Source organism: Thermoplasmata archaeon (assembly GCA_038874435.1).
Taxonomy (GTDB): domain Archaea; phylum Thermoplasmatota; class Thermoplasmata; order Lutacidiplasmatales; family SKW197; genus SKW197.
The window spans coordinates 1-41,486 of the sequence record JAVZCK010000017.1; the positions used below are offsets into that span (position 1 = coordinate 1).

Consider the following 41,486-nt stretch of genomic DNA (forward strand, 5'->3'; position numbering starts at 1 on the left):
GATATATTTTTTTAGTTCGGACGATATATGGACTTGTTGTGTTGACATTCCATCCCCTCTGGTTGATTTTAGAGCGGGGATGGATTTTTTTCTATTCAAACTTTCTATGAACTTTCCGAAGTCATGAAATGACCGTAATCTTTATTTACTTCCACCATTGTGGTAGGGGCAATGCGAAATTTTATTTTGGAAGGTGGCAGGGCCATCTCTATGCACCCCGTCGCAACAAATAAATATAACCTCAATGTAAGCCCAAAAACCTTCACAATATCCCACTCAAGGGCCTGTAGCTCAGCTAGGTTGAATCCTGATGGAAATCCCTCACGGATTCCTAGAAAGAGCATCTGGCTTTTAACCAGGTGGTCTGGGGTTCGAAACTCCATCTTACTTTGCAGATGGAGCGAAAGTCCCCACAGGCCCGCTTCCTCTCTACCATATTCAATTCCAGAAAAAAGGTGATAACATGGCAGAATTTAACATATTTGAACATGAATATGTGCCAGAGCACTACCTCGTCGACAGGGAAGAGGAAAAGGCAATTCTAAAGCAACTGAAGCTCACTAAGGATCAGCTCCCAAGAATAAAAAAGACAGATGCAGCAATTCTTGCTCTTGAAACCATAACCGGAGAGATCGAGCCAGGAAGGATAATAAAGATTGTGAGGAGAAGTAGGACTGCGGGTGTGTTTGTAGCCTATCGGGTAGTAGTCGTGTGAGGTGGAACCAATGCGTGAATTTATTAGAGCATACATAAAAGAAAGAGGGCTTGTGAACCATCATCTATCATCGTTTAACGAGTTTCTGCCAACAGCAGACAATCCCAGAAGCAGAATGCAAAAGATAGTTGATGAACTTAGATTGTCAGATGACCCGAACGAAAGAGGCATAATCCGCCTAGAAGGCGCGGAAGACATTTTCATCAGAGTAGGAAGGAAGACTAACCCAGATGGCACACCCGGAAGAAATACGATTCATGTCACACTGCCGGAAGTTAAAGAGGCGGATGGCTCTAAACACATCATAACTCCCATGGAGGCACGACTCAGAGGACTTTCCTACATGGCAGATGTGGAACTTGAGTTCACGGTAGTAGAAGGAGGAGTAGAACACGCAACAGAAAGAATTGTGATTGGGCAGATACCTATAATGGTGAGATCAAAGCTCTGTAGCATTCACCGCGATAACATTCTCCGAACTTATGAAGAACTGTTCAAGCATGAACTTGCTGAAAAGAAGGAAAACTTTGGAGAACTGAGTGACGAAGAATACAGACATCTTGTAGAGAAGCTGGGTGAGGACCCATATGACCAAGGAGGGTATTTCATAATCGGTGGGAATGAAAGGGTTTTGATTTCAATGGAGGATTTGGCACCGAATAAAGTACTTGTTGAGTACAATGAAAGGTACGGAGCCAAAACGGAGACTGCTAAGGTTTTCTCACAACGTGAAGGTTTCAGAGCACTCACCGTGGTTGAAAAAAGAAAAGATGGCATTCTGAATGTGACGGTACCTTCTGCTCCTGGTCCAATTCCGATTGCAGTCCTGATGAAAGCACTTGGCATTGATAATGATAATGAAATTGCAAATGCAATTCTCTCAGAACTTGCATACTCAGACGATCCAGAAGTAAACAAAATCAAGCACATGATTTATGTGAACATTGAAGAGTGTTATGACTCTGAGAAATATCCGCCGAATGGAATTGCTACAACTGAGGATGCAATTCTATACTTCGAACGGAAATTTGCAACAGGACAGGCAAAGGAATACAGAGAGAAGAAGGTAGAAGCAATTCTGGACCACTCTCTGCTTCCCCATCTAGGGACCACAAAGGCGGATAGAATCAAGAAAGCCCTCTATCTGGGGAGAATGGCAAGAGAAGTTATTGAACTAGCACTCAATCGTAGGAAGGAAGACGATAAGGACCACTACGGAAACAAAAGAATCAAACTATCTGGTGACCTGATGGAAGACCTGTTCCGTACTGCATTCAACCAACTGATGAAGGACCTAAAATATCAACTTGAAAAAAGTTATAGCAGGAAAAAGGACCTTAGAATTGGCTCGTCAATTCGACCAGATCTCCTAACTCAACGAATTCTTCACGCACTGGCTACCGGAAATTGGGTTGGGGGAAGGTCTGGTGTATCTCAGCTGCTTGATAGAACTTCGTACATAAGTAGTGTTAGCCACATGCGACGCGTTGTCTCACCACTAACAAGAAGCCAGCCGCACTTTGAAGCTAGAGACCTACACGCTACGCAATGGGGAAGACTATGCCCAAATGAGACCCCTGAAGGACAGAACTGTGGCCTGGTAAAAAATTATGCACTTACAGTAGATATTTCTGAAGGTGTAGATGAGCATGAAGTTATTGCCACGCTTGAACAGTATGGCTTGATTCCATTCAACCAAATGTCTGAGCGGCTTGCCCATATGGACAAGAAGGACATAAATCGTCTCACGAGAGTGTATGTGAACGGAAACTTTGTAGGAGTGCACTCAAATCCACAAGAACTTGTGAAAGAAGTAAGAACCAGAAGGAGGAGCCAGAGATTATCCTATAAGCTTGGTGATCGCTCCCATGAGGTCAACATTTATTTTGACGTTGAAATGAATGAAATCTTCGTGAACTGCGATGAGGGAAGGCTTCGGCGTCCCTTGATTGTCGTAGAAGATGGAAAAACAGTTATAACAAACAGAGAGTTGGAAGAACTGGAGGCAGGAAAAAGAGATTTCTCCTCTCTGATTAGGGATGGTTTTGTAGAATGGCTTGATGCAGATGAGGAGGAAAATGCCTATATCGCGGTCTATGCTTACGATGTCCCAAGACAGTGCCCCAAGTGCAGCAGGTTTCTTTCTAGAAATGATGTCAAGTGGATCAACATGGGATTGGATGATAAACAGATAAAATTAAGATGCGAATATTGTGGTGCTACATTCACTGTTCAATCACTTCTAACGAATGAACACACGCATCTGGAAATAGACCCTCTTTGCATTCTTGGTATTTGCACAGGCCTGATTCCATATCCCGAGCATAATTCTACGCCTAGAAACACAATGGGTTCTGCAATGGCGAAACAGAGTTTGGGCTTGAATGCAGCCAACTATCGTGGTAGGCCGGACACCCGTGGTCACATTCTTCATTATCCACAAATACCGCTCGTGCAGACAGAGGTACTTAAATATGTGAATTTTGATAAGAGGCCTGCTGGTCAGAATTTTGTAGTTGCAGTTATAAGTAGAGAGGGTTACAACATTGAAGATGCAGTAATTCTGAACAAAGCAGCAGTGGACAGGGGACTTGGAAGAAGCACATTCTTTAGAACATATAGAACAGAGGAACGCAAGTATCCAGGTGGACAGGAGGATAAGTTCGAGTGCCCGAGTTCTGAAGTGGTCGGAGCAAGACCTGATGAGGCGTATGCAAATCTAAGTGAAGACGGTTTGATTTTCCCAGAATGTGCTGTGAAAGAAGGAGACATTCTTGTTGGCAAAACTTCCCCACCAAGATTTCTGGAGGAAGATGCAGAACTTCTCACACCTCAGAAAAGAAGGGAGACATCAATTACTGTCAGAGCAGGCGAACATGGATGGGTTGATACAGTGTTTCTTACGCTCTCTGAAAATGCAACCAAGCTAGTTAAGGTTAAGGTGAGAGACGAAAGAATTCCAGAATTGGGTGATAAATTTGCGTCAAGGCATGGGCAAAAAGGAGTAGTTGGTCTCATTTATCCTCAGGAGAACATGCCCTTCACACCTGATGGTATTACACCAGACCTGATTATTAACCCCCATGCAATTCCCTCACGAATGACTGTTGCTCATGTGCTTGAAATGATTGGAGGCAAAGTTGGGAGCATGGAAGGTAGGTTCATCGATGGCACTGCATTCAGTGGTGCGAAAGAGGAAGCTCTGAGGCAGGAACTGGTCGCAATGGGATTCAAGCATACAGGTAGAGAGGTAATGTATGATGGTCTCACTGGGAAGAAAATAGAGGCGGATATTTTTGTGGGTGTGATTTACTACCAAAAACTGCACCACATGGTTGCAGGCAAGCTACACATGCGTTCTAGAGGTCCTGTGCAGATTCTCACTAGACAGCCCACAGAAGGAAGGAGCCGTCAGGGAGGTCTTAGATTTGGAGAGATGGAGAGAGATACCCTAATAGGCCATGGGACTGCGATGGTGATTAAAGACAGATTGCTGGACGAGTCAGATGGCACAGTTCAGTATGTATGTGGGAATCCAAAATGCGGGCACATTGCTCTAAAGGACATGAAGACAAACATCCTTAAATGTCCAGTTTGTGGAAATACTACTACAATCTATCCAGTGCAGATGAGCTATTCATTCAAACTAATGGCTGATGAACTTCTTTCGCTCGGAGTCGTAATGCGACTCCAGTTGGAGGACATGAGGTGAATACCATGCAAAGGATTGGTGTCTCAAAAAGAATTGGAAACATAAAGTTTGCAATTCTCTCGCCAGATGAAATAAGGAGGATGAGCGCAGTTAAGGTGATTTCTGCGGACACTTACGATGACGATGGCTACCCAATTGACCGGGGCTTAATGGATACCAGGATGGGTGTGATTGAGCCAGGGTTAAGATGTAAAACCTGTAACGGTAGAGTGGATGAATGTCCAGGCCATTTCGGGCACATTGACCTAGCAATGCCAGTAATCCACATTGGCTATGTGAAGGAGATAAAAAAATTCCTACAGTACACCTGTTCAATTTGTGGAAGAGTGCTTCTTTCAGAGGATGAAATAAGATTGGTAAAAGAGATGAAGAGCAAGCAAGAGGCATTTGGTGAAAAAGCCGACTTTGTGTCATTGCTCAGGTCTCTCAGAATTGAACCAAGGCAAATCTGTCCCCATTGTAAAACCGAACAGAAAAAAATCACGTTGGATAAGCCCACGACTTTCCGTGAAAATGGAGTAAAAATTACCCCAAAAGACATCCGAGACAGATTGGAAAGAATTCCAACGGAAGACCTGGAAATCCTAGGAATGAACCCAGAAACTGCTAGGCCTGAATGGCTTGTGCTCACTGCCCTGCCAGTACCACCTGTCACAGTTAGACCTTCGATTACACTGGAATCGGGAGATCGTTCTGAAGATGATTTGACCCATAAGCTTGTTGATGTCCTTAGAATAAACCAGCGACTGCGTGAAAATAGGGACATAGGTGCACCTCAGCTAATTGTTGAGGACCTATGGGAATTACTCCAGTACCATGTAACTACTTATTTTGACAATCAGACCTCTGGCATTCCTCCTGCAAGACACCGTTCTGGAAGACCTTTGAAAACAATCGTCCAGAGATTGAAGGGCAAGGAAGGTAGATTCCGTTCAAATCTTTCAGGCAAAAGAGTAAATTTCTCCGCAAGGACTGTAATCTCTCCAGACCCCAATCTCGGTATCACTGAGGTAGGTGTTCCTGAAGAGGCCGCAAGAGAGTTAACCGTGCCCCTTTATGTCACTCCATTCAATGTGGAGGTGGCTAAGGAATTTGTTAAACGGGGTGCAAATCCTGAAAACGTAGACGGAAAATATGTGCCTGGTGCAAACTATGTGATTTCACCTGAAGGCAGAAGAATTAAAATTACCGAAAAAAACAAAGCTAATTTGTTGGAACAGCTCAGCCCTGGGTGGATCGTAGAACGCCAGCTAATGGATGGTGACATCTGCCTATTCAATCGTCAACCATCATTGCACAGAATGTCCATGCTTTGTCATGAAGTGAGGGTGATGCCACATAAAACCTTCAGATTCAACCTCTGTCTCTGTCCGCCTTACAACGCTGACTTTGATGGCGACGAAATGAACCTACATGTTCTCCAGAGTGAGGAAGCAAGAGCAGAAGCAAAGATACTGATGAGAACACACGAACACATTCTCTCACCGAGATTTGGTGCACCAATCATTGGACCAATCCATGACCACATTACTGGCTCATTTTTGCTCACCTACAAAAATCCACAGTTTACGAGAGAAGATGTGAACTTCATATTCATGAGGATGCCAGAAACACCAATACCACCCCCTGATTTGAAGAAAGAACGAGAAATATGGTATGGAAAGAGCTTGTTCAGTATTGTACTTCCATCAGACCTGAATCTTTCATTTAGGGCTTCTATATGCCAGAAATGCGATGAATGCAAGAAGGAGAAATGTGACATTGATGCCTATGTGAAAATAAAGGATGGAAAATTGGTTTGTGGTGCAATAGATGGAAAGGGTATCGCTGTAGGTAAGGGCAAGATTCTAGACAAAATTGCTAGGGACTATGGAACTCTCGCTGCCAAGGAGTTTCTGGAAAAGGTGACAAGGCTTGCAATAGGAGTAATTACTCTCCGTGGCTTCACTACTGGCATTTCTGATGAGGATATACCAGAGGACGCAAAGAACGAGATTCGAAAAGTACTGGAAAATGGAAAGAAAGAGGTAAATGAAATTGTGAACAAGTATCTCAATGGCACTCTCGAGTTGCTGCCTGGTAGGTCTCTGGAGGAAACGCTTGAAGTAGAAGTTATGAGAGTATTGGGCAAGGCAAGAGATGAAGCTGGGAAAATAGCGGGTAAGTACCTTGGTATTGGAAATTCCGCAGTGTTGATGGCGAAGAGTGGTGCAAGAGGTAACATGCTTAACCTCACCCAAATGAGTGCAGCACTTGGACAACAAGCAGTTAGAGGCGAAAGATTGTTTAGAGGTTACTACATGAGAACCTTACCGCACTTTAAGAAGGGGGACCTTGGTGCTGAGGCACGAGGGTTTGTTGAGTCCTCTTATAAGTCGGGACTTAAACCTACAGAGTACTTCTTCCACAGTATGGGTGGTAGAGAATCACTTGTGGATACAGCGGTGCGAACCTCTCGCTCTGGTTACATGCAAAGAAGGTTGATTAATGCTCTGGAGGACCTGAAGGTCATGGAGGACAGAAGTGTGCGGAACACGGCAGGTATGATTATCCAGTTCAGATACGGAGAAGATGGGATAGACCCAGCAAGAAGTGTCCAGGGAAATGCGATTGATGCTGTTGACATGTTCATGGAGCTTCTAGGAGGAAAGGAGAAGAAAGCGCTTGAAGAATTTGGGGAAATAGAGACGGGAACATTGAATTATGGAGAAGTAGATAGAGACATACTGTTTGCAGAGGAAGACCTTGAAGTGGAGGAGGAGGAAGGTGAGGAAGAATATGAGGAATATGAGGAAGAGGGCGAAAGAGAGGGTGATTAAACATGGTCACAAGGAAGAAGCAAACAACATTAAAAAGCGGAAAAAAAGGAACAGAGCAGAAAGTAGAAGTTAAGGTCATAGAAAAAGTGCCAAAGCTTACAGAGATGGAGAACAGAGTTCTGAAGGTTTCACAAAAGTATGAGAAAGAGTTCAATTTTTCGCTTCCTCTGAAGGTAATTCAGGACATTGCAAAGGTCCTTTCTCAGTCAGGCACCAAGCCCAACGAGAAGCTGATCTCTGCAATAGTAAAAAAGGCATATCAAAATGTTGAGTCAAGATTAGTAGACCCCCATGAGTCCGTGGGAATTGTTGCAGCACAGTCGATAGGTGAACCGGGTACGCAAATGACACTTAGAACCTTCCACTATGCAGGTGTAGCAGAAATGAATGTTACGCTTGGATTGCCTAGATTAATTGAAATTCTAGACGCTAGAAGAACGCCGAGTACACCTGTGATGACAATTTACCTGAAAAAAGAATATGCAAACGACATAGAGAAAGTGAAAGAAATTGCCTCTAGAATTGAGACCACCACTCTGATCGATGTGTGTGATTTGGAGACGGACATCATAAACATGAAACTTCGTGTGCGACCAAAGGGTGAGAAACTAGTAGCTAAGGGAATCGAAAAGAGCAAATTGGTCAAGGAGTTAGATAGATTTGACGATTGCGAAGTAAAAGAGGAAGGCGAGGATATTGTGATCTCCCTTAAAGTCAGTGATGAGATTAAGACTCCCTACAGAAGATTGATGGTGTTGATCGAACAGATAAAGGGATTGAAACTTGGTGGGATTGATGGCATTGTTAGAGCATTGATAAAAAAAGACACAGATACGCAGGAGTATGTGATTTATACAGAAGGCACGAACTTGAGAGCAGTGCTTCAGCTCCCAGAAGTTGATGTGACTAGAACCATTACAAATGATGTGCTTGAAATTTATGATGTGCTTGGAATTGAGGCGGCGAGAACTGCGATAGTCCGTGAGACCTCAAAGACACTAGATGAGCAAGGGTTGAATGTAGACATCAGACATCTTATGCTGGTCGCAGATATTATGACAAACGATGGGGAAGTGAGAGCGATTGGAAGACATGGTGTTTCGGGTAGAAAGTCATCTGTGCTTGCGAGAGCTGCATTCGAGATAACCTCCACCCATCTGCTCAGAGCGGGTTTGACAGGCGAAGAAGATCCGCTGGATGGTGTGGCTGAAAATATCATTGTAGGGCAACCAGTAACATTAGGGACTGGTGCGGTGCATCTGGTGTATAAACCACCTGAAATCGACAAAAAAGGAAAGGAAAAGAAAGGTAAGAAGGAGGAGTAAACATGCTGGAAAACTCTTTAAGATTAGCGGTGCAGACCGGAAAAGTGGTGTATGGACATGATAGAACTGCGAAAATGGCAAAGGAGAAAAAGGTGAAGCTGATTGTGGTTGCTAGCAACTATAACGAAGACCGCGAGCTGGTTGAGAAAAACAGCTACAATGGTGTTCCAGTTTTACGCTTCAGTGGGACAAATGTCGAGTTAGGAAGAATCTGCGGAAAGAAATTTGCGGTGAGTGTGCTGGGGATAATCGATCCAGGTAATTCCAACATACTCAACGAGAAGGCGTGAGCATGGGAGAGATTTCGTTTGATTCCGACACATTGCGATATATTTCACTATTTGAAAATTTGACACATGCCAGGGTCAAGGACTGCATTGCGCTCGAGGACAGAGTAATTTTTATCATTGAGCCGGGGGATGTGCTAAAGGCGATTGGAAAGAAGGGAGAGCATGTTCTTCGGCTTAAGGAGATTATTAAGAAAAACATCCAGGTGATTGAATTTAACACAGACCCCCTTACATTTGTAAAAAATGTGTTCTATCACTACGGTGTTGAGAGCGTCGAAATCGAGATGCGAGGCAACATAAAACATGCATCAGTAAAAGTTAAGCCAGAAATGAAGGGAAAAGCGATAGGAAAGGAGGGTAGAAACCTTAAGGTATTCAGGGACATAATCAACCGTTATTTTGACATTCAGAGCGTGAGCGTGGTATAACCAATGCATGAGTTTTCTGCAATGCAGAGCATCGTGAACACAATTCTAGAAAAATTAAAGGAGTATAGGGTTGAGAAAGTCGATAAGGTTGTTTTAGAAATAGGAAAATTGACATTCCTGGGAAAGGAGCAATTGAAGTTTGCATTTGATGTGCTAACTGCAGAAACGCTGTTGAAAGGTGCAGAATTAGAAATTGTAGAAATTGAACCAGAGATTGAGTGCGAAAAATGTGGGTATATGGGTGGATTGGTTTTTGAAGAGCATGAAAGCTATCATCTGATGTTGCCCGCGTTCAAATGCCCTAAATGCAATGGCAATGTGAAGGTTGTGCGCGGCAAAGAATGTATAATAAAAAGTGTGGAAATGAATGTCGAAGATTGAAAACATAGAAATGGAGGCACAGCATGTTTCGGCTTGAGGATAGAAGAATCGCGGATAAAATTGTTGAAAAGTTGAGAAAGATGGAACTTAACATTACCATAATGCATGTTTGTGGTACGCACCAGGATACACTAGTTAAACATGGATTGGACATACTTTTTAGAGACGTTGGTGTGGATGTGCGACAGGGGCCCGGGTGCCCTGTCTGTGTGACTACACCTGTGGAGATTGAGGAAGCTTTGTGCTTGGCAAGGCATGGGAAAACAATTGCTGTTTTTGGAGATATGGCAAGGGTGCCCTCAAAGACAGGTTCTTTGTTGCAGGCAAGAGCAGATGGCTGTGATGTTAGGATTGTTTATAGTATAGACGATGCTCTTAAAATCGCAGAGAAAGGAAAGGAGGTCGTGTTCATAGGTATTGGTTTTGAAACCACAGCACCATCTACTGCTGTAGCGTTGCTTAATGCTAGAATTGATAATTTCTCAGTACTCTCCTGCCATAGAACTGTGCCACCAGCACTTGAAGCCCTTATAAAAATGGGAGAAACGAAACTTCAGGGTTTAATTGAACCTGGGCATGTGAGCACAATTATTGGACTTGAGCCATACAAAAAACTTGCTGTAGAATTCAAAATCCCACAGGTGATTGCTGGGTTTGAACCATTGGACCTTATGATGGGTGTTTACATGCTAGTGGAGATGATTGTGGAGGGTAGGGCTGAGGTGAAAAATGAGTATTCCAGAGTGGTTCGTGCTGAGGGAAATTTAAAGGCAAAAGAAGTTATGAAAGAGGTGTTTGTACCCACTGATGTGAAATGGCGGGGTTTCCCAGTTATTCCAAAAAGTGGACTTGAAATTAGTGATAAGTATGCGCAATTCAATGCAAGGAAAAAGTATGCCGACATCCTGAGCGATGTGTATTGCCAGGAATTTGAGGAACCAACTGGTTGCAGATGTGCAGAAGTTTTGCGTGGCCTTTGCGAGCCCAGAGATTGTCCATTTTTTGGAACTGCTTGCACACCAGAGCATCCGGTGGGGCCATGTATGGTAAGTTTTGAGGGGGGCTGTGCGATAGAGTGGAATTATAGAGGAAGAAAGTAAGTTAATGCTTGTTTGGTTTTGCTACTCACTGATTCACGACACGCTTTATCTTGCCCAACCGTGTTTTCTCAAATTGGGGTTCATTTGAGATTTCTAAGCTGAATTGCTCAATCCAGCCCTTCTCTAGTCCCATCCTCAACTCTTCAATGTTCTCAAGCATTGTTTTTCGCAATGTCTCTGGCTCGCACACACCACGAACTTTCAAGTAAATTGCCTTTCCACTTACAACAATCTGGAACTGTACATCTTCTGTCTTTAACACATTCCTCAGTACTTCTTCTACCTCAGAGGCATGGAACCTGATATTTCCTACCATCACAAGCTCATCCACCCTTCCTGCCAATCTGAAGGTTTTTCCTCTATAACCGCATTCACATTCTTCTTCTAGCCACTCGCCTCTATCACCTGTTCTGTACCTGATGATTGGTGTGGCTCGTCTGTAGAGCGGTGTCACAATAATCTCAGAATTCTCAATTTCAACGAGCACATCTGGAAGGCAGTGGTGCACCCCCTCTCCCTTCAAAGGGCAGGGAAATGCAATTGGTCCTGTGTCAACACAGGCATAGCCAGCACTTCTTATTTTAACATCAGGTAGCATCCGTATAATCATTTCCTCATCTGCCTTTGGAAATGCCTCCCCAGCATAGAAAATTTTTCTGACGCTCCCTAACTTAGCCAGATTTCCTGTCTCCTTTGCCGCCTGGAAAATTTTAGTTATGTTTGCTGGCATCCCCATAACTGCAGTAACCTGGAACTTTTCTATCAAATCAATTGCCTTGCTTTCTTCAATCTCCCCACCCAGAGGCAGCACAGTGCAGTTAACCAGGAGCAGTGCCTCGTTTACAGCAAGAAAGCCAGACCACAATTTACCAGGGATGAAAAGGTTTAGAACCCTATCTTCTGGGTCAAGTCCTGCATGCAAAAGCCCGTATGCAAGCAGTTTCGCAGAGTAGTGGAATTCCTCGTTGGAATAAATGCCGTACTTTGGTGCACCAGTTGTGCCTCCGCTGGAAAACAGGTAGCCGCTTACCGCCCTGCTCAGCAGCCCCTCTCCGTTTGGTGGAAGATTGAGGCGGACATCCTCTCCAGTTAAGTAAAAATCCTCGCCCTCAAACTTTGAGTAAAACCTTGTGTTTGTTTTCGCAAATCTGAGAAGTTCTTTTTTACGAAGTTTAGCAATCTCTTCATCGTAGCAAAGCAGAGAACTTCGCACATTCTGCTTGAGTGCCTCCTTTCTGTCCAGTCCATCTGCAGAACCCCATCTCAGGAGTTGGGCAATCTGGAAAACCCCATCATGTGGTGAGCCATTTGTGGATGTGAGAGCCATGCCCATTGGCACGACCTTGGTCATCCCTGCCTTCAGGAGTGCAATGGCATAATTTTGCCGCACCTTCTCGCTCCCGTACACGCTGCATGTCTGGAGGCCTTCTCTGTATCTACCTAGCATTTCAAGGAAATGTTCAAAATTTTTGTATGGCTTTACAATGAGGAATCTGCCGAGTGGACATGGCGTAATCTCCAGCCCTTCGTCAAAAACCACATGCCATTTGCCAGAATGTGAGCGAGCAAATCTTTTTCTGCCTTTCAGAAGTTCCCCTACCTTATACAGTTCAAATGTCCTCAAACTCTCAACATAGTCATCATCAGTGGCTTCGCTCCTCGGGAGTGTTTTCTCAAGTGCTTCCAGCTCCGATGCGATTGCCTCAATCAGCCCCTCCAATTTTTCAGAGCCAGCATCTGGCACAAAGAGGTTCTGGGGGCTGGCACAGGATGCCTGGTCAAAAATGGCAACATCCCTTGCAATCCGCCTTGCAATATCTGGAATGTTTTCTTCCCTCCAATCCTCCGGTGCAACTACCGCAACACCAATTTTTGGACCGAAGCCCATGAACCTTGTGGTGTAGGGCAATTTGCTGGAGTAGAACCGCATTGCCTCGTCTCCGCCATAGGCAAGAACTGCCTCGCATCTGGTCTTGAGCAGATTGAGGGTTTCCACCTCATCTCGCTCGATGTTCAGCATGCAGAAGGCAGAGGAAATTATGCCTTCCTCGTCAAGCTCCCGCATTTTTTTTGCGAAAAGCAGAGGGAAGTAGACATTGTCGCTGCTCAGTCGCACAATCGGGACATTCTTTGTGATAAGAATTGCAGCAAATGTGTCGATGGTTGAGAGGAAGATGTTACCTGCTGGAACAAAAAACACAACACCGAGCGGTGCTGCATGAACCATTCCCTCATAACCTAGCTTTTCAACAAAACCATCGAGGACTTCAACTGAACCAATTTCATTTCGCACCCGCTCTGCCATTCCCTCATAACTCAGAATTTCCTCAAGGTAGGTAAAACAGAGTTCAATCATGGCTCTGGATAACTGGAGTTCCTTTTCAAGCTCCGGGATTATTTTTTCCTTCTCCTTCAGAAGCTCGCTGCCAGTTTTTGCAAGAAGTTTCAGAATTTGCTTTGCCGGAATTTGCTGCAGTTGCATACCCTTCTTCCTTGCAGTTGCAATTATTTCCTCGATTTCTGCCTGGCCGAACCTTCTTACTTGCTCCAACTTTCCGAACAGATAGTTTTCCCGCTCCATCATGCTCCCTCCTTCAAGGTCTCCATCGCCTTGAATGCGCAGCCCTTCCACTTTGTTCTTCCCGCCCTCCCTGTGATTTTAAGAATGTATCCAGGTCTTCCGCAGGTACAACCCTCCTCCACCACACCATAGTCAGTTGAGAGCACGGAAAGAACTGGATAGGCAAAATGGTAAGGCGTGTAAAAGTGCAAGAGACCCTGCTCTCCTAGCTCTAGCATTGAGAGATCACCCGGATTTCTGGCAACCACCCTTGAATAATTAGGAATGTGAAGATTTCCCTCCTCGCAGTCGAGATAGGGAATTCCATGTTCTACAAATCCGAAGGAATCACGCAATTGCGAAGGTTTAATTCCAAAAAACTCAGAAACCATTTTTCTGAACTCAGGCTTCTCAATTTTCTTGTCCTCAAAGGTTTTCCAGCCCCCGCCTGTAAGCAGCATGGAATCCTTGTGAAGCGGCAATCTTGAATATCCCATTTTCCTCAACTCTTCTATCGTAATTATGAGATGGGCTGGGAATCCGCAGATTCGCAAAGGCACATTTTCACCTGCAAATTCCACAAGCTTCTTTGCTGTTTCCTCTGGAGAGAACACGAAGCCCTTTTCCTCACCGTTCCACTGGATTGCGTAGAACTTGCTCCGTATCTTCGTGAACCTTGTATTGGATTCATCACTGAAGGCAGTGCCCAGGTCCTTTGCATAATTGGGGTCGTAGGAAAACAGGAGGTAATTGCACTCTGTTTCTGTGGCAACCACGCCCATTTCATCGTGGATTCTCCATGCGATGTCTAGAATTCGGCGGAGCGTGATTTCATCAAGGTAGGTTTTGGTCTTCAGACCGCCAGTTCCAGAAGAGGTGAGAGTCAGCTTTATTTTTTCCTCTGGTAGAAACTTGAAGTCATACATTTTGAGACAGGAAACAAAGACATAGGGAAGAGAGTAAATGTCCTCAAAATTTCTGAGATTGCTAGGAGTAAAGCCCTCATGCTCACATATCAATCTGTAGTGCGGTGAGTGCTCATACATGAACTCAAAATTCTCCTTCATTGCCCTGAAAAACAGTTCATCTGCTTTGCTCCCTGTTTTGAAAGCACCATACTCTATCAATTCATCAATTGCCATTTTTTCGCTCATTTTCAAACCTCCTCAAAAAGCTGGAGTGCATTTGAAAGGTAAAATTTTGACCACACTTTTATGTAATGGTCCAGATATGCCTTTGCCTTGCCTGTAATCTGAATCTTATTGAAATCAAATGCCTCAAAGGTGCGGGAAAAAACAACATAGTCCTTCAAGAACCCATTTTCTGGGTGCATGCAGGGATAGTAAGCAGAGGGAATGAATCTGGCTCGCAGGGCACGGAAAAGCAGTTCGGTATCATCAGCAGGGAGCATGATTTCCACATACCTCGCACCGAGAAACGACATTGTGTTGCATACCTCCTCCAGGTATTTTTCGTAGTGGCTTCGTTTCATGTTTTCAGAAATAAGCATGCAATACCTTGACTCTCTGTTAAAATAAACAAAGACCTCAGTGATTCCATCATCGCAGATGAGCAAAAGGTCTGGCTCAAAGAATGAGAAATACCGCACATTTGTTGTGGATGTTTTCTTTCGCTGAGCAAATCTTCGCTGAATAAACATCGGTGCAGTGATGGCCTCAAAACTGATTTTGAGAGATTCTTCGGTTTTTCTTTCATCTGCATAATTCCCTTCTGCAATTTCTGCGACATCCGGTAAACCGAGGTTGGCTGCTGCAATCGTGTAAATTTGTTTCACTTCCGGTGGCAGCACTTTCACATTTCCGTCCCTTTTTTCTTTTATCTTAGAACTTGCAAATACTAAAAGTAATAGCGTTTCATAATCCGAAACCTTTTTGAGATTTGGATAGATTCCAAAAACTTTGGTTGACAGAGGTGAGTGTTCAAAATCAACACCAGGGATGCAAGTGCGCAACTCCATGTAAAAGCTGTCCACAATGTTTTCTTTTTCAGTGAGAACTACCCTGGCAAATTCCGTGAGTTTTTCGATAATTACTCCAATCAGTTCATCGTTGTCTATCACCAGCCCTATCACACGCCCAATGCGGTTCTCATGGTCAATTTGCACAATTGTGCTTCCCTCCATCTTTCCATTGCTCTGGTTTATGCACACAACCCAGAAGTAATCTTGTGAGCAGATTGTTGCATGGAATGCACTTCTACTGGCTGCCTCCTTGATGTTGAAGTTCGCAATATCATCAGGAGTATAGAGGTTTCTTATCTGCTCCCAGTCCTCTTCAACTGCATGTCTCAGCAGGTATGCAGCAGTTCCATGCACAAACTCAATTTTTTCTTGCCTGGCTTTTTCAACACTCTGATTTTCCATCTTTGCCTTCCTCCTGCTTCTTAAGGTAGAACCTGGACCACACCTTCACATAGTGCTTGAGGTATTCACTGTATCTGCCCACCAGTTTTATTTGCATGAAATCAAATGCCTCAAAAGTGCGGGAGAGCACCACATAGTCCCTTAAATACCCATTCACATATCGCATGCATGGGTAGTAAGCACAGGGAATGAACCTTGCCTTCAATGCCTTGAAAAGCAGGTCTGTCTCATCTGCTGGCACCAACAATTCAATGTACATTGCTCCCAGGTCATACATTACTTTTGAAATTGCATTTAAGTAATGGTCATAATAAAGATTGTTGAGATTGTCGCCGATGATTGCACAGTGCTGGAACTCCTTCTCAAAATACATGAAAACCTCTGTAAACCCATCTGTGCTACAGAGCAGAAGGTTGGGCGTGTGGAAGGAGAAAAGATGGATGTTGATGATGCCTGCCTTTCTGCACTCTTCAAAGTGTCGTTTTATGTACTTTGGTGCATCAATTACCTCAAATTTTATGTCTGGTACATTGGCTTTATCTGTGCCCGCATAGAATTTTTCCTCTTCAATCACTGGGAGAGCAGGTAGGCCCACTTCTTCTGCTGCAATTTTGTAGAGTGAGTGAACTTCTGGCGGTAATCCTTGGATTCTGGTGTATCTTTTTGCGAGGGCATGGGGTGCAAAGTAAACTGCAAGCGTATGGGTTTCATATTCACCAACCTTTTTCACATTCGGAAAAATCCCAAGTTTCTTGAAACCGAGCTTTTCTGTTATTCGTTGGGGTGCAACGAGCAATGTTCTTGTTGTGGCATAGATTGTGTCTGCAGTGCGGGATTTCTGAATAATCAATTCAATTCCAAAGATTGTCATATTTTCCATGATTGAAAAACCCCTGTAGTCAGGATGCACTGCTGCACCGAATGTCTTTGCCAAGCGGTTTGCAACATCCACCTCGAAGAGAACACTTCCAACAACCTTTTTTTCCTCACAGCACAGAAGCCAGAGAAATGATGGGTCTGCAATCGTCTCCAGCATTACCTCTCTGTCAGTTATGATTTTTGAGTGGTAATTTGGACCATAAATTTTCCAGTAAAGGTTCTGGATTTCGCTCGCATCCTCTGGTTGGGCATGACGAAAAACGAAGTTTCTGCCCTCTTTCTGATACGAAAAGGTTTTGTTCTTAAAGCTTTCAAGACCCAGCATTGCCGTCTCCTCTTAAAGGTTGGAATAAATATGGCGGGAGTTATTTAAGAGTTTGCTGACCACTTCTCGCCTTCTCTCTATATTCCTTCTCACCAGGAAACAGGATGCAGAGCAGGAAGATGCCAAGGGCAGAAATAAGGGCAACCGTGGAGGGAGGAAGATACATGAGCAGGGCTGAGAATGTGAAGAACGAGACAGGCAGCGAAAAGGATGCCACTGTGAAAAGGAAGGAAATTATCCTACCCTGCAAAGGCCCTTCTGTTTCTACCTGGAAGAACACTGTTACATACACATTTGTCAGAGCGAGGATGAGACCGAAGATAAGGAAGAAAGAAGCAGTTAGAGGAAACCAGGGCGAGAGTGCCATGCCCAGGAACGCACAGGCAGTTCCAAGGAGGAATAACTTGCCATATTTGAAAAGAGGCAACACGCTCATCTCTTTCTTGAAGGCAAGGTAAAAAGTGGCAATCAGAGCGCCAACACCAATTGCGGTTTCAAGCATTCCCATTTCTACAGAACCAGCATGAAAGACATTTTTTGCAAATATGGCTGGAAAGAGCACCATCACACCTGCGAAAAAATTTACGGCACCAAACAGAGCCACGAGTTTTACCATGAACCTGTTTCTGGAGAGATAGTTCAAGCCCTCCCTGAAATCTACAAGAAAACTTGTTTTTTCTGAGGAGGAAAGTTCTGGAATTTTCATTGAAGCAATCAGCACAAAGCTGAAGAAGAAGGTGGACGCTGTGATGAGAAACACATCATTTATCGGGAGGAAAGCAATGAGGAGACCGGCAAGCATTGGTCCTGTGACATTTGCAGTGTACATTCCCATATCCAGCAAACTGTTCGCTCGCACAAGATTTTGCTCTCCGACAATGCGTGGTACCGCTGAAACAGAGGCAGGATTGAAGAGGGATGCAAAGGAGGAAATTGCAATTGCCGCCAGGTAAATTGAGAGCAGCGAGAGATGTCCAAACCAGAAAACCTGAAAGAACATTAGCAGCATTATAACCACCCTTGCAATGTCCGCACCCATCATCAGTGTTTTTTTACGATGGCGGTCTGCAAGCACACCACAGAAGGGTCCAAGCACCACAAGTGGAATTGAATTCGCAAGAACCACAATCCCCATGTCCATTGCTGAGCCCTGATAATTCAATGCCCACCACATCACTGCGAGCAGGTAAATCTGGTCTCCGACACGGCTCACAAACTGTCCAACAAACAATTTAAAGAAGTTGGAGTTAATGAAAAATCTGGGTTTCTCTTTTTCTTCCTTCTCTGGTTGCGGTTGCGGAGCATAAGATGCAGAGGGTGGCGGTGCTGGATAGGCAGCTACGATTCTTGGAGGAAATCTGTACTTGGGATTGATACGGAGAGGTGTCTTCTTTTCTTCAATCAAGACAACCTTTGGCAGTTTTTCGTAATCAACTGGTTTATAGTAGTCAGGATTAACTCTCCAGACCGCTTCTTTTCTTTCTTTGACTATATGTTTCGGTAATTTTTCATAGTCCGGGACCTGTTCTTTCTCTTCTGGTTCTTTCTTGCCCTCTGTCATTCGCACCCACTATGGCAGAGAAGATAAAAAAGATTGGGTTGGATTGTCTCTATAATCCTTATATATCCCAACATCTTTTATCCATCATGCAAGCGGGAAAGTTGATTGGCTACATCGTGGCTGGCATTCTGCTCTTCTTTGGTATTCTCTGGATTTGGGCTGCACCTGCAAATGAAAATCCATGGATGACATTGCTCACTGGCATTATCATGATTGGAATTGCCCTAGTCATAATAGTTGCAATAAAGCTCACTGAGCCAAAGCCCACGCAGAAGGTAGAAATCTCACAGAAGCTAGATTTGCATGGCAACATGAATCTTGAGCGCTTGAAATGCAGAAGTTGTGGTGCTGACTTGAGCCAGAAGAGCATCAAGGTTGTCTCTGGCGGCGTCCTTATCTCCTGTGAGTATTGTGGAACTACCTACATGCTTGAGGAGGAGCCGAAATGGTGAGAGCTTGTCTTCTGCTTCTCATCGTTCTTATTACACTGGCAATTCCAGTGTCTGGTGCCCAGGAAAAACCCACGCCTACAACAAAATATGACTTTCTAGTTGAAGAGGAGATTGCTACTTGCGAAATTCAGACGGATGGCTCTGCTTGGATAACCTATTTAATCACATTCCAAAATTATGCTACAATTGATTATGTGGACATAGGAATGCCAAACAAGTACTATGACTTGAGCACTGTTTCCGCAACCCTCTACACTGGCTCCTTTGCACCTGTGCAATTATCTGGTATAAAAAAATCTTCCGCCATTTCCTGCGGTTATGAAATTCCAATTCCAGGCCAGTATCAAACCTTACCCTATCTCCAGATATACACAAAATGCAAGGTAACCAGAATGGTTTATCCAGATACTGAAAACTCGAGTTATGCGAGCGTGGAGTTCTATCCCACATGGTGGGGTGATTTTTGCAGAGACATGGCATTTCTCCAGACCACTATAATTTTTCCGCCAGCAGTGACAGACCCGAATTCAACAAAATGGCATCATCAAACCCCTGATTGGATGCGATTTGAAGATGGGAAAATAAAGTTTACCTGGAATTCAAGTGGGAATTATGAGCATAAGTATGGTGTTTCTTTCCCAAGAAGTGCAGTTACAAATGTGTTTGAGCCAGAACAACCTAGTTTCTGGGATAATTTTCTGAATGACTTTGTATTCTACATCCCCTATTACTGCTGCACCTGCGGCCCAGGCATCTTCATTCTCATAGTGGTGGGCATTGCATTCTACACCTCTTGGAAGAGCAAGATGGAGTATTTACCGCCCAGTGTGGGTGTGGAGGGAATGGGCATAAAGTATGGTTTGACTGCACCGGAGGCAGCTGTGCTACTCAAGGTCCCACTTAACAAAATTGTGAACATGGTGTTCTTTGGCATGTACAAAAAAGGAGTGATATCTGTTGAGAGTCGCAATCCACTTGTGCTCAGGGTTTTACGCACAGATTACAATGACCTACACCCATATGAAGTTGGTTTCCGAGCCGCAATAAAGCCAGATGGAACGCTAGACGAGGAAATTCTGAAAAGTGCAACAGTTCAGTTAATAAAGGATGTTGAAACCAAACTTCGGGGCTTTTCAAGGAAGGAAACCGCAGATTACTACAGGCAAATAATAAAGAGAGCATGGGAGCAGGTAAAGGCAGCCCAGATGGATGATGCTAAGCTTAAAATCCTTGAGGATAACTTTGATTGGATGTACATGGACGATAGCTTCGACAGAGAATTGAAAAAGAACTATGGGACTGGCCACTACAGAACACCCTACTGGTATCCCTTCTTCTACCCACGAGTTGTTTATATCCATCCCTCAGCACCCACCCGTGCACCCTCATCAGCAGGTACACCCCCTTCCCTTCCAATGCTACCTGGCTCTGAATTCGCAAACCAGATTGTTTCTGGCATTCAGAACTCTGCGAATCAGTTTGTCAGAAATGTGACTGGCTTTACCCAGAGTGTTTCTGCAGTTACGAATCCTGCGCCTGTATCCACTGGAGGCGGAACGAGAACTGGAGGTTTCGGAGGTGGTGGCTGCGCCTGTGCATGTGCCTGTGCGGGCTGTGCTTGTGCTTGTGCTGGAGGTGGAAGATAATGGTGAGTGCGTTTCTGAAAAGGGTATTCGGGAAAAAAAAGCCATTGCCACCAGGAATGCATCACTTTCTTGGCAAGGGAGAGTTTGAGGGTGCGAGATTTCACATTAGGATAGAGCCAGGTGGAAAGGCAGTCCTCATCATCAACGCAGCCAGAATTCTCCATCTGAATGCCACTGCTGCAGAGTACGCACTTGCAATTCTTTCTGGGAAAAGCAGTGAAGAGGTGGTAAAGGAGGTAAGGGCAAGATACAGAGTTGGAAAGAAACAGGCAAGTGCGGATGAGAAAAGGATGCGGGAACTCATCACGAATCTGGTCAAAAATCCTGACATCTGCCCAATCTCATATCTTGATGTGGAGGTTGTGGAGCCATTTACAACCCCAGTTTCAGCACCCTACAGAATGGACCTGGCTCTAACATACAGGTGCAACGATAAATGCCTACACTGCTATGTGGGTGAACGAGAAAAAAAGGAAATGAAGTTGGAGGACTGGCTCAAGGTGATTGATAAACTTCACAAGATTGGTGTGCCCCACATTGTTTTTACAGGTGGCGAGCCAACCCTTTACGATGGGCTTGAAAAACTCATAGAAAGAGCTGAAAAACATGGCATTGTTACAGGGCTGAACACAAATGGGAGAAAGCTTGCGGACAGGAACTACCTGCGGAAACTTGTGGATGCTGGCCTCGACCATGTGCAAATTACCGTTGAATCCGCAGATAAGGAGATTCACAACAAAATGGTTCAAGCGAACGCATTTGAGGAAACAATTCAGGGCTTGAAAAATGCGCTGGACACAAAGCTGTATGTGCTCACAAACACCACAATCACAAAATTGAACAAGGATATAATTGAGCAAACTGTGAAATTTTTGCATAGTTTGGGGGTAAAAAACATTGCCTGCAATGGCCTGATTTATTCTGGGAGAGGCAGAGAATGCGAACTCGGGCTTGATGAAAAGGAATTGATAGAGCCAGTTATGAAAGCAAAGATGACAGCTTTAGCTCTTGGAATGCGTTTCATCTGGTACACTCCAACTCAGTATTGTAACTTTAACCCAGTAAATTATGGAGTGGGTGCGAAGCAGTGCTCCGCTGCAAAGAGCAACATGTGCATAGAGCCGGATGGCGAAGTTATCCCATGTCAGAGCTATTACGAGAGTGTGGGCAACATCCTCAAAGACCCATGGGAGAAGATTTGGAATGCAGAGCTTTGCAAGAAAATCAGGGAAAGGGCGTATGCACCAGAGAAGTGCAAAAAATGTGCAGATTTCAATATCTGTGGTGCGGGCTGTCCGCTCTATCTCATGGAGACAGGCACAGTTTGTCAGAGTCCCACTGGTGGTGCGGTGTGAGAGCTGAGGAATGGGATGAATTTTTTATTTACCAGGCAAGCTGGGGAAAAGAAGCCAGAAAGTTTGTTTACAGGCATACAGACCTCTTCAACGCCAAGAATGTGCTTGAACTTGGTTGCGGCACAGGTGTAATCACGCAGGAAATTGCAGAAAGAACAGAGGCAAAAGTTACAGCCATAGATATAAACAATGCATTTCTTGAGATTGCAAAAAAGCGTGTAAAGGCGAGAAATGTGGAGTTTCAGGAGATGGATGCCCATGCTCTTGAGCTTCCTGATGAATTTTTTGATGGAATTTATTTTGCAAATTTTTTGCTCTGGGTAAAAGAGCCAGATAAGGTTTTTTCAGAAATTGTCAGGGTTTTAAAACCATCTGGCTATGTGGGGATTCTTTCAGAGCCCGACTATGGTGGCAGGGTGGACTATCCATGTGAAGGCATCTGGGAAAAAGTGGTTGTGAAACTGAAGGAAGGAGGGGCAGACCCTTTCATCGGGAGAAAGTTGAGGGAACTCTGCAGAAACCGTGGGCTTGAGGTGAAACTGGATGCATTGCAGGGCATGTTCACACCCGAGGAAATCGGGAGATGCTATGATTTTGAAGCTAAATTTGCTGATGTGCCTAAGGAAATGTTAGTTGAAGCAAAGAAGGCAGTGAATCAAGGATTTGCGTTTTTGCTTGTACCAGTGGTCTATGGGTATGGGTGGAAGGGCAGATAATTTCTAGAATGCACAAAAAAGAGTATTTGGGAAGAAAAGCTATATTCCCATATCCATTTTCAGTTTTGTTGCAATAGCATCTGCTAGTTTCTCATAGATTATTGGAGCTTCGATCCCCAGTTCTCCAAAGTTTGCTTTATATTCCACCAAACCGCCAAAACCTAATTCCTTAAAGATGCTCATGCTAGAAACCCTGACTAAATCTACCTCTGCAGGAACCTCAATCCCATAATCCTTCACAACACTGGACAATGAGGACATAACTGTGTCTATGGCCGGAGGTTTTCTCTTCGGGATTTCAGCACTCCATACACATTTCGGGGCATGTGCAGAATACATTTCCACATCCACTTTCATATAAGGTTTTATTTTTTTTCTGACTACGCCTTTTCCCACTATTGTAATGCCGAGCTGAGAGTTAATTACATAGTCAACAATTAAGAGATTGGGCAAGTGCTCTCATTTCTTCTAACCAGGGTCCATAGGTAGCCCGTGCACCTGGGTGAATGATTTTCAATCCGTTTGCACTCAATACTGAACTGTACTTGAAGTAGCCCATGCAGAGTTTGTCCAGGACGTTAGGAGGTGCTATCTTTGCATAAACTGGGTCGGCAATGGTCTCATTCAGCGGCTTCACAGTAACACCTGGGATTCGCATAAGATGGACCCTGAATACATTCTCACAGAGATTGAGGCATTGCTGGAAGAACGCCTTTTCACCACTCCAACCCGCATCTTCATATTCCCAGACACCATTAAAGCCCACAATCGCTAACTTGCGACCATTGAGTTCGGCCCGGTTGATGGTTGCTGGAATACCCACGGCCTTTCCATCAAGAAGTGAGTGAAATCTTGTTGTTCCCACCTTATTTTTAATGAAGTCCATCTTCTTTGTCTCGTCTGAGAAGAATATCATCTACCTTTGTTTTCAAATTTAATAATGGCATGCATAGCATATTGCATCAAAGTATTTAATATTTACCTAACACAGAGGCTGTCTAATTTTAAGTGATTTCCCTTTGTATCTTAATTGGCTAAAATGGTTGTAAAAGTGAAAGAAGAGAGGACAGGCACATTCGTAGAAAGAAAGTTGTGAAAGCTCTGTAAAAAGAATGGGTTTGAAGCGAAGATAGGTGCCTGGTATGCTCATACCTGAAGAATTAGTGTTAAATATTTTTTCACATTTTTGTTTTCATGGACCTGAAATCGCACTTCCAGAAAATTGAGAATTTTTATGGAGAGTACATGCTTCTAGCGGGCTGTATAGTTGTGATGGGGAACGCAATGGATGGAGGTTTTCTTGTTGACAAAGACGAAATTTATCCATTTGGGAATCCCGAAACTTTTGAAAGTGCGCTTAGAATTATAAAACGCAGAAAAAACCTTTTTTTTGCTGCAGTGAACGAGGATTATGTTGGAATTATTGAAAGAAATTTTCCATGGTTAAAACGTAGAGATTCATTTTTCTATACTGTAACAAGAGAAGATTTTAGAGGGAGAAAGAGACATGAATGTGTGCAGCTGAAAAAAGATGCAGCGGGCACAATCGCAAAATTCTGGGGAGGCGATAAGAGATACATTAGGAGCAGAATTGAGCGTTATCCTGCGTTTGGAATTTACGATAAGAAAAAGCTTGTGGCTTGGGTAGGTATCCACAATCTCACAACGAGAATTGGAATAATGGGCTTTCTCCATGTGCTTGAGGACTTCAGAGGCAGAGGTCTGGCTGAGAGCGTGAGTACCTGCCTTGCCGAGGAAATTTTCAGAACTGGGAGAATAGTAGGAATCCATATTTGGACTGACAATGAACCTTCAAAAAATTTAGCCAAAAAGCTTGGATTTGAGAAGCGATGCATACATTCTTGGTTCTGGTGTGAAAGAAACTAACAGAAATCATCAAGTTTGGAATTATACTTGGGCTTTATAGGTATAGTAAAGAGGTCAGTATTTGGTTTCCAGTGGTCGAGACAGTCATAGCAGAAACCCTCTCTTACATCATAGGGAAGAATTTTTATTCTGGCTCTACAACCCCTGCATTCTATCTCTCCTTCTCGCTCATCTGAGAAGCATCTGGTATCTGCCTTCAACAATTGCTCAACCATGCGAAAGAAGGGATAAAGAAGGAGTATTAAAAGGTAATGGTTTTGTGAGAGCCAGAGTTTCTGTTTCTGTAGTTTTTCACACGCTTGAAAAGCTCTACAATTCCTATGATTTTCTCGTAAAAATCGGGCAGAATTTTAAACATTAAAAGGGTAAGAATGAAAAGGGTAGAAAAACTTATGACTTTGCCGACAAAATTATGAGCGAACTCAAAGCCAGTGACACCAGAAAACCAAGAATAATTTGTTGCGGTGCAGTAAATCACAATTGCATTTCTAATTGCGTTCACGAAGTAGATTACTGGAATTGTGATTCCAATGCACATGCATTTTCTTTTCAAGCTTGAGGAGGTGGCAAGCACCGCAAACACATCCACAACGATCGCCTGAATTCCAGTGCAAGCAAGAACAATGTTCACTACATTCTTGCCGTTCCAAACCACTTCCATGTAAATTTCCTCAAAATTGCTACGAATGAACTGGGAGTTGCCGAGATAATTTAATCCTCCTGTTGTGACTCCATTCATGAACAGTGCATTTGCGAACCAGACACTCTGCTCTGTGACGATCTGAATTAGAATTGCACTGATACCAGGGATGCAATCAATCACATAATATGCCACTCCCGCACCGAAAATCAGTTTCGCTAAGAACTCCATGCTTTCATTTTTCTCTTCCATGCGGAACGAAATGTATTCATTGTAGGCGAGAAAGCCAAAACCCAGAATTGCGGTTCCTGAGAGAAACATTGGTAGATAGTCGTGGATGTAGAAGTAATGAGGTGTATAGAAGAGCCAGTAAAGACCAAAAATAATATATCCCGCAATCCTTGCTTTGTATCTCAGCTTCTTTTTTGAGAAGCAACCGACACCAAAACAACCGAGAGAAACAAAGAGCAGAAGGTAGAGAACAAGCAAATACATCTATAATTTTATGCAGACAAGCGTTTCAGTGCTCTTTACGCCTTTGATTTTTCTGATGTCATGGACAATGGTTTGCAGTGCTTCTGTTATGTGTTCTGTTTCGATTTTCACTATCACATCAAAGGGGCCAGTAATTGCATTTACCTCTTTTACACCTGCCCTCTTTCGCAGTTCCGCAACTACATTTTCAAGTGCACCTGAGTCCGTCTCAATCAACACATAAACACTTTCCATTTCTCACCTCAAATAATTGAAATAGCTCCCTGTGGACATGCCTCTACACATGTGCCACATTCGACGCATCTGCCTGCATCAATCTTCGCATGAGAATTAAGTGTAATCGCACCCTCAGGGCAACTCTCCTCACAGCTCCCACAGCCCACACAAAGGTCCAAATCAACTTTTGCAGGCATTTTTATGCCTCTGATTTCAACACAATCTCAATGTGGACTCCATCTGGCACTGGGAGACGCATGAGCAAACGCAGTGCTCTCTCATCTGCGTCAAGGTCTATGAGACGCTTGTGGACACGCATTTCCCATCTATCAATTGTGCTTGTGCCTCTGCCATCTGGACCCTTTCGCACAGGCACAACCAGTCGTTTTGTGGGCAAAGGTATTGGCCCTTTGATTGCAACACCGGTCCTCTGCGCAATTTCCTTGATTTTCAAGCAAACGCTATCCACTTTTTCAGCATCGCAGCCACTCAATGCAATCCTAGCCTTCTGGGTCATCTGATCACTCCAAAATAAGGAAAAGGTAAAAGAGTTTATGCTTTTTCGAGGTCGATCACCACACCAGCAGCTACGGTCTGGCCCATGTCTCTGACCGCAAACCTGCCAAGTGGTGGGAAGTCCTTTGCCCGCTCGATGACCATCGGCTTTGTGGGTTTCACTTTGACGATGGCGCCATCACCTGTCTTTATGAAGTTTACTTTTCCGCCCTCTACCTGTCCTTCCTTATCCATGATTGGCTGGCCAGTCCTTGGGTCGAGCAGTTTCTGGATTTCTGTGATTGTACATGCAACCTGTGCAGTATGGCAGTGGAACACAGGTGTATATCCCGCGGTAATCACTGTTGGGTGGTTCAACACCATTATCTGGGCTGTGAAGCTCTTCACTACTGTGGGTGGATCCTTCTCGTGTCCAACTACATCTCCACGCTTTACATCGTTCTTGTTTATGCCTCTCACATTGAAGCCTACATTGTCACCTGGTTCCGCCTGTGGTATGGATTCGTGATGCATTTCAATGGACTTTACTTCGCCAGAGACCTTTGCAGGCATGAATATAACCTTGTCGCCTGGTTTCATTACTCCTGTTTCTACTCTGCCCACTGGTACTGTCCCTATTCCTGTGATTGAGTAAACGTCTTGTACAGGTAGCCTTAGCGGTTTGTCCTTGAGCTTTGGTGGAACTTCAAGGTTATTCAAACACTGGATAAATGTATTGCCCTTGTACCATGGCATATTTGGAGAGAGTTTGGTTATATTATCGTCCTTATAAGCGCTTATCGGAACAAACTGGACTTTTTCCATCTTGAAACCAACACTCTTCAGGTACTTTGTGACTTCTTCTTTAATCTCATTGTACCTTGCCTCGCTGTAGTTCACTTCCTGTCTGTCCATCTTGTTCACTGCCACAATCATCTGGGGTACACCGAGGGTTCTAGCAAGATAGATGTGTTCTTTCGTCTGCTCTTGTACTCCTTCTGCAGCACTCACTACAAGCACAGCTGCATCTGCCTGGCTTGTCCCTGTAATCATGTTTTTCACGAAGTCCCTGTGACCTGGTGCATCAATGATTGTGAAGTAGTACTTATCAGTATCAAATCTCCGATGTGCAATATCAATTGTAACTCCTCTTTCTCGCTCTTCCTTTAACCGATCCATGACCCAGGCAAATTCAAATGTTGCCTTGCCTTTCTTCTCTGCTTCCTCTCTGTACTTCTCGATTTCCTCTTGCCTGATGTATCCCGTGTCAAGCAGTAGCCTGCCCACTGTTGTCGACTTCCCATGGTCTACATGACCAATGAATACGAGGTTTAGATGTGGTTTTTCAGCCATATTCATTGCCTCCGATTGTTATGCCTTAAATCGTTTACCTATATAATCTTTTTTTCTCATGAATGTGAAGCCCCCAATTAAGACCAGAGCAAGCACCGCAATTGTAAAGTCAAATCCTGGTGTTTTCTTCTCTTCATATGCCTTAATTTTCAATGTAACTGGCTGTGAAAAGTAATCCTTACCATTTACAGTAACCTTACCCTTGAGTATGACTTCTACATCCTTATCAATGTTTTTTGTTACAGTGAGGGTGAAATATGCATTTCCATTTGCATCAGTAGTGTAAATGTCGGGCTCGATGTAGATATCTGAGGTTCCAGTTACCTCTATTGTAAAGTTCACACCAGATACAGGTACCCCACTCTTTTTCAGATTGCCAGTAAGTAATGCTGCTGCACCCTGCTTCCCTACAAGTTCACTGTCAGAAATACCAAGGGTTACAGTGTATTCTGCACTAGTTCCAGCTGGATAAATTTGAAGATAAGCGGGACTACTAGAGTACTGGCTCAGACCCACAATTGCCTTTGCTATTACTGTTATATTTGCATCCTTCGTGAAATTGGCAGTTACTGTGATTTCAAATTCTGCGTTTCCACTAGCATCTGTGACAGCAGAGACAGGTACAACATCTAAATTCGTCTTGCTGCTTAACGAGAGTGTGACATTTACGTTAGATACTGGGAGTCCTTCCTTAGCAACATGCACACTCACAGGTACTGAGTTTCCAGCTACGCCTTCTATCTCCGTCTCTGAAATTGAAAGTGACACAACAGGGATTGATGCCTTTGCAATGCTCACGCTCACCGTGCATCCTGTTTCTCGTCCCCAGAATAACGCTCTAAATGTCAATTCGAGTACGGCATTATCGGTGTAGTCCCCAATTATCTTGATTTGGATGCCTGCCTCACCACTTGCATTTGTCTGGGATGGAAGACACAGAAGAGCGAGCTTTCCGTCAGCTCTATTTTTCCAGCCAAACACCCATGCATTCGGGACGGATGTACCCTCAGCATCTACCTTCAAACTGATAGAAACAATGTTCCCACTTTCTCCCTTAATATTTACTGAAGTCGGCTGGGCAATTATATTTATTGCATCTGGAAGCTGAAGTATACTTCTCGAAAACATCACACCATGGTAATCTGCGGTGCACACCACAATGTAATAGTCAAAGACCCTTGAGTTCATTGGCATCTGATTAAGTGTGGCATTGAATATTACTTCTCCTTGACTGTTTGTGATTTGCTGGGGATTCTCTATTTCAAAAATGCCCTCAAGTTCCATTATTCCACATTTCACAGTCATTGCACCTATGGGATTGCCTTCATAAGTTACCTTAGCATTTATCTGCCCATCTCCTGTTTTCCAGTCAATACCAGAACATGATGCAGTTATTGTCACCTCTTGAGAGCCAGCGGTTGTGACAACCAGTGTTGCTAAGTATGCCTTCTCATTGCCACCAACAAGAGACACTGCAAATGTCATTAGAACTGGCGCATTCTCAAAATAATCTTCAGTGATCAAAAATTCAAATGCGGCAACACCTGAATCGTTGCTCAAATTCTCAGGAATCAACGGTTTAATCCTTGTATCAGAGACATAGACCACTCTGCTGAATGCTTCTCTAACAGGAACCCCTGAGTTCATAATCTCAAATACAAATGTGTATGTGTTGTTTTCAAGCCCTTTCAAATACGGCTCAGAAAGGATGTTTATTTCCAGATCAAAAGGTTCAAGAAGTAGATAGAACTTTTTCATTACATTCTGGCTCGGGAGAAAGCACATAATCTCCACAAGCTGTACTGTATCTAGTATTTTTATTAAGCCCAGTGTAAAGAAGGCACATCCATTGCTGTCTGTTGTTTTGGATGTGGCATCGGGTGTGATTGCATTGGATGGAGAAATTTTAACCTGGACTTCTGCATTTACTACAGGGTTGCCTACGGTATCGGAGACACGGATGACAACCTCACATTGGCTTCCACTTATCGCGTTTATTCTGTAGGGAATCGCCTGTGCCTCTAATGAAATACTGTTCAAAGGAGACATTGATATAAGATTGTGTTTTTCGAGGATGCTCTCATTCAACACTGGCTTTACCATTACTTTGCTCACATCTACAACATCATACAGAATCTGGGAGCAGATTGGGATTAGGGGAAGATGGTTTGACACAATTCCTTGGGCATACTTTATTGCATTTGCAAAGCCCTGGCTAGATAGCATACTGTTTGTAAGGTTATCTGTATCAGGGTTTCTGTATCTCCAGAGATTCTCTCCGTTGGTAATACCGTCCGTGTAATCATATTTACTGTTGATTAACTTGTAAATGTATTCAAACTTCTCATCTGTTTTTATGTTACAGAGGAAGAGGTCATAGTCCCTTATGTTAAGCACCTGAATTGGCACAGTATCTGCATGCACCCCTGCAGCTCTCAAATTTGCACAAAGCCACATTGCAATCTGGAGGTTTGTTGTGGCCTTTTCATCTATGTAAATTTTTACAGTACCGTCATGCCCAATTTTTCTACCATTGTAATCCTCTCTCCAGCCATCTCCATCCATGTCTTTGTAGTTACCAGTGTTCAGTAAAGTTATCGCTTGGTCAATGTTCTGGGTGTATGTTTTTATGCTTGTGTTGTAGTACTGCGTTCCTTTCTGGACTAACGAATTTTCCCACGAAAGGATATTGGGGTATTTCTCTTCGATCTTGTTGTTCGGGAGCAAGTAACCCATTGCATTTCTGAACTGGAGCCCTGCATCAGTACCAGCAACTTTTATAGGATAGGTAATAGGGTCGTCTATGGAGCTCCTTTGCTCATACCCTGAACCCTCATCATATCCTTCAAAATATTTCTCAAGGTTAAAACCCAGGAATGTTATTTCTCTTGCCTTATATGAAAAGGCAGAGAATGTACCAACTTGTGTAGAATCAGGCAAATAATCCAAAGGCACTGGATGGAAAACAAGGACTACCTCCATGTTTTTCATAGCATTAATGAGCGAGGCATAGGTGGCGTATTTCACTATCTTTATCCCTGCGCTAACACTCTTGTAATACTCTCTATTTGGAGATAAAACAATCTCTATGCCTGGTTTCCATGAAACAAGTTTGTAGGCACCACTGCCAATGCTTTTGGATGTACCTGTTGTGGAATTATGGTCAAGGTTCCAAGATGCTGCGTCGTCCCAGTGGTTCTTCCAGATGTCCTTTTTTAGAATTGGGAGCGAGAGAATAGTAATGCCAAAATCCCAGACGGTCTTGTTCAGCACGAATTTAACAGTAGTTGCATCCACCTCCTGCACGGCCTCCCAGTAACTCTCGTTTTTGTCTGTAGAGCCAGGGATTCTACTCCATTTCAGAAATGAAAAGTATATAGAGGTCTTTAAAGGTGCATCTGGGTTTAAGATAAAGTTGTATGTAAAAACCACATCGTCTGCGGTGAGATTTGTTCCATCATGCCATTTTAGATTCTCTCGTAATTTCACTATCCATGTGAGCCCGTCTGTAGACTCCCAGGACACAGCAAGCCCTGGTTCTGCGTTCTCTGTAGTTCTGTTAATGTAGGCAAGAGAATCGTATACCAGAGAGAGAACTCTGAGGGTGTGTTCATCATCCGCAACACAAGGGTTCAGAGTTTGAATGTCCAGCACACTACCAGCTACAATTTCGCTTTCACCGAGTGTGTTAGTAATTCCTATCTGTGTCATCTCCGGAGTGCCTTCTACACCATGAGGAATGTGTACAATCAGCCAACTCACCATCACCCAAACCAGTAAAATTCGTCCTGTTTCGTGCATGCACTAAAACGCACTTTGCGATATAAATCTTTTTAGTGATATTTACCTGAACAAGATTTCTGTTCTTCTCTCTCCATAGGAAACGAACCCTATTTTGGCTTTGCAGTAATTTTCAATGAATTCAAGGTATCTTTCAAGGGAGGCATCGCGTTGGTTTTCCCACCCATCAAACTCCTCGTAAACTGGTTCTGCTTTCGCAAGAACTTCCATGCTTGCTGGGAATCTTTGGGTCTCTTTCCCATCAATTCTGTAGGCAACACATACCTTTATTTTTTCAAGTCCAGCAAGTGTGTCCACTTTTGTGATGGCAAGGGTATCAATTCCATTTATCATTACAGAATATTTTACCATCACAAGATCCAGCCAGCCGACTCTTCGCGGTCTTCCAGTTGTTGTGCCGTATTCTTGGCCTTTTTCTCGGATTGTTTCTGCAAGTTTATCGTGAAGCTCTGTGGGAAATGGGCCAGCACCCACTCTGCTGGTATATGCCTTAACAACGCCAACTACACTGCCGATTTTTGATGGTGGAATTCCTGTGCCTGTGCAGGCACCACCTGCAAAAGTGTTGGAGGATGTGCCATGGGGATAGATGCCATGGTCTATGTCCAGGTGTGTGCCCTGAGCACCCTCCAGAAGTACGGATTTCCCATCATCAATTGCTTCGTTGAGGAAGTAGGCAGTGTCGCAAACAAATTCTCTGAGTTTTTTTCCATATTCAATGTATTCGTTTACAATGCTCTGAAAATCCACAATTTCCATGCCGTAGGTAGCTAATAACCTCTTTTTCACATCATGCACCACTTTGAGCTTTTCCACAAATTCTTTCTCATCCAGTAAATCGCATACTCTGAGACCGAATCTTGCCGCCTTGTCCGAATAGCAGGGGCCAATTCCTCTTTTAGTTGTTCCAGCACCAAACTTACCCTTGAGTTTCTCTTCCAGTTCATCAATTTGCTTGTGATATGGCATTACCACATGGGCACGGTCACTTATCTTCAGCTCTGCCATCTTGATGTTCATCGCCCTGAGTTTTTCGAGTTCCTGGAAAAGCACGGCAGGGTCAACAACTACACCATTGCCAATGACCACGACTTTATCAGGTCTGAGAATTCCTGAAGGCAGGAGATGAAATGCAAATTTCTTATCATCAACTACAATCGTGTGGCCAGCGTTGCTTCCTCCCTGGTATCTCGCAACTATGTGTGCCTTCTCTGCCAGCACATCCGTAATCTTACCCTTGCCCTCGTCTCCCCACTGCGTGCCGACAATGACTGTTGCCTTGCTCATGATGAGAGGGAAGAAAAAGGGGATAATAGGAGTTGTGGTGATGCATAGCTCAAATTCTTTCCCAGTAAGAAATGTTTATATTAGCGCATTATATTACCCTATTGTAATTGTGTTCGGGAAGGGTAACCATTATGGAAGAAGAAAAAATAAGAGAAAGAATAATTCAGATTATTTCCGACTTACGAAAGCGGCCTTTAGATAAAATACTCGATCTGGATGAAGCAAACACTAAACAAACTATAATTTTACCAATCTTACAAGCATTGGGTTGGGACACAACAAACCCCGCAGAAGTAAGATGCGAGCAAAAGGTGGGCTCTCTGGCTGTGGATTATGCATTGCAGCATGCTGATAAAAATTGGGTGTTTTTGGAAGTAAAAAGACCTGTGGAAAACCTGGATAAGCATGAGGACCAGATTCTTAACTATTCTTTGGAGGAGGGTGTACCACTTGCAGTTCTAACAAACGGAATAGAGTGGAGATTTTATCTTCCGATGAAGCCAGGAGTGCCCAAAAAGGAGAGGCGATTTCTTACTTTCAACTTATTCAAGGAGGACAAAGAAAGAGTCACAGAAGAACTCTTCAAATTTCTGGCAAAGGAAAATGTGATTAGGAATGAATCACAAAAGATGGCTGAGGAGGAACTTGAAAGACAACAAATTCGGAAGAGGAGTATAGAAAAACTACCAGAGGCATGGAAAGAACTTTTGAAAGAACCCGACCCAGAGCTGGTAAAACTGGTATCAGAAAAAGTAAAGGAACTCTTTGGGTTTCTGCCGGTCGAAGAAGTTATCCGGGAGTTTCTAACGAACATAGCAAATAGAACACAAATTTATGTAACAGATATATCGATACCTCTGTCGTCTAAAACAGATGTACCGAAAGTAATGATTAAAAAGAACCATAAAAAAATAGGTACACCACAGTCAGAATATTGGAATCCGGTCCTAGAGGTAATTGAAGAAATGGGAGGAAGAGGAAAAAAATCTGAGATAAAGAATGGGGTATACGAAAAAATGAAACATAAACTAGTCCCAGAGGACTATGATCGCCTTAAGTCTACTCCTATTGAAAGATGGTGGGATAGAGCCGGTTGGGCAATACTAAATATGCAAATACAAGGTCTCCTTACTAACCCAGAACGTGGCATCTGGGAAATCACCGACAAAGGCAGAGAGTATCTTCGCCGTGCAAAATCCCAGTCTTGATTACTCCACCCCATACCTCCTGCACTCTGCATCCACAAAATCTTGGATTTTCTTGAGTTCTTCTGGCTTGTTCATCAGGTGCCTGAATCGTCCCTGCACCTTCAGGAATTCCACGACTGGCTTCCTTGGTTTCGGTGGCATCTTTGTCACTTTCAGCGCAGCCAGTCGAAGGCAGTGCATGTAGAAGAAAAAGGTAACAAAAATAAATTTAAATACATTACATTCTTAATGGAAGTAACATGAGAGATTCGCTGTTGGGGTCTGAAGGAACTGCCACCCAATAAATCCCCAATTGCATCAAATGGCTTATATGTTAAGGGTCAAGGAAATACTATGACAAACGAAACATTAAATCTTAAAGGTAAACAAATGCTCAAAAAAGCGGAAGATTTGAATTCTTTCTGGGCGTATAGCACAGAGAAGATACCAAAAGAGAATCAGTTAGTGCTTCTAGATAATGTTCAGTTTATTTATGAACTGGCACTAGCTCAACTTGAATTACAATCCCTCGGAACAAAGTTTGAAGTGACTAATGGGTTGAGGGAATTTAAACTTGTAGAAACAGAAGATGAGGAGAAGCTAAGGAAGAGACTGGCATACTTCAAGTTTGTAAGGGAAGCCCCTACTGACTATTTTCAGATTGTCCAGAGAAATAGAACCCGCTCAGTAAACCAATATCTTACACACTGGATTTATCCATACAAGGGAAAGTTTCATCCCCAAATGATAAGAGCGCTTTTAAATGTTATCGGACTTGAAAAAGGAGATACTGTCCTTGACCCATTCATTGGAAGTGGGACCACTGCTGTTGAGGCCCAGCTTTTAGGAATAAATTGCATTGGAATTGATGTCTCACCACTATGCGTCCTTCAGAGTAGGGTAAAAACAGAGTCCATTGAGGTTCTACCCCAGATTATGGAATGGAAAGATGAAATAACCAGGAGATTAAAACCTTCTTTGTACAACATAGAGGGTAAAACTATCGATGACGCAATTAGTTCAATTCCCGATGATAAGGTGAAGAATTTCTACAGGATGGTAAAGCTTGTTGCTATAAGCGACAATGCTAGGCGAGGGCGGGATTTTTGCAATGCATTCCTTAAGAATCTGGACGCCATGATACATTCAATTTCGGACTTTGTAGAAATTGTTAAGAAACTAAACCTAAATGTAGGTCACATAAATATTATGACTGGTGATGCAAGAGCACTAAAATTAAAAGATGATAGTATTGACGGTATAGTTACCTCGCCACCTTATTCAATTGCTCTGGACTATGTTTCCAACGACGCCCATGCTTTAAAGGAACTTGGGTATAATCTTTCTGAAATCAGAGAGGAATTTGTCGGGGTTAGAGGGAAGGGCAAAATGAGGATTGATTTGTACAATGAAGATATGAAAAAAAGCTTGGAGGAAATGCATAGAGTACTGAAACCTGATAGATACGCCGCAATTGTTATTGGAAATGCAACCTATATGGGACAGGAAGTAAAAACTGTCGAGTTTCTTCTTGATTATGCGGAGAAAATTGGGTTCAAAATGGTTAAGAATATAGATAAAATTATTTTTGGACTTTATAATGTGATGCAGAAGGAAAACATATTGATTTTCCAAAAAGAGGGATAATGATGTCCGAAGAGATTGAAAAAATTAGGGAATACCAGAAAGTAATAAGAGAGATACTATCTGCCTTCGAAAGTGTTTCATTTCCTGTAATTGTTGAGTCATCGACTGGATTTAAGGTGCTTAGCATAGACAAGGATAGAGATAATGACTTAATTGAGGACATTTCCTCTGTTGCCAGGTCTATCGTATTAAGGTACCACAACCAGCCTATAAACAGGGACACCTATAGGAAGGTGATAAAGAGGAAGGCAAATGCGTTTAGACCAAATGAAGTGGGAAGAATTCTTGAATATGAAATTTGTAATACTCCGAAAGATTTCAAAACGATAAAGGAAATAGTATCTTTAAAGCAGGTTGGCTATCCGGACATCAAGATAATAGACAAGACAAACAAAGTTATCTTCGTGGACATAAAAGCTACTACAAGACCAGATGTAGGTTCTCCACGAGATTTTTATTATTCGACAAAAGAAAAAACAATTGAAAAAATAAAATCTGATGGCTTCCATTTACTCCTGGGATTCATCATCAGAGAAACTGAACCCGAGCAATTTACAACAGTTGGCTGGAAACTAGTTGACCTGTCAAAAATAAAAGTCAGCATAAAGGCTGAATTCAATGCAGATAATCTAGAAATCTATAAGCAAGAAGCTATCCTGAAAGAAGAATGGGTTGAGAAAATAGAGACACTTTAAGCAACCTAAAGCTTCGCTTGTCAACCACTGGGTCAATTTTCCCTAATCCACCCCATACCTCTTGCACTCTGCATCCACAAATTCTTGGATTTTCTTGAGTTCTTCTGGCTTGTTCATCAAGTGCCTGAATCGTCCCTGCACCTTCAGGAATTCCACAACTGGCTTCCTTGGTTTCGGTGGCATCTTTGTCACTTTCAGCGTGTTTCTATCTCCATTTTCCATTTCCCAGAGAATCAGATAGCCGGTATCAACTGCAAGCTTTGCAATTTCTATGCTTTTCTCACTTGGTGTTCTCCAACCAGTCGGACAGGGCGCATACACAAGAATGAAACTCGGTCCTTTCTTTGAGAGTGCCTTCTTCACCTTGTTCTGGAAATCTGCATAGTATCCAACGGAAGCAGTAGCCACATAGCTTGGTCTGTGAGCAGCCACAATTTCAGCGAGTGGCTTCTTCACTGTGTCCTCACCAATGCTGAATTTTCCAGGTGGCGAAGTAGTGGTTGAAGCACCGTAAGGTGTAGAAGAAGACCTCTGAATCCCTGTATTCATGTATGCCTCATTGTCATAGCACACATAAAGGACATCATGCCCACGCTCCAGCATCCCTGACAGCGCCTGGAACCCAATATCGTAAGTGCCTCCATCTCCACCAATCGCAATTATGTTCTTTCCTTCTCTTTCACCCTTTGCTTTCAGTGCGGCATCGATCCCAGAGGCAACAGCAGCTGCATTCTCAAATGCCACATGAATGTAGGGCACTTTCCATGCAGTATTGGGATAACCTGTGCTTACAACCTCCATGCAGCCAGTTGCCTGGCAAACAATCGTATTCTTGCCTGCAGCAGCCAAAAGCAAACGCAATGCAATTGTTGCACCGCAGCCAGCACAGGCAGTATGCCCTGGAGCAAACAAACTTTCCTCGTTCATTTTATCACCTCTATGTCCTCTTTTCTCACACCAATCCACTCAATGAACTCCTCCCTGCCTTCATCAGCCGCTTTCACAGCCATCTCATAGCCCTTAATTATGTCCTCAACCACAATGTCGCGACCACCAAGCCCTATGATAAAGTCATAAATTTTCGGTCTCTTGCCAGTGTTCGCAAACACACTCACAATTTCTGGGTAAACTGCCCCTCCATAGCCAAGCGAGATGTTACGCTCAAATACAACAACAATTCTGGCCTTTCTCAGATACTTTCTCAGCAAATCTGCTGGGAACGGGCGGTATGCGGTTATCTTTATCAACCCAACTTTTTTGCCCTCGCTCCTTAACTTTCTCACCGCCTCTTTAGCGGTGCCAGTCATTGACCCTATCGTCACAAACACAACCTCTGCATCCTCAACCATGAAGGGCACGACTCTCTGGTATTTCCTCCCGAATTTTTGCTCAAACTCAGCAAACACCTCATCAATTACCTTTACTGAATTCTCAATTGCAAGCTGAGTTGCATAACGGAACTCCATGTAGTTGTCGGGCGAAGAAAAGGCACCGAATGTCATCGGGTTGTTTACATCTATCTTATAAACTGGCTTGTAAGGTGGCAAAAATTTGTCAACTTCTTCTTGCTCTGGAATTTCCACACATTCCATCGTGTGCGTTAGCACGAACGCATCCATTCCCACCATTGCGGGCAGAAGCACCCTATGGTCCTCACAAATCTTGAAAGCCATCAGCATCAAATCCAGCGTCTCCTGGTTTTTCTCAGCATAAAACTGCAGCCAGCCAGAATCACGCTCTGCAATCGTATCCTGATGGTCGCACCAGATGTTGATTGGAGCAGAAAGCGCTCGGTTTCCCACAGCCATCACAATCGGTAATCGCATCCCTGCAGCAATGAAAAGCACCTCGTGCATCAACGCAAGCCCTTGAGAAGATGTGGCAGTTGCAACTCTTGCGCCTGCAGCACTTGCACCTATGCAAGCACTCATTGCCGAGTGCTCACTCTCGCACTTAACAAACTGGCACTTCAGTTCCCCATTCGCCACAAACTCGGAGATTTTCTCAGGGAATAGCGTTGACGGTGTTATAGGATACGCAGGAATCACTTCCACTTTCGCCAGCTTGGCTGCGTATGCAGTTGCCATGTTGCCTCTCAATACCATCTTCATGCTCTCACTTCTCCTCCTGAACCATTTGAATTGCCTTGAAAGGACATTCATTAGCACAGATTCCACAGCCCTTGCAGTAGTCATAATCAGTTTTAGGCCCTTCTTCTTTGCTCTTCATTGAAATCGCCGCATCTGGACAAACAATTATGCAGATTCCACATCGCTTGCATTTTGTGAGGTCTGTTTGAGGTCTCATATTTCTCCAGCCGCCTGTCTTGTTTCTGATAGAACTCCCAGCTTCAGTAACAGTTGCCCCAATTGCGATTTTCACATTTACCACCCCAATACTGTGTTTTCAAATGCCTCGCTAACAGCTTTCGCATTCTCCTCCTTCTTCACCGGAGATTCTTGCTTTACTGCCTCAATAATAGATTCAAGTTTCACATTTCCAACCGCCTTCGCATATGCACCCAGAATCGCCGTATTAACAATGGGATTCGTTTGTGTGCCAAGGCCATTTCTCACAGCAATCTCTGTAGCATCCACTGTTGCAACCTTGAAGTCAGGATATTTGAACTCTTCTGGCTTCTTCTTTGTGTTGAAGACAAGAATTCCACCTTTTTTCAAGCCCGCAGTCACATTCACAACACTGAGCAATGTCATGTCCAGTACAATCACAATGTCTGGATTGTAAATCTGCGAGCGAATGTCTATTTCTTTCTCGTCGATGCGAACAAACGCTGTAACAGGTGCACCCCTGCGCTCAACACCAAATACAGGAAATGCCTGGACATACTTGCCCTCGATTGCACCCGCAACAGCCAGAGCATTTGCTGCGGTCACAGCCCCCTGCCCACCTCTACCATGGAAACGGATTTCATACATAGTGATCAATTCGCAGAAATGCATCGTGTATATGGGTTTTGTGGTGGGTTCAACACTTCTAATTGCCAGTTATGTTCAACCATTTCATTGGAAAGATTAATATTCATAGTTTGCTCTCGCCTTTCAATGCCTGTAATACATGCATCAAAAGAGTTGTTTGAAAAGCATGGACTTTCGTTGGAGGATGTGGAGCAGAGCATAATCCATCTTGGTGGAGAGGTAAAGCAGGAAGAGGACAAGCTTGTATTTGAGGTCGGTGCCAATCGCTGGGACCTTTTCACGCCAGAAGGAATTATGCATGCAATTTTGCTATTTCTCGGAAGAAAGAAACCTGAGAAAATAAAGCTGGAGAATTCTGGTATAGTTTTGCAGGTTGACCATTCTGTGAAGTCAGTGCGGCCTTTTGTCGTATGTGCAGTCGTTGAAAACATAGAGATTGATGGCAACTACATCGCTGAACTGATGCAGATTCAAGAGAAGCTTCATGAGACCATCGGCCGAAAGAGAAAGAAGCTGGCAATCGGAATTCATGATCTTGATAAGGTTACACCTCCATTCACATACAAGGCGTTGAAGCCAGAAAGCATCGCATTTGAACCGTTGGGTTTCAATGAAGTAATGAATTTAAGGGAAATCTTGGAGAAACATCCGAAAGGAATAGAGTATGCCTGGATTCTGGAAGATGCTGAAAAATACCCAGTCATTCTGGACGAAAACGGAAATGTACTCTCCTTCCCGCCAATAATCAATGGAAACTTGACTGAAGTTACAGAGAACACAAGAAATCTGTTTATTGATATGACTGGCACGGACCTTCGCACCCTAAAATTTGCTCTCAATGTGCTTACCTATTCTATGCATATGCGAGGTGGAAAAATAAAATCAGTAGAAATCCAGGATGAGAAGAAATTCTACACCCCAGATTTCACTTGGAAACGAAAAGTGGTAAAGAAGGAGGAAATTGCTTCCCTACTGGGAATTGAAATTCCTTCAGTGTCTCCGCTTTTGGAAAAAATGGGATACATTGTGGCAGAAAATGGGAATGAACTATTGGTTGAGGTTCCATCCTACCGTTGTGATGTGATTCACAATGTAGATATAATAGAAGATGTCGGAATTGCATATGGGTATGATAATTTGAGAGAGTGCCTACCTCAGGCCTTTACGATTGGAAAACCAAATCCACTATCTGAAATCGAGGAAGTGGTAAGAAACTTTTTTATAGGTATGGGCGCCCAGGAAATCCATTCTTTTGTGCTCGGAAGTGAACGAGAACTTTTCATAAACATGGGGCTGAAGCCAGAGGAAATAAAAGTTGTGAGAGCTAAAAATCCAAAGAGCATAGAGTATTCTATTGCAAGGTATTCTCTTATTCCAGGCATGCTGAGAACAATTTCCATCAACCAGCGACATGCTCTGCCTCTCAAGTTCTTTGAAATAGGGCTTGTGCTTGAACCAGAAGAAAAGCAAAAATGCTGCTTTGCCACAGTCCACTCAAAAGCCAGCTTCTCGGAAATCAAATCAGTTGCTGAAAGTTTCCTGACAGAATTTGAGATTGATTACACACTGGCTGCAGTTGAGCTTCCCTACTTCATCAGTGGCAGGGGATCAAAAGTGATGAGAAACAATAAAGTTATGGGTGTGTTGGGAGAAGGCCACCCAATGACCCTAGAAAAATTTGGTATTGGCTATCCAGTTGCTGTCTTTGAGTTTGCAGTTTCTGATTTACTTCTTTGCCAGCGTGATTTCAATTGCTGAGACATTCATTGTGCTTCCATTCTCTCTCTGTACCTGTTCTGTTGCTATTTTTATGTCTTTTATCACCATGTCCTTGATGAATCTGTTCCTCACTATTTCCACAACATCTACTGCCCTGCTTATTGCGTTGCCTCTTGCCTTTATGATCACTTCTTTGGCGCCACTGTTTGCTTGTGTAACAACCGCTACCACATAGTTCATCGCTGGCTTGTTAGCCACTCGAATTACATTGTCTTCCGTCATCTGCATGCACCTCGATTGCCCAATACATTTGGGAAATAAGTAATTTTCTGTTAATGAGCCCTTTGTGTCATTGGGTCATAAAGATTTGGGGTGCTAGTATATAAAGCAGCATGGTTCTATTCACAACTCCTAAACCTTAATTTATTTCTAAGAATTCCCTGAATAAAAACGAAGGAGGATGGGATGCATGACAATCTCC

38 protein-coding genes and 1 tRNA gene are annotated in these 41,486 nt (G+C 43.5%); 18 read left to right on the forward strand and 21 right to left on the reverse strand.

Going from position 1 to position 41,486, the window contains the following annotated elements:
• The first annotated feature begins 280 nt into the window (after positions 1-280).
• The 9 genes from QXD64_06875 to hypD all read left to right on the forward strand — a co-directional run bounded on the left by QXD64_06875 (position 281) and on the right by hypD (position 10,770).
• Positions 281-421 (forward strand) — tRNA-Lys (locus tag QXD64_06875).
• A gap of 42 nt (positions 422-463) precedes the next feature.
• Positions 464-715: a DNA-directed RNA polymerase subunit H gene (locus tag QXD64_06880; GenBank protein ID MEM3397033.1), complete on the forward strand. Its 252-nt coding sequence runs from the start codon at positions 464-466 to the stop codon at positions 713-715.
• Positions 716-725: 10 nt separating this feature from the next.
• Entirely contained in the window at positions 726-4,427 is a 3,702-nt protein-coding gene (locus QXD64_06885; protein MEM3397034.1) for a DNA-directed RNA polymerase subunit B, read from the forward strand.
• 5 nt (positions 4,428-4,432) lie between these two features.
• Complete coding sequence (locus QXD64_06890; GenBank protein MEM3397035.1) at positions 4,433-7,246, forward strand: DNA-directed RNA polymerase subunit A'; 2,814 nt, start codon at positions 4,433-4,435, stop codon at positions 7,244-7,246.
• Positions 7,247-7,248: 2 nt separating this feature from the next.
• Positions 7,249-8,571, forward strand: coding sequence for a DNA-directed RNA polymerase subunit A'' (rpoA2, locus tag QXD64_06895; GenBank protein MEM3397036.1), 1,323 nt, complete (start codon positions 7,249-7,251; stop codon positions 8,569-8,571).
• Positions 8,572-8,573: 2 nt separating this feature from the next.
• Positions 8,574-8,861 carry a 50S ribosomal protein L30e gene (locus QXD64_06900; protein MEM3397037.1) on the forward strand — a complete coding sequence of 96 codons (288 nt, stop codon included), beginning with the start codon at positions 8,574-8,576 and terminating at the stop codon, positions 8,859-8,861.
• A gap of 2 nt (positions 8,862-8,863) precedes the next feature.
• Positions 8,864-9,289, forward strand: a complete 426-nt coding sequence (locus tag QXD64_06905; GenBank protein MEM3397038.1) for a NusA-like transcription termination signal-binding factor — start codon at positions 8,864-8,866, stop codon at positions 9,287-9,289.
• Positions 9,290-9,292: 3 nt separating this feature from the next.
• Complete coding sequence (gene hypA, locus QXD64_06910) at positions 9,293-9,670, forward strand: hydrogenase maturation nickel metallochaperone HypA (protein ID MEM3397039.1); 378 nt, start codon at positions 9,293-9,295, stop codon at positions 9,668-9,670.
• 23 nt (positions 9,671-9,693) lie between these two features.
• Positions 9,694-10,770 carry a hydrogenase formation protein HypD gene (hypD, locus tag QXD64_06915; GenBank protein ID MEM3397040.1) on the forward strand — a complete coding sequence of 359 codons (1,077 nt, stop codon included), beginning with the start codon at positions 9,694-9,696 and terminating at the stop codon, positions 10,768-10,770.
• 25 nt (positions 10,771-10,795) lie between these two features.
• On the opposite strand, the gene QXD64_06920 is transcribed toward hypD, so the two are convergent.
• From QXD64_06920 to QXD64_06940, 5 genes are read right to left on the reverse strand one after another with little or no spacing between them, the layout of a single operon-like run.
• Entirely contained in the window at positions 10,796-13,402 is a 2,607-nt protein-coding gene (locus tag QXD64_06920; protein MEM3397041.1) for an aldehyde dehydrogenase family protein, read from the reverse strand.
• A complete protein-coding gene (locus tag QXD64_06925; protein ID MEM3397042.1) occupies positions 13,351-14,484 on the reverse strand; it encodes a hypothetical protein in 1,134 nt (377 codons plus the stop codon). Before QXD64_06925 ends, QXD64_06920 begins: the two co-directional genes overlap by 52 nt.
• A 2-nt stretch (positions 14,485-14,486) precedes the next feature.
• Complete coding sequence (locus QXD64_06930; protein MEM3397043.1) at positions 14,487-15,713, reverse strand: hypothetical protein; 1,227 nt, start codon at positions 15,711-15,713, stop codon at positions 14,487-14,489.
• Entirely contained in the window at positions 15,694-16,917 is a 1,224-nt protein-coding gene (locus QXD64_06935) for a hypothetical protein (GenBank protein ID MEM3397044.1), read from the reverse strand. Before QXD64_06935 ends, QXD64_06930 begins: the two co-directional genes overlap by 20 nt.
• A gap of 40 nt (positions 16,918-16,957) precedes the next feature.
• Positions 16,958-18,478, reverse strand: a complete 1,521-nt coding sequence (locus tag QXD64_06940) for an MFS transporter (protein ID MEM3397045.1) — start codon at positions 18,476-18,478, stop codon at positions 16,958-16,960.
• Between the two features lie 86 nt (positions 18,479-18,564).
• On the opposite strand from QXD64_06940, the gene QXD64_06945 reads away from it, so the two are divergent.
• Genes QXD64_06945 through QXD64_06960 form a run of 4 tightly spaced genes read left to right on the forward strand, consistent with a single transcriptional unit; the run spans position 18,565 to position 22,647 of the window.
• Positions 18,565-18,930, forward strand: a complete 366-nt coding sequence (locus tag QXD64_06945) for a hypothetical protein (protein ID MEM3397046.1) — start codon at positions 18,565-18,567, stop codon at positions 18,928-18,930.
• Entirely contained in the window at positions 18,924-20,576 is a 1,653-nt protein-coding gene (locus QXD64_06950) for a hypothetical protein (protein MEM3397047.1), read from the forward strand. Before QXD64_06945 ends, QXD64_06950 begins: the two co-directional genes overlap by 7 nt.
• Positions 20,576-21,931: a radical SAM protein gene (locus tag QXD64_06955; protein MEM3397048.1), complete on the forward strand. Its 1,356-nt coding sequence runs from the start codon at positions 20,576-20,578 to the stop codon at positions 21,929-21,931. Before QXD64_06950 ends, QXD64_06955 begins: the two co-directional genes overlap by 1 nt.
• Entirely contained in the window at positions 21,928-22,647 is a 720-nt protein-coding gene (locus QXD64_06960; protein ID MEM3397049.1) for a methyltransferase domain-containing protein, read from the forward strand. The genes QXD64_06955 and QXD64_06960 overlap by 4 nt, the downstream gene beginning before the upstream one ends.
• Positions 22,648-22,686: 39 nt before the next feature.
• Here QXD64_06960 and QXD64_06965 read toward each other — a convergent pair whose 3' ends face one another.
• The gene (locus tag QXD64_06965; protein MEM3397050.1) at positions 22,687-23,100 is read right to left on the reverse strand and encodes a hypothetical protein; all 414 of its coding nucleotides are present in this window, start codon (positions 23,098-23,100) and stop codon (positions 22,687-22,689) included.
• Positions 23,078-23,563 (reverse strand): hypothetical protein, encoded by a 486-nt coding sequence (locus tag QXD64_06970; protein ID MEM3397051.1) that lies wholly within the window; start codon positions 23,561-23,563, stop codon positions 23,078-23,080. Before QXD64_06970 ends, QXD64_06965 begins: the two co-directional genes overlap by 23 nt.
• 278 nt (positions 23,564-23,841) lie before the next feature.
• On the opposite strand from QXD64_06970, the gene QXD64_06975 reads away from it, so the two are divergent.
• Positions 23,842-24,534, forward strand: a complete 693-nt coding sequence (locus tag QXD64_06975; GenBank protein MEM3397052.1) for a GNAT family N-acetyltransferase — start codon at positions 23,842-23,844, stop codon at positions 24,532-24,534.
• Here the strand turns inward: QXD64_06975 and QXD64_06980 are convergent.
• Genes QXD64_06980 through QXD64_07015 form a run of 8 tightly spaced genes read right to left on the reverse strand, consistent with a single transcriptional unit; the run spans position 24,531 to position 32,821 of the window.
• Positions 24,531-24,749, reverse strand: coding sequence for a hypothetical protein (locus QXD64_06980; protein ID MEM3397053.1), 219 nt, complete (start codon positions 24,747-24,749; stop codon positions 24,531-24,533). The genes QXD64_06975 and QXD64_06980 overlap by 4 nt on opposite strands.
• Positions 24,750-24,775: 26 nt before the next feature.
• On the reverse strand, positions 24,776-25,669 hold the full coding sequence (artA, locus tag QXD64_06985) for an archaeosortase A (protein ID MEM3397054.1): 894 nt from the start codon (positions 25,667-25,669) through the stop codon (positions 24,776-24,778).
• Positions 25,670-25,903 carry an Lrp/AsnC ligand binding domain-containing protein gene (locus QXD64_06990; GenBank protein ID MEM3397055.1) on the reverse strand — a complete coding sequence of 78 codons (234 nt, stop codon included), beginning with the start codon at positions 25,901-25,903 and terminating at the stop codon, positions 25,670-25,672.
• A gap of 8 nt (positions 25,904-25,911) precedes the next feature.
• Entirely contained in the window at positions 25,912-26,082 is a 171-nt protein-coding gene (locus QXD64_06995; protein ID MEM3397056.1) for a 4Fe-4S binding protein, read from the reverse strand.
• Positions 26,083-26,084: 2 nt separating this feature from the next.
• A complete protein-coding gene (gene rpsJ, locus QXD64_07000; protein ID MEM3397057.1) occupies positions 26,085-26,402 on the reverse strand; it encodes a 30S ribosomal protein S10 in 318 nt (105 codons plus the stop codon).
• Positions 26,403-26,437: 35 nt separating this feature from the next.
• Entirely contained in the window at positions 26,438-27,733 is a 1,296-nt protein-coding gene (tuf, locus tag QXD64_07005) for a translation elongation factor EF-1 subunit alpha (protein MEM3397058.1), read from the reverse strand.
• A gap of 18 nt (positions 27,734-27,751) precedes the next feature.
• Complete coding sequence (locus tag QXD64_07010) at positions 27,752-31,534, reverse strand: ABC transporter substrate-binding protein (GenBank protein ID MEM3397059.1); 3,783 nt, start codon at positions 31,532-31,534, stop codon at positions 27,752-27,754.
• Between the two features lie 42 nt (positions 31,535-31,576).
• Complete coding sequence (locus QXD64_07015; GenBank protein MEM3397060.1) at positions 31,577-32,821, reverse strand: adenylosuccinate synthase; 1,245 nt, start codon at positions 32,819-32,821, stop codon at positions 31,577-31,579.
• A gap of 131 nt (positions 32,822-32,952) precedes the next feature.
• Here QXD64_07015 and QXD64_07020 point away from each other — a divergent pair, with 131 nt between their 5' ends.
• On the forward strand, positions 32,953-34,029 hold the full coding sequence (locus QXD64_07020) for a winged helix-turn-helix domain-containing protein (GenBank protein ID MEM3397061.1): 1,077 nt from the start codon (positions 32,953-32,955) through the stop codon (positions 34,027-34,029).
• Here the strand turns inward: QXD64_07020 and QXD64_07025 are convergent, their stop codons facing one another.
• Positions 34,030-34,209: a hypothetical protein gene (locus QXD64_07025; GenBank protein MEM3397062.1), complete on the reverse strand. Its 180-nt coding sequence runs from the start codon at positions 34,207-34,209 to the stop codon at positions 34,030-34,032.
• 153 nt (positions 34,210-34,362) lie between these two features.
• On the opposite strand from QXD64_07025, the gene QXD64_07030 reads away from it, so the two are divergent.
• Entirely contained in the window at positions 34,363-35,655 is a 1,293-nt protein-coding gene (locus QXD64_07030) for a DNA methyltransferase (protein MEM3397063.1), read from the forward strand.
• A 2-nt stretch (positions 35,656-35,657) separates the two neighbouring features.
• A complete protein-coding gene (locus QXD64_07035) occupies positions 35,658-36,350 on the forward strand; it encodes a hypothetical protein (GenBank protein ID MEM3397064.1) in 693 nt (230 codons plus the stop codon).
• 42 nt (positions 36,351-36,392) lie between these two features.
• Here QXD64_07035 and porB read toward each other — a convergent pair whose 3' ends face one another.
• Genes porB through QXD64_07055 form a run of 4 tightly spaced genes read right to left on the reverse strand, consistent with a single transcriptional unit; the run spans position 36,393 to position 39,286 of the window.
• A complete protein-coding gene (porB, locus tag QXD64_07040; protein ID MEM3397065.1) occupies positions 36,393-37,277 on the reverse strand; it encodes a pyruvate synthase subunit PorB in 885 nt (294 codons plus the stop codon).
• Positions 37,274-38,461: a pyruvate synthase subunit PorA gene (gene porA / locus QXD64_07045; GenBank protein MEM3397066.1), complete on the reverse strand. Its 1,188-nt coding sequence runs from the start codon at positions 38,459-38,461 to the stop codon at positions 37,274-37,276. The genes porB and porA overlap by 4 nt, the downstream gene beginning before the upstream one ends.
• 4 nt (positions 38,462-38,465) lie before the next feature.
• Positions 38,466-38,732, reverse strand: a complete 267-nt coding sequence (locus tag QXD64_07050; GenBank protein ID MEM3397067.1) for a 4Fe-4S binding protein — start codon at positions 38,730-38,732, stop codon at positions 38,466-38,468.
• Between the two features lie 2 nt (positions 38,733-38,734).
• Complete coding sequence (locus QXD64_07055) at positions 38,735-39,286, reverse strand: 2-oxoacid:acceptor oxidoreductase family protein (protein MEM3397068.1); 552 nt, start codon at positions 39,284-39,286, stop codon at positions 38,735-38,737.
• Between the two features lie 126 nt (positions 39,287-39,412).
• On the opposite strand from QXD64_07055, the gene pheT reads away from it, so the two are divergent.
• Complete coding sequence (gene pheT, locus QXD64_07060) at positions 39,413-41,044, forward strand: phenylalanine--tRNA ligase subunit beta (protein MEM3397069.1); 1,632 nt, start codon at positions 39,413-39,415, stop codon at positions 41,042-41,044.
• Here the strand turns inward: pheT and albA are convergent.
• A complete protein-coding gene (gene albA, locus QXD64_07065) occupies positions 41,012-41,287 on the reverse strand; it encodes a DNA-binding protein Alba (protein MEM3397070.1) in 276 nt (91 codons plus the stop codon). The two genes, pheT and albA, sit on opposite strands and share 33 nt — an antisense overlap.
• Positions 41,288-41,486: the final 199 nt, after the last annotated feature.

Bases quoted from the DNA above. Each gene is read 5' to 3' on its own strand.
- porA (MEM3397066.1), bottom strand. From the start codon at position 38,461: ATGAAGATGGTATTGAGAGGCAACATGGCAACTGCATACGCAGCCAAG.
- tuf (MEM3397058.1), bottom strand. From the start codon at position 27,733: ATGGCTGAAAAACCACATCTAAACCTCGTATTCATTGGTCATGTAGAC.
- QXD64_06970 (MEM3397051.1), bottom strand. From the start codon at position 23,563: ATGATATTCTTCTCAGACGAGACAAAGAAGATGGACTTCATTAAAAAT.
- QXD64_06955 (MEM3397048.1), top strand. From the start codon at position 20,576: ATGGTGAGTGCGTTTCTGAAAAGGGTATTCGGGAAAAAAAAGCCATTG.
- rpoA2 (MEM3397036.1), top strand. From the start codon at position 7,249: ATGGTCACAAGGAAGAAGCAAACAACATTAAAAAGCGGAAAAAAAGGA.
- QXD64_07055 (MEM3397068.1), bottom strand. From the start codon at position 39,286: ATGTATGAAATCCGTTTCCATGGTAGAGGTGGGCAGGGGGCTGTGACC.
- QXD64_07025 (MEM3397062.1), bottom strand. From the start codon at position 34,209: ATGCACTGCCTTCGACTGGCTGCGCTGAAAGTGACAAAGATGCCACCG.
- QXD64_07030 (MEM3397063.1), top strand. From the start codon at position 34,363: ATGACAAACGAAACATTAAATCTTAAAGGTAAACAAATGCTCAAAAAA.
- QXD64_06935 (MEM3397044.1), bottom strand. From the start codon at position 16,917: ATGCTGGGTCTTGAAAGCTTTAAGAACAAAACCTTTTCGTATCAGAAA.
- QXD64_06900 (MEM3397037.1), top strand. From the start codon at position 8,574: ATGCTGGAAAACTCTTTAAGATTAGCGGTGCAGACCGGAAAAGTGGTG.
- QXD64_06905 (MEM3397038.1), top strand. From the start codon at position 8,864: ATGGGAGAGATTTCGTTTGATTCCGACACATTGCGATATATTTCACTA.
- pheT (MEM3397069.1), top strand. From the start codon at position 39,413: ATGCCTGTAATACATGCATCAAAAGAGTTGTTTGAAAAGCATGGACTT.
- QXD64_06925 (MEM3397042.1), bottom strand. From the start codon at position 14,484: ATGAGCGAAAAAATGGCAATTGATGAATTGATAGAGTATGGTGCTTTC.
- hypD (MEM3397040.1), top strand. From the start codon at position 9,694: ATGTTTCGGCTTGAGGATAGAAGAATCGCGGATAAAATTGTTGAAAAG.
- artA (MEM3397054.1), bottom strand. From the start codon at position 25,669: ATGTATTTGCTTGTTCTCTACCTTCTGCTCTTTGTTTCTCTCGGTTGT.
- QXD64_06940 (MEM3397045.1), bottom strand. From the start codon at position 18,478: ATGACAGAGGGCAAGAAAGAACCAGAAGAGAAAGAACAGGTCCCGGAC.
- QXD64_06975 (MEM3397052.1), top strand. From the start codon at position 23,842: ATGGACCTGAAATCGCACTTCCAGAAAATTGAGAATTTTTATGGAGAG.
- QXD64_06950 (MEM3397047.1), top strand. From the start codon at position 18,924: ATGGTGAGAGCTTGTCTTCTGCTTCTCATCGTTCTTATTACACTGGCA.
- hypA (MEM3397039.1), top strand. From the start codon at position 9,293: ATGCATGAGTTTTCTGCAATGCAGAGCATCGTGAACACAATTCTAGAA.
- QXD64_06880 (MEM3397033.1), top strand. From the start codon at position 464: ATGGCAGAATTTAACATATTTGAACATGAATATGTGCCAGAGCACTAC.
- porB (MEM3397065.1), bottom strand. From the start codon at position 37,277: ATGAACGAGGAAAGTTTGTTTGCTCCAGGGCATACTGCCTGTGCTGGC.
- QXD64_06930 (MEM3397043.1), bottom strand. From the start codon at position 15,713: ATGGAAAATCAGAGTGTTGAAAAAGCCAGGCAAGAAAAAATTGAGTTT.
- QXD64_07020 (MEM3397061.1), top strand. From the start codon at position 32,953: ATGGAAGAAGAAAAAATAAGAGAAAGAATAATTCAGATTATTTCCGAC.
- QXD64_06980 (MEM3397053.1), bottom strand. From the start codon at position 24,749: ATGGTTGAGCAATTGTTGAAGGCAGATACCAGATGCTTCTCAGATGAG.
- QXD64_06890 (MEM3397035.1), top strand. From the start codon at position 4,433: ATGCAAAGGATTGGTGTCTCAAAAAGAATTGGAAACATAAAGTTTGCA.
- rpsJ (MEM3397057.1), bottom strand. From the start codon at position 26,402: ATGACCCAGAAGGCTAGGATTGCATTGAGTGGCTGCGATGCTGAAAAA.
- QXD64_06945 (MEM3397046.1), top strand. From the start codon at position 18,565: ATGCAAGCGGGAAAGTTGATTGGCTACATCGTGGCTGGCATTCTGCTC.
- QXD64_06885 (MEM3397034.1), top strand. From the start codon at position 726: ATGCGTGAATTTATTAGAGCATACATAAAAGAAAGAGGGCTTGTGAAC.
- albA (MEM3397070.1), bottom strand. From the start codon at position 41,287: ATGACGGAAGACAATGTAATTCGAGTGGCTAACAAGCCAGCGATGAAC.
- QXD64_07010 (MEM3397059.1), bottom strand. From the start codon at position 31,534: ATGCACGAAACAGGACGAATTTTACTGGTTTGGGTGATGGTGAGTTGG.
- QXD64_06990 (MEM3397055.1), bottom strand. From the start codon at position 25,903: ATGGAAAGTGTTTATGTGTTGATTGAGACGGACTCAGGTGCACTTGAA.
- QXD64_06995 (MEM3397056.1), bottom strand. From the start codon at position 26,082: ATGCCTGCAAAAGTTGATTTGGACCTTTGTGTGGGCTGTGGGAGCTGT.
- QXD64_07035 (MEM3397064.1), top strand. From the start codon at position 35,658: ATGTCCGAAGAGATTGAAAAAATTAGGGAATACCAGAAAGTAATAAGA.
- QXD64_07015 (MEM3397060.1), bottom strand. From the start codon at position 32,821: ATGAGCAAGGCAACAGTCATTGTCGGCACGCAGTGGGGAGACGAGGGC.